This window comes from Metabacillus crassostreae (assembly GCF_016908395.1).
GTDB classification, from domain to species: domain Bacteria; phylum Bacillota; class Bacilli; order Bacillales; family Bacillaceae; genus Metabacillus; species Metabacillus crassostreae.
In genome coordinates this window covers 288,357-346,027 of sequence record NZ_JAFBDU010000004.1, presented here as the reverse complement: position 1 = coordinate 346,027, position 57,671 = coordinate 288,357, and the positions used below count along the sequence as shown (strand labels likewise).

Here is a 57,671-nt window from a genome sequence, read left to right as displayed (position 1 = left end):
ATAAGTGCTGCTGCTAATTCACATCTCATTCTTTGTCCTAGTGATAGCTTTCGTACAGGCTTATCTAAAAGAGGACCAATATCTAATGTTTCAATCACATGCTCCATATGTTCTTTATAATCTTCATCAGAAACTTTATAAACCTTTTTTAATAAACGAAATGATTCTTGCACAGCAATATCCCACCAAAGCTGTGATCGCTGCCCAAATACAACACCAATAGATTTTACAAATTGCTCACGTTCTTTATGAGGATTCATTCCATTCACAATAACCTGACCAGATGTTGGCGTTAAAATTCCAGTTAGCATTTTGATTGATGTTGATTTACCAGCACCATTTTCACCGATATAACCAACCATTTCTCCTTGCTTCACCGTAAATGAAACATCATTAACTGCTGGAATAATTTTTGATTGTCTATTTAATAAATCACGAAATGCACCCTTAAGTCCTTGACGACTAGAGTATGATCTGAATTCTTTACGCAAATCTTTAACTTCAATGATATTTGTCATTTTTGTCCCTCCAAATTTCACCACAACTTACTAGTTTACCCGAAAACATCGCAATTCACCAAATTGTATGCTTCATATTTTTTAAAGAAGCGGCTTTCATGTTAGAATAAGGCATAATCTCTCAAGTTTTTATACATAGTAGGAGGAACCCATGAAATTCACTAAATCAAATGAGCTACATGAAGAAGCATTAAAACATATCGTTGGTGGTGTTAACTCACCTTCACGTTCGTATAAAGCAGTTGGTGGTGGATCTCCAGTTGTTATGGAAAGAGCAAATGGAGCATACTTTTGGGATGTTGACGGAAACAAGTATATCGATTATTTAGCAGCATATGGCCCAATCATTACAGGTCATGCTCACCCACATATTACAAAAGCCATTACAACCGCAGCAGAAAATGGCGTTTTATATGGTACACCAACTCCACATGAAATTACGTTTGTAAAAATGCTTAAAGAAGCGATGCCAGCACTAGATAAAGTACGCTTCGTAAACTCTGGAACAGAAGCTGTCATGACAACTATTCGTGTAGCACGCGCCTATACTGGTCGTGATAAAATTATCAAATTTGCTGGCTGCTATCATGGTCATTCAGATCTTGTCCTAGTTGCTGCTGGATCTGGTCCATCAACATTAGGAACTCCTGATTCTGCCGGTGTTCCTAAAAGCATTGCACAAGAAGTAATCACAGTTCCCTTCAATGAGATTGAGCCATTAAAGGAAGCACTCGATAAATGGGGAGATCAAGTTGCAGCGATTTTAGTTGAGCCTATTGTTGGTAACTTCGGAATTGTGGAACCTAAGCCAGGATTTCTAGAGCAAGTGAACGAGCTTGTGCATCAAGCAGGAGCATTAGTTATTTATGATGAAGTGATTACAGCTTTTCGCTTCATGTACGGAGGAGCACAGGACTACCTAGGCATTTACCCTGACTTAACAGCTTTAGGAAAAATCATCGGTGGTGGACTGCCAATCGGCGCTTATGGTGGTAAAAAAGAAATCATGGAACAAGTTGCACCACTTGGACCTGCCTATCAAGCTGGTACAATGGCCGGAAATCCAGCATCTATTCTCTCAGGTATTGCTTGTTTAGAGGTACTTAAGCAGGAAAATGTCTACGAAAACCTAGACAAGCTCGGTGCAATTCTTGAAGAAGGTATATTAAAACATGCTCGTACATATAATATCCCAATCACAATTAATCGTTTAAAAGGTGCACTAACAATTTATTTCACAGACGAAAAAATAGTTAACTATGAACAAGCAGAAAATACTGATGGTGAAATGTTCGCGAAGTTCTTTCAGCTTATGCTTCACCAGGGAATTAACCTGGCTCCTTCCAAATACGAAGCTTGGTTCTTAACCATTTCTCATACAAAAGAAGATATTGAGGAAACATTAACAGCCGTCGAACAAGCTTTCAGCAAGCTAAAATAACAAATAATGAAGACAAGTGCACGAGCTGTATCTTGTCTTTATTTATGAAATTCTTTTTTGGCGTAGGCTCATAAGGAACAAAATCCATTTTCAGAATATATACACGTTTTAAGATTACGTTAAAAAGGGAAATGTATCTTGTATATCTTTATTAATCATTGTATAGTACGTTATTAGCACTTTAGCCATACATATTGAATATAATATGTTCTTTGACTAATCGGATTCAAGAAAGGAATGTCATTAAACATACATGAAATTAGGTGCCCGTATCCTGAAAACAGGGATAGCCATTACTCTAGCTTTATTTTTAGCAGGAATATTACAACTACCTTCTGCAGCTTTCGCAGGAATTTCTGCCATATTTGCTATACAACCAACAATTTACCGCTCTTATTTATCAATCATTGAACAGGTTCAAGCAAATGTCATAGGTGCAGCTTTAGCAATTGGTTTTGGATTAATTTTTGGTTCACATCCCTTTGTAATCGGGTTAACAGCCATCATCGTCATTGCCATTAATATAAAATTAAAAGCTGAAAGTACAATTCCTGTTGCTCTTGTCACTGTAATCGCCATTTTAGAAAGTCCTGGTGATAACTTTATAGAAATTGCCTTAATTCGCTTTTTCACTGTACTACTAGGTGTTTTAGCTGCATTTATCGTAAATATGGTGTTTCTTCCACCTAAATACGAAACAAAGCTTTATAACCGAGTATCTGTAAACACAGAAGAAATCATTAAATGGATTAGAGTGAACCTACGTCAAGCATCAGAGCATAATGTGCTAAAAGAAGATATTGAAAAGCTCAAAGAACAAATGATCAAGCTTGACCAGCTTTATTTAAACTATAAAGAAGAACGCAATTACTTTAAACGTGAGTCATACGCAAAATCGCGTAAGCTCGTTCTTTTCAGACAAATGATTGTCACTTCAAATCGATCACTTGATACATTAAAAAAGCTGCACCGACTTGAAAATGATCTTCATCATATGCCCGAGGAATTTCAAAAAGTCCTTAAGGATGAATTAGACTATTTACTTTATTTTCATGAAGAATCATTATTACGCTTCATCGGCAAAACAAAAATACAGCCTTCCCAAGAGCTTACAGAAGAAGGTCGCTTCAACAAGAAGCAACTAACAAAGGTGTTCATGGAATTCCATCAAAACCATGATCCAACTGACTTTTATCACCTTCTGCCCCTAGTTGCAACAATTATCGACTACAGTGAGCAACTAGAGCATTTAGATACACTTATTTGCAGCTTTCAGAACTACCATAAAGAAGACAATGAAATTAAATTATCGACTGAATAAGGCTAGCGCTGATGCTAGTCTTTTTTAATTGGTGGATTTTAGAGCAAGTTAGCCCTTTTTAGGTTAAAAGGAATGGTTTTGAAGTTCAAATTGGGCTGTTTTTCATCGAAAAGGTGTATCTTGCTTTGAAACTAGGGTTCGTTCTGCGAAATCTGCCCCAGATCGATCCACCATCTCTCAGAGATTATCTTCGTATATTTTAGAATATCAGCGATTTTTTGGATTTATCAGCGATTTTCCCAAAATATCAGCGATTCTTCGAATTTATCGGCGATTATCTAGATTTATCAGCGATTCTTCAAAATACGACAAATCACGACACAGATTCACACCACTAATATGTAGAAAAACTCTAAGTTTCAATAACCAACAAAAACAACCTTAAGTTAGTCATATTTGGATTGGTTGCTAACATTATAATTAGGGATCTGTTAGAAATTGTTGTTTTAGACTTAAACTAAGTCTTTCCGACTCCAGATGAAGCCTCCTAGAACACGCATCTGAAATTTATCAGCGATTCTGAGGATTTATCGGCGATTTCTCAAATTTGTCAGCGATTATTCGAATTTATCGGCGATTATCCAGATTTATCAGCGATTCTTCAAAATCAGACAAATCACGACAGAGCGAATTACTCACATCCAACAAAAAAGCCACATCCCGCAAAAGAGGATGTGACCTATACCGACTATTCTATTCAATCTGTTGAATCTGAAATAATTTATAATAATGCTCTTGTTTTGCCATTAACTCCTGGTGTGTGCCTTGTTCAACTACTTTTCCGTCCTCGATGAGCACAATTTTGTTTGCATGAGTAATTGTAGAAAGTCTGTGAGCTACAATAAATGTTGTACGTTCTTTAGCCAGATTTTCTAATGCTTCTTGAATAAGATGTTCACTTTCTAAATCAAGAGCTGATGTAGCTTCATCTAATACTAAAATTGGTGGATTTTTCAAAAATACTCGAGCGATTGAGACTCGTTGTTTTTGCCCTCCTGAAAGCTTTACCCCTCTTTCACCAACTTTTGTATCATAGCCCTTTGGTAGCTTCATGATAAAATCATGCGCATTTGCTGATTTAGCTGCAGCAATCACTTCTTCTTCAGTAGCATTTGGCTTACCAATTAAGATGTTTTCTTTGACTGTGTTACTAAATAAAAATGTATCCTGTAATACCATACCAATTTTTTCACGTAAGCTTTGGGCTTGATAGTCTCTAATATCAAGATTATCTAAAAGAATTCTACCGTCTGTCACATCATAAAAACGTGGTAATAAGCTAACAAGAGTTGATTTACCCCCTCCGCTCATCCCAACTAATGCAACTGTTTCACCTCTTGTTACTTTCAACGACAAACCCTCAATAATTAATGCTTCATCTTCCTGGTAACGAAAAGAAATATTTTGAAATTCAACTTCACCTTTGATATCCTTCGCCATTTTTGCATTTGGTTTATCAACCACTTCATAAGGTACATCAATAAATTCAAAAACGCGGTCCATTGAAGCAATTGCTTGTGTTAATGTTGTGGATGAATTAATTAATCTTCTTAATGGATTATAAAGCTGTTCAACATAAGCAATAAATGCAACCATTGTTCCTATTGTTAATTGACCATGAATAACCTGATATCCAGCAAAACTAATGACGATTAGTGGAGCGATATCGGTTAATGTGTTAACAACAGCAAATGTTTTCGCATTCCAGCTTGTGTGATCAAGTGCTTTTCCAAGAAAATTTGAGTTTTCCTTTGCAAATTGATCTTGTTCAAATCCCTCTGTGGCAAAGCTGCGGATTACTGGCATACCCTGAACCCGCTCATGCAAATGTCCTTGAACCTCTGCAAGTGCTTGTGAACGAACTCTTGTCAGATGGCGTAGTCTTCCATAAAAATATTTTACAGACAAACCATAGAAAGGAAAGAGAATGATGGATACAAGTGTTAGCTTTACATCCATTGTTAACATAATTGCAACAGCAATAATAATTGTCGCCACATCAAGCCATACATTCATTAATCCTGTTATAACAAAATTCTTCGTTTGTTCTACATCATTGATTACTCGTGAAATGATTTCACCTGCACGAGTATTTGCATAATAACGTAAGCTAAGCTTTTGTAGATGAGTAAATAATTGATCTCGAATATCATAAAGAATTTTACTCGCTGTCCATTGTGCAAAGTACTGCCTATAATATTCAACTGGAGGACGGAGAATAACAAATAAAACAAACATCCCGCCCATTAACGTTAATAGTGTATTTGTTTTTTCAGCATCTGAACCAGTTCCACCGATAACATCATCCACAACATATTTAATAACTAATGGTAATAATAGTGGAATTGAAAATTTAATAACACCAATCATAATTGTACCGATAATTTGTAGACGATATGGTCTAACAAATTTCATATATCTCTTTATAACCCCCAAAGAAATCCCCCATTTCTTTACAAAAGGCCCTGTTAAGCTTGCTCATTGGTTCTGTATAAAGTCTTCACTAAATAACCTTGAGTTTGGCTATACCCTTTATAGTCTCCCTTTAAATCCTTTTGTAAGCAGAAATTCACGTCTTTACTTAACAGCTCCTAAAAATACGACCACATATGAAAAAGGCTGACTCTTGCTTATTACACTCCAACATCTTATAAATGCTGAAGCACAATATGAGTCACCCTTACTACCCACTACTATTATCTTACATATGTTAAGTAACGTTCATACCACTCATCAATGAATTCTGGAGCAAACGGACCTTTTTTTTGCCGTATCCATCGAAGTAAGGTTTCAAGGTTATTTCTTAAAATTATGTCAATTACTTCAGGATAATTCATTAATTGGCTATGTTCTTCATATTCATCTTCATCCAAAATTGTATAAGTCATATCTGGATAAACCTTCACATCGAGATCATAATCTATGTATTTGACCGCTTCCTCATCCCATACAAATGGTGAGCTTATATTACAATAGTAGTAAACACCGTCGTCTCTCAACATCCCGATTATATTAAACCAATGTCTAGAATGGAAATAACATATCGCTGGTTCTCTAGTAATCCACGTTCTTCCGTCTGATTCCGTAACAATCGTTCGATCATTTCCACCGATTATACAATGCTGGGAACCCTTTAGAACCGTGGATTCCTCCCAGACTCTGTGGATGTATCCATTATGCTTATAACTATGTATTTGGATTTTGTCTCCTTCCCTGGGAAAGCGCACTTTTCTCCCCTTCTTTCGATTTCATTGATCGCTTCATGAAGAATTTCATAAACGTCCACGTAATGTATTTCCTTCCATTATAACGTTTGTGAAATAAAAAAGAAAATAAAAGAAGTCATTCCACGAGAAATGACTTCTAACATTACTTAAGATACAGTTTCGAATTTCTGACCTTCTTCATAAGATCGTATCACTTCTTCTGTTTGTTGCTCAAAAACCCTTTGGATTTTATTTAACTCAACCTTCATATTCTCTATCTCAATCTGAACAGATTGCATTTGTGTTTCATCCTGCAATGCAACCAGTTGTTTTTTAATATCTTGACATCTTTCAATCTCAGACTGTAAATATAATAACTTATCCATCGTCTTTAATTGCTCGCCTACTAATTGATCAAAATTCATCATTTACTCTCCTTTCCGCTAAAGAGAAACAAAATAGTGTGTATATATTAAATTCTCCATACAATGCATCTACCCTTTGACTACTTATGTAGAGTAAACAGAAGTTTTGTCGTTTTTTTATTTTCTAATCTTTTTTTAAAAGATGGTATGTTAATTCGCACGAAAAAAAGGCTCTTTCGCAAAATTTGTTGCTTATAAATACCGAAAAAAATCAGCATTGCATTAAGTATAGTGTTATCTTTTCTTCATAAAAATAGTAGCCTTTATGCGGAAATACACTGTTTCTACTGCATATTTTGGATCATAGCAACAATCTTTCAGAAAAGACCACAAAAAAGACACCTCCCCGTTACTGGGAAGGTGTCTTTTGCATCTGCTAATTAAGAGTTTTGGTTCTTGTTAGCTTCAGCTTGTTGGTTGTATTTTTTCACGTGTTGAACATCAGTTGAGCTAGCAAATTCAGTGCCAAATTGGCCTGCACCTGCTTGTCCACCTTGTGCACTTTGAGCGTTTTGTTGTTTAACATGTTGGATGTTTGTACCTGATGCTGTTTTACCAGCTTGGTTGTTGTTCTGTGCCATTCGATATCACCTCCACGAAATATAGATTGTCCCGGAGGTGAATTTTATATCCACAAAAAAATAATTTTTTTTGAAAAGTTTTTTACCTTCTGTTTTTAAGTTTAGGTATAACCTTAATAAACAAGGTTTACTTGCTCAAATATATTTGTAGCCCTAAAGATTTTTATACTAAAATCGAACGACCACCATCAACGATTAGTGTTTGACCTCGAATCATCGAAGCCTTATCTGTTAATAAGAATTCTATTGCGTTTACCATATCATCGATTTCAACCATTCTGCCAGCTGGAGTATTTTTTCTTGCATCCTCTAGTAGTTCTTCACGATTAGGGAAATGCTTTAGTGCATCTGTATCAACCGCTCCACCAGAAACTGCATTAACAATAATATTCTTCGGAGATAATTCTACTGCAAGGTATCTTGTTAAGGCTTCTAAAGCGGCTTTTGATACACCAACAGTTGTGTAATTTTCTAAATAACGTATAGATCCTAATGAACTTGTGCTTACAATATATCCTCCACCATTTAAATCCATTAGCTTAGCCGCTTCTTGTGCACAAAAAAGCAATGCCTTACTGTTAATATTCATCGTCCAGTCCCAATGACTTTCCTCAAGCTCCATTGCAGGCTTTTGAACACCTGATGCAGCATTATTCACAAATATATCTAATCTGCCAAATTGCTCCTCAATTTGTGAGAACATCTCTTTAATTTTTTCTGGCTTACCAACATTTGCTTTGATGGCAACTGCTTTCACACCAAGCTTTTCGATCTCATTTACAACCTCAAGTGCAGCTGTTTTACTTCTTGCATAGTTAACGACGATATCATAGCCTCTTTCTGCTAAACGAATCGCAACTGCTCTACCAATTCCTCGACTACTTCCTGTAATTAGTGCCACTTTATTTTGTTGACTCATATTGTCAGCTCCTCATATGTAAACAATCGTATAGATGTAATCATTGTATCAGATACTATAGTGAAACTTCTATTTTGATTTGAATTTTTACTCGGTAAGTAAAGGGGGATTTACTAATGTACGTAGGACGCGATATGACAGAGCTCTCTATGATGTCAAAAAAAGAATGGAAGAAGGAAGAGTTAGCTTATTTCCATCACTCACTTCAACAGGTTGTACCTTACTTAAATTCTGAAGGTCAAACCATTCATCGAGAAATTGTCGAGGAAATAGAGGCACGTGGTGGGTTGAAACGAAACGAAGCAGATTGGACTCATGGAACAAGAGTTCAGTATGATTGATAAAAGTGCAAGGCGCCTTGAGCTCTGATTTCAAAAGAAATAAGGCTGACTCATTAAGACAAGTCAGCCTTTTTGTAAATTTGAAATATTTTTTGATGTGAAACAGGAAACGCATATCTTTGTAGCTCTTCTTCTGTTACAGGCAAGAGATTGGAATCATTAATGTCTTTGACTTTCCCTATAAAAACAGAAATATTCCAGATCAAATGAGAAAATACGTGTTCAACAGTTCCTGTTAATTCTGAGAGCTCTGCCTCAATTCCATATTCATTCAATAGAAATTCTGTTAGCTGATCGCGATATGTTTTCCCACTCATTGAGTCTAGCTCTAAATTCGGGTATTCCCAAAGGTTTGCAAGTAATCCCGCTGGTGGACGTTTATGAATATAAAGCTTACCCATATTATCATATAAAACAGCAGCAGCCATTTGGAGCGGCTTTGGTTTCTTTTTCTTACTTTTAATCGGAAGCTCTGATTGCACGCCTTCTTCAAATGCAGTGCAATGTTCACGAACGGGACAAAGAAGACATTTTGGTGAGGTTGGTGTACATATTAAAGCTCCTAACTCCATAACTGCTTGATTAAAGGATGATGGATCTTCCTTTGAAATTATTTCATATGTTGCTTCTTCGAATATTTTACGTGTTTTAGGTTTGGCGATATCCTCCCATATTGAAAGGATACGAGATAGCACTCTCATGACATTCCCATCAACTGCTGGTTCCGGGATATTATAGGCAATGCTTAGGATCGCTCCTTTTGTATAAGGACCAACCCCTTTTAGCTTTGAAATTTCTGAAGGTGAATCTGGTACCTTACCACTGTACGTTTCTTTAACCTCCTTTACAGCAGCTTGTAAATTTCTAACTCTTGAATAATAACCAAGTCCTTCCCATGCTTTTAACACCTCTTCTTCATCCGCATCAGCTAAGGCGTTAATGGTAGGAAACTTGGTAATAAATGCGTTAAAATAAGGTATAACTGTATCAACTCTTGTTTGCTGAAGCATAATTTCTGAGACCCAAACCTTGTACGGATCTTGATCCTTACGCCAAGGCAGGTCCCTTTTTTCAGCAAGGTACCAATTTATTAAATCGTCTTGAAACTCTTTTATTGGAAAGCTTTGTAGCTTATTTTGTACATCATTAATCATTAAAATTTTCCTCCGCATGTTATTTTCCTTCATTTTTGGGAAAATAAAGAGTAATGCTATATTTATCACTTCAATCACTTTTATAAGAATAGTACAAGAACAAGTCTTTTTAAAGCGTAGATGTTTAAAATAATGCACATTGGACAATATTACCACATATAAATTCAAATGAACCTATTAGGGTTATCAAGTATAAGTACTAACTCCTTTTAGAGTAAATATGAGGAGGTTTATTGTTTGGATACTGGAACACATATCGTAATGGGAATCGCACTAGGAGGACTTGCCACACTTGATCCGGCTGTTGGTGTTGATAATCCTACAGCACAAGCCGTTATGATTGGTACAATTATCGGTTCACAAGCTCCTGATCTAGATACCATTTTAAAGCTTAGAAACAATGCAAAATACATTCGAAATCACAGAGGAATTACACATTCTATTCCTGCAATTTTTATATGGTCATTTTTAATCACTGGTTTACTGACAATTTTCATCCCAGAAAGTAACCTGCTGCATTTATGGCTATGGACTTTACTGGCAATTGTTCTTCATGTTTTTGTTGATATCTTTAATGCCTATGGAACTCAAGCTTTAAGGCCTTTTACAAAAAAGTGGATTGCTTTGGGCATTATTAATACATTCGATCCTTTTATCTTTTTCACACATATTGTCGGGATTATCATTTGGGTCTTAGGTGCTCATCCTGGATATACGTTTTTAAGTGTATATGCCGTGCTGATAGGATACTATGTGATTCGTTTCTCTATGCAACGGAATATTGTTAAGCAATTGCATGAGCAGCTAGATTCTATTGAAGAAGTAATTATTTCGCCCACCATGAGGTTTAGGCAATGGCATATAGCTGTTATGACAAAGGAACATTTTCATGTAGCAAGATCCGTTAATGAAAAGCTAATTTTTTTAGATGAATTTGACAGGGTCCCTGTTCCTCAGACAAATATTATAAAAGCTGCTGAAGAAGATGATAACATCTCTGCCTTTTTATCATTTTCACCTGTTTATAGGTGGGAAGTTGATGAATATACAGATCATTATGAAGTTCGATTTATCGATTTAAGATATCGCAGTAAAGGATATTATCCTTTTGTAGCAATTGCTCAATTAGATCAAGAATTGAACATTGTTAGTTCTTATACAGGCTGGATTTTCAGCGAGGAAAAACTTCGTAAAAAGCTGGAGCTTATTCCAGAATAAATGTAGGACCAGACGTTTTATGTCTGGTCGTTTTTGTGATTGCCTGTTGTTGATTTTCACCAGCAATTATTTATTAAACAAACATTTAATTAATCCTTCAAATAATCATCATTATTCAATAAATGGCTGTATTTAGGATTAGTAGCAATGAATTCATGAAGCTTATCACCGTAATGTGTGATGAGTTGACGAACAACCATTTCTGTCATTTCTTTTCCTTTATAAGTTCGACCGGCCTTTGCTTGAGTTGATTCAAAATCCTCCCATAGCAGCTCGACCCATGTTCGCGCTTGTGCATAAGAAAGTGTTTTATTTTTTTCTAACAATTCATTTGTTAATTGTTCAAAGTACATTTCCATTATTCTCACCTCTAGGTAGGATTAGCTACTTATAATTTTCCTCTGTAGCACTATACTATAAATACGCTTCAATTAATGAAGCTACCGAATGATGATTTGGAGGGGATTGCATTGCGTAACAAACAAACTGGATTTCCAAATATGAATAATAACAAGTTTGAAGGCGAGCCTAGAGCAAAAGCAGAATATGCTCCTAAAAGAGCGAACGGCACCATTAACACTCATCCACAAGAGCGAATGAGAGCTTCTGGAAGTCGTGAAAATCCTTACTCTTAACTTGCATTAACCAAACTTGCGGAGGTGCTATTGTAATGGGTACAAATAAGAAGAAGAAATTCTATGATAATTTGTATTCTAACGCATTTACTCAGCCTTGGGCTAATCCTAAACATTCTCATGCACAGGTGAATGGAGAAACCCAACAAACCCAAGATCTCATCATTCTTGAAAGACAAACAAGAAAACGCTCATAACCGAGAATTTGAAGACTGACAGTCCTATGACTTGTCAGTCTTCATTAACATTGAAATTGGTAAGGCTTCCTCAACCTCCGGAGTTGATATCCGAGATCCCCATGCAAAAATCCCATTCATATAACTAATTTTAAAAAACTCTCCAGGAGCACCTTCAACTTCATACGTTTCTTCAGGTTTATAATCCTTGGGATCTAATAGGTACGACTTAGCCATTGTAATTTTACGTTCAAGTACAGCAAATTCATTAATGATTCCTAATTGCTCAGCTTTTCTAGCTTTTTCTTTTAGAGTACCAATTTCAGTTTTTAATTCATACTCCGTCATTTCACTATATCTTTTTTGATTTGTTGTCATCCTTCATGTCCCCTTATGATTCAGCCTCTAAATATTTTTCAATTAATTCAATTGGAAATCCTTTTCGGTATAAAAATTGCTTCATCTTCATTTTATATTGATAGGGTTCTTCATTTTGATACTTTTTCTTTGCCTTTTCAGCATGCTTTTCAAGAGCAGACCATTCCTCTGATTCATCTTGTTCAAATTGCACTTCTTCTAATGCAATTGTAATAATCTGAAAGGAAAATCCCTTCCTTACTAAATGTTGCTCTATTTTTTGCTTTAATAGTACTGTTGATAACTTATTGTTTTTTTTCAAAACCTTTTCTGCATGTGAAATAGCTTCTTCTATTTGCGCATTCTCATTATATAATGATAGTGCTTGTTCAACAAAAGGCTGATCAATACCCTTTTCATAAAGCTCTCTCTTAATCACAGTAGGTCCTTTACCATTTGTTTGCCATTGTGTTCGAACATACGCAATCGCAAATTCAAGATCATCTACATATTTGTAATCCTTTAATTTTATGATCACTTCAGCAATAACCGAATCATTGTATTCCTTTTTGCTAAGAAATTCTCGTACTTCTTTAATAGACCGCATACGATAGCTTAAATATTCTAATGCTTTATTATAGGCTTTCTTTATCGAGTCTCCGTATTGTATTTCTATAATATCAAATTCATCAAGCTCTTTACCTTTTTGCAAATTGTATTTTATAAAAACGTCTTGATCTACACTAAAAGCATATTTTTCTCCACTTCCATCATCTAAGAAAATATTCAATCGATCATCCGTTTTTTTCTGTGCTGTAATTTTCGTAATAATTGCCAAATCAATCACCTTCTATAATATAACTAATTTTTAAACACATCGAAATGTGGATATTTCTACTATAAAGGGTATAAATGAAATAGATCTATTTTTGCATCTTTTTAGCAAAATAAAAGAAGACGAAAACTAAATATATTTCAACAATAATATAAATAACAGTTACAAAGCTACCCATTACTAGTAGAAAAGGAAGTGAATATTCATGAAAATTGCGATTACCGGTGGAACAGGTTTTGTTGGAAAACATTTAACTAATTATTATTTAAATAATGGTCATGATGTATATATTTTAACACGAAATGAAAAAACTTCTTCGCAAAAGAACCTACAATATGTTCAATGGCTTTCAAATGAAGCAAACCCTGCTTCATCTTTAGAAGGAATAGATGTCATGATTAACCTTGCAGGAAAATCAATAAATGATCGTTGGTCTGAGGATGCAAAAAAGGCAATTGTTGAAAGTAGAGTAAAAGCAACTAGAGAGGTTTATTCCATTATCTCTAAGCTAGAGAAAAAGCCCTCTGTCTTCATTAATGCAAGTGCAATAGGTGTCTATGGTACATCAAGAAACAAAACATTTACTGAGGATTCTACAGAAAGAGGAACAGATTTTCTAGCAGAGACAGTAAAGGTTTGGGAAAAGGAAGCATCTAAAGTTGAAGAACTAAATGTAAGAACCGTTTTTACTCGATTTGGGATCATTTTGGGTGAAGAAGGTGCATTACCAAAAATGCTTTTACCCTATAAATTATTTGCAGGAGGAAAATTAGGTTCTGGTGAGCAATGGGTGTCATGGATATCTATCGATGATCTTGTAAAGCTTATTGATTATGTCATCCAAAATGAAAAAATCACTGGTCCTGTAAATGCAACAGCTCCTAATCCAGTAAAAATGAACGAATTTGGTAAAACTATTGGTAATATCCTTAATAGACCTCATTGGCTACCAGCACCTGAGTTTGCTTTAAAAACAATATTAGGAGAAATGAGTATTTTGATCTTAGAAGGTCAAAAAGTATTACCTAAAAAATTAGAAAAACATCATTTTACCTTTACCTATCCTTATGTTGATGAAGCATTACGAAGCATTTTAAAGTGATCTTAAAAGATTGTTTTTATCTAAAATTTTAAAATATTGGTATCTTTTCATCTTAAAAGACAATATTAACTCTATTTATAACTTCTCTTTAGTCATATAGCAACAATACTTCAGAAAAGTACCTTGAAGAATGGAGCTCACTATGAATATAAAATCAACACTTTTTAAGCAAGCTACAGTTTATCCTGTAACCTCAGCAGTTAAGTATGAAACAGATGTTTTAGTTGAAAACGGCATAATTATTGATATAGGGAAGAATCTACAAACAACTAAAGAAGTAGACATTATACAATGTCAAAACCAATACCTATTTCCTGGATTTATCGATGTTCACACACATTTAGGTTTATATGATGAAGGCACTGGATGGGCTGGTAATGACGCAAATGAAACGATAGAACCACTAACACCCCATATAAGAGCATTAGATGGGGTTCACCCTCTTGATCCTGCTTTTACGGATGCCATAAAATATGGAATTACAACTGCTCATGTTATGCCAGGAAGCGCAAATGTAATTGGTGGTACAACTTCAGTTATTAAAACTTACGGAATAAATATTGAGAACATGATTGTACAAGAAACAGCAGGATTAAAAATTGCATTAGGTGAAAACCCAAAACGAATGCATAGCCAAGGAAACAAAGATTCCATAACAAGAATGGGTATCATGGGAATGCTACGTGAAGCTTTTTACAAAGCAAAATATTGTGATGAAACAGAGGATTTCCGCTCTATATCAATTAAGAAAGCATTGCGCCGTGAGATACCTGTGAGAATTCATGCTCACCGTGCTGATGATATTATGAGTGCGATTCGATTTGCAGAGGAATTTGACCTTGATTACCGAATAGAGCATTGTACTGAAGGTCATTTAATCGCTGATGAACTTAAAGAAAAACATGCTAAAGTGTGTGTTGGTCCTACCCTCACAAGAAAATCGAAAATTGAATTAAAAAATAAGAGCTGGTCAACCTATCAAGCACTTTCTGATAAAGGTGTAGAGGTTTCAATCACAACAGATCATCCATATACTCCTATTCAATATTTAAATATTTGTGCCTCTATTGCTGTAAGAGAAGGATTTGATGAACAAAAAGCACTAGAAGGAATCACCATTACAGCAGCACGTAATCTAAGAATTGATGATATTCTCGGCAGTATAGAAATAGGCAAATCTGCAGATTTAGTAGTTTGGAATCACCATCCTTTTCATTACTTATCAAAACCTCTTATAACGATGATAGATGGAAACATCGTATATAAAAATTGTTAGAATACACTGAAAATATTATTTCAATATTACTTCTCACTTGAATTCATTACTGTGTGATACTATTCCTAATTAAAGCATTAAACCGTTATCCTTATAAACTTTTTTTAATAAAAAAATTTACCAAATACAAAAAAAGCCTTGTAGAATAACAACTATATTAAGATAAATATTTTTTTTTTGTAAATCGACAAAAAAGGAGTATCTTTTTCATTTAAATTGACGTATTATACTCCAAGGAGCGATAAGAAAAAGAAAAAAGAGCAGGTGCTTTGATCAACCCAGACAGGTTTAAGACTACAGAAAAACAAAGGTGCTCTTCACCTGTAATGCTGTATGACTTGTAGTTTTTTTGGGGTATATCAACACGATACTGCTTTTGCTTTTGATTTTTCTTATCTACAAAACTTTTAGTAATGGGAAGGCAAATGGTGCGCCACCATCTTAACTGGTTCTAGTGGGTTCGATTCCCACCCCGAAATTTTTTAAACGCAAATCAATATAAAAAAATTTCGAGGGTGGGTAGACCATAACACGTGGAGTCTGCCCTCATTGGAGGGATCCAAATGCTAAAAAAACGTGATGTACATGATAGTCATGCACTTTATGATCACATGGTTCACCCTGATGTCTTTCCATTTGTGCGCCACAAAGCAAATTCATTTGAAGAATATTTATTTTTAACAAAACAAACGGTTGAGGCCGAAGAACGTGGTGAATTGATATCACGTACCATTTTAGACGAATGGGGCTCTCCAATTGGTACAATTAGTCTTTTTGATATTCAAGATAATGCTGGATTTTTAGGAACATGGATCGGCAAACCATATCATGGAAAAGGCTATAATAAATCGGCAAAAGATGCATTCTTTCATGAGCTTTTTTACGAATTGGATATCGAAACAATCTTCTTACGTATTCGCAAGAAAAATGTTCGATCAACTAAGGCTGCTGAAAAACTGCCATACGTTGTAAATGCAAATGAAACTAGAGCTAATTTACTTGAGCAGATTAATAATGGGGAAGATTTATTTAACTTATTTGAAATATCGAAAGATTTATATACATTTTACACATACCAGCAAACATCTGAAGTTGATGAACATCAACATCTTAAAGAAGCATAACGATAATGTTAGCCAAGAGAGCTTCTTAAACTCTCTTGGCTTTTTAGTATCTACCATAACGACCTATTCTGAAAATAACGATATCTAGTCATCACACGCTTTTCATATATGGTATGAACTATCACTTATTTGTCCACAATAAGGAAGAATACTTTATTATGAGAGGATGTTTAAAATGGCTGTAGATCGAAAAAAGCGTGATAAGTCAAAAAGTACTCTTTCTAGTATGCAAGAAGTAACATATTCAAGAGAATTCCAAAAAGCTGATCGTGCCGGTGGATACATAAGTAAATCTAAACATTAACTTCCAACATGAAAAGTATGAAAAAAAGCCATCCTAATGATTGAACATTATGTTCAACATTCAAAGGGGGCTTTTTTCATGGGTAGAGGACATCAGCATAACCATAAAGCACGAGATAAAAATTCAACTACTTTACCACAAACACCAAAAAATCTTAAAAAAGATGGTATTGATGAGGAATTTTCTAGAGAATTAGCTGATCAGGACGATATTGAGGCTCAAGCAAGAGCAAAAGCAGCTGATCAACGTCAAAAAACAAATAGAAATTTATAATGGTCACATGGAAAAAGGGTGAATTTTCACTCTTTTTCCACAGCTGTGGATAAAAACAAGAAATATTGTGGATAACATTTATAACAATCTGTGGATTTTGTGGATATGTCTGTTGGTATCTTAATAAATCAACATAATTTTTTCCACAGCTATTGTTAATAAAAAGCTATAAAAATTACATAAACCTGTTAATATTGTGGATAAAATAGATTCACGCCTTTTTGATACACATAATAACTTCTGGCCTCATATACTTAAATGGAACAACTTTGTCAAAATTGTATATGACAGGAGTGAAAATAAATGGCTTATGAGATCACTCGAGATTATATTCGCACTGGCAATTCTAGACCAGGTATAAATATAGGAACAGTTCGGTTTATAGTTAGCCATGATACAGGTAATCCGGGTTCAACAGCATATGGAAATCGTAACTATTTTGATACACAGCAACCTTCTGCCTCTGCACACACCTTTATTGATGATAATTATATTTTAGAAATCATTCCATTAAATGAAATAGCCTACCATGTACGTTCAAATGTTCCAGGAGATAATAGGCGTTATGGAGCAAATGCAAATGACGCTGCAATCGGTGTGGAATTATGTCATGGAGGAGGCATTAATTTTCAGTTAGCTTATGATCGCTATGTATGGTATCATGCCTACCTATGTGACAGATTTAACTTAAATCCTACTTCAGATATAATTGCCCATGCTACTCTTGATCCATCAAGAAGAACAGATCCAATCGGTATATTAAGAAGTAATGGAATATCTTGGTCAATGTTTATAGATGATGTAGTCGAAGAATTACAAGATTTTTCTGGAGAAGTTGATGAAGACACACCATCAAACCCTACACCTTCTCGACCTCAAAGACCTCCCGCAAGCTCAAGATTACCAATAGGTGAAGGTGATTCAGGCTCATTTGTCAGAGATGTACAGCAGCAACTAATTGATGCAGGCTATGGCTTACCTCGGTATGGAGCAGATGGAATTTTTGGAGAAGAAACAGAAAATGCTGTAATGAGATTCCAAAGAAATTATAACCTAGCTGTAGATGGTCTAGTTGGACCAGTAACACTTTCTAAGCTACAGGAAGTGTTACAACAAAAAGTATCAGCACCTGATTTCCCATTACCCAATGGTATTTTAAAACGCGGTGATCAAGGAAATGCTGTTAAACAAGTTCAAAGAGCTTTAAATCGAATTAATTTTAAACCAGGTGCCATTGACGGTATTTATGGTCCTAATACCGAAGATGCAGTTCGAAGATTTCAATCAATGTATGCAGCATTAGCTGATGATGGAATATACGGCCCAAACACAAGACGTTATATTAGAATGGAATTAAATGAGTAATTTTCACGTATAACCTTTCATTAGAAAACATATAGTAATATTACAGCAAAGAATTAACATCAAGAATTAAACAAGAGGATCTCTCATATTTTGAGTGATCCTCTTGTTTTTTTATTCCTCTATTACAAGCTCTCCTCTGTATAGCTGAGCCTTTTTGAGTGTTATATTTATTTCCTTCGCAATCTTCTTTAATTCTCTTACTTCTCTTTCTGTAACAATAGAAATGACTGTGCCCTCATTCCCTTGTCTTCCTGTTCGACCTGAACGATGCACATATTGATCACTATTTAATGAAAGATCATAGTGAATTACATGTGTAAGCCCAGCAATATCTAACCCCCTAGCAGCAACATCTGTTGAAAGCAATAACCCTTGTTTATCTGTTCTCAAGCTCTTCAGTGCTGCTTCTCTCTTCTCTTTACTTGTATCACTATGTAATAGATGAAGATCAACACCTTTAAACTCTAATTTCTCTGCAAGAACATCAAGATTACCAATATCTTTAACAAATCCTAAAGCCTTCATTGGGATATTCTTCACTAATCTCTCTAGCATTGATAGCTTTTCTCTCTGTTCACATACAACATAGGTATGATCTACTTTTCCTACTGGCACTTCATCAAGACCTATCTTAACTATTTCCAGGTTACTCTTCATAAAGTCTCTAGCTTTTGATTCTGTACTTTCATTTAATGTTGCAGAAAACAAAACAACCTGTCTCTCATTTAATGTTGTTTTGATGATTTCTTTCAATGTGTTCTTATGTTCTGCAGCTAATAGTTGGTCTCCTTCATCTAATACTAATGCTTGTACAGCATGCATTTTTAGCTTTTTCATTTTTATTAATTCTTGTAATCTTCCAGGAGTACCAACAATAATTTGCGGGCTTTTTTTCAGCTTTTCTACCTGACGTTTAATATTCGCACCCCCAATAAATGAAGCACTTGTTAACCCACTACCTTCAGACCATTTCTTTATCTCATCAAAGATTTGCATAACAAGCTCTCTTGATGGAGCCAAAATTACAACTTGTGCTGATTTTTTATTTTCATCAATCCTATTAAGTAATGGTAGAACATATGCTAATGTTTTCCCAGTTCCAGTAGGAGATTCTGCAATAACATCCTTTCCCTCTAAAATTGGTGGTATTGCTTTAACTTGAATAGCTGTAGGTGCTTCGAACGTAGCTTTCTTCCAATTATCCTGAATAAATGGTTTTAATTCTTGCAAAAAATTCTGTGTCATAATTATTCTCCTTTTGCTCTGTTTACTTTAATATAGTAAAACCTTAATGGTGTTTGCAGAGACACCCAATCACCAGAGGAAATGATATGTAGAAATGTATTTGTTTTATAAAAAATTATTTTTAACTAAAACAGCCATTATTATGAGGCATAATATAAAAGTCATCACTTATAGTACAGCTTTATAACAATAAAGGCAAAGATATTTTCTATTAATCGTGAACTGTTCTCTTAAGCGTTAACCTAAATCTCTTTTTTATAACAAATAATGACCTCTCCAACTTATGTTTCGCCATATTTCCCCAGAAATAATTTCCTTTCAACAATTACTGATAAGCAAAAAAAATCATAAAAAACTGCAAATAAAACTTTATTATTTTTTTTATAAAAAAGCTATGTTAAAGCTTAATGTTGATTTTCAACACTTTGTTGATTGGAGTGAAAGGCATGAGACTCCTGCTTAGAGAAGCGTGTCAAAGGGAGACCCCACAGGCGCTTGCGCCGAGGAGGATCCCGGACCGCCCGCGGAAAGCGAATGCCTGTAACGGAAATCAACAACAAAGTTTAAGAGCATATAAAAAAGATGTTTACTCCATTTAAAAACAGGGTAATACCACCATTAGCACACACAAAAACATTAATGTATGCGGTTATTTTCACATTTAACTTCCTCTTAATTTAGGAGATTTTTTAATAAAGAAACAAAACAACAGTCTAAAAACGTGCTATATACCTAGAAGAAAAAGATGGTGCAGTTCGGAATTTATTTTATTACACCTGTAGCAGCAGGTAGAAAAATATAGAGATAAGGTGGGAGAATAAATGGTTAGACACATCCAAGTAAAAAAATTAAACGAGATTAACGGTGAATTATCAACAATTTCAAGTGAATGTGAACGTGCCTTTTCAGCATGGATCAAAGATCGAAGCAATAATAAATTATTTAAAGAATACCGTGAGCTACTCAGTAAACGCGATCGAGTGATAAAAGAATACAAATCTTGTATTGTTGTTAACTAAACTTTTGATGCGGTGTTAAATTTGTTTTTATCATATTAAGAAAAGTCTCTAAGAAATATCCGTGAGTACTTTTGACATTTCTCCTTAAAAAAGCTCTCATTGTAGGAAAATTTTTGTTAATGATGGTCTAATTAAATTTAATGATATATTAAGGCATGAATTCATTTAGGAATTCATGCTTTTTATATGTTTTCTGTAATTGAAATTGGATCACTTTGATGGTTAAAGGATCGTTTATACAACCAATGATGATGACTGATTTGTCTGATGAAGACCTTTATTGTTGTGTGTGGTTTTTCTTTTGTCCTTCATTCGCTCGATGACGACTTTTACAGCTGTGGATGTGCCTGCTTTTGTCCTTACGTTCCCGGGCCTTGTACACACCGCCCGTCACACCACGAGAGTTTGTAACACCCGAAGTCGGTGGGGTAACCGTAAGGAGCCAGCCGCCTAAGGTGGGACAGATGATGAGTACCTTTACGCCAGTATACACGCCTTATTATGGCTGTCATCTCCTTATTAATCCACTCTAAAAACACCACAACAAAAAAGATCAGCTCTCATTATCAAGAGACTGATCCCCTATTTATCCTTCTTTCTTAATAAATACAACCTTTAAATAATTACCCTCTTTAAAATCTTTAGAAGTTTTAAAGTCCTTTGGTAAACTATATTCTTCTAGAATTGTATATTTCTCTTTAGATTCTTTAAAAGCTTTATCAATAAAGCTTTTAAATTTGTTCATACCGAATGTGCTACAGTTAGTTGAAGCAATAATAACACCGTTTTTATTTGTAATTGCGATGGCTTGCTTTAATAAATCAGGATAGTCTTTTCCGGCACTAAATGTATGTTTTTTTGAACGAGCAAAGCTTGGAGGATCTAATATTACCATATCGAATGCTAGCTGCTTTTTTACAGCGTATTTAAAATAATGAAATACATCTTCTACGATAATATCTTGTGCTTCATAATCAATATCATTGATACTGAATTGTTCAATTGTTTTTGACTTGCTTCGATTAGCAAGATCAACACTTGTTGTTTTAGTTGCTCCACCTAGTGCTGCCGCAACAGAAAATGCTCCTGTATATGAAAAGGTATTTAGCACACTTTTTCCATTGGCGTATTTATCACGAATCGTTTTACGTACATCCTTTTGATCAAGGAAGACTCCAACCATTGCGCCTTCATTTAAATAAACTGCAAATTTGATACCATTTTCCTTCACAATCAACGGAAAGCTTGCTCGCTCTCCTGCTACAAAATCGTCATCTTCTATATATGTACCTTTGCTATCAAAGCGCTTTTTTTCATAAATGCCCTTTATCTCAGTCACATTATTTAATGACTGAATTATTTCATCCTTGAAATTGTATATCCCTTCACTATACCAACTTATCACATAGTAACCATCATAATAATCAATTGTTAACCCACCAACACCGTCTCCCTCTCCGTTAAAAACTCGGAATGCCGTTGTATCGGGATCTTCGAATAGAGAGTTTCTTGCAGATAGTGCGAGCTTAATCTTGTCTTCGAAAAACGCTTGATCAATGACTTCGTTAGGATTAAAGCTTAGTACCCAGCCTCTGCCTTTATTTTGGACTCCATAATAACCTTTTGCAAGAAAGCTTCCTTTTTCATCAACTAAATCAATAATACTTCCCTCTACCTTTAAAACATTAGGATTTTGGATTGCTTCATTATTAATAAGTGGATAACCTGATCTGAAATATTTAACAAAATCTTTTTTCACTTGAACTTGAGCTTCTTTACTCATTTCTTCACACCAATTCTTTATATATTTCCGAAAAAACGAATCTCTTCCATCATACCCATTTCTTCATAAAAAATAAAACCCCTCTTGGAAATCAAGAGAGGCTTCTATAAAGAATTATACCCACCACATTTGTGACGGAGATTCTTTAATTAATACAGATTTCAAATTTGTCACAGCACGTTCAAAGCCTTCGTCAATTGACATAATAGGGTCTTCATGCTCAATACTCACTACATAATCGTAGTTATAAGTACGAAGGGCACTCATCATGTCATTCCATTCTGTTAAGCTATGTCCACAGCCCACAGATCTAAATGTCCATGCTCTTGTTTGTACTTCGCCATATGGCTGCATATCTGTTAATCCATACATGTTTACATTATCTTGATCAATATATGTATCTTTTGCATGAAAATGATGGATCGCATTTTCTTTGCCTAAAATTTTAATAGCCGCTACTGGATCAATTCCTTGCCACCATAAATGACTTGGATCTAGATTAGCACCAATTGCATCACATGTTGCTTCGCGTAGCTTTAGCATTGTGTAAGGAGTATGAACTAAAAAGCCACCATGCAGTTCAAGACCAATTTTCACATTATGTTCTTCTGCATATTTACCGACTTCCTTCCAGTAAGGAATTAGTTTTTCTTCCCATTGCCATGTTAAAACATCACCATATTCATTTGGCCACGGAGTAACCGGCCAGTTAGGGTATTTTGCATCCTCAGAATCTCCTGCAGTACCAGAGAAAGTATTAACAACAGGAACATCTAATAAAGAAGCTAGTTTAATTGTTTTTAATAAAGTATCATTGCTTTCCTTTGCAAATTCTTTATCAGGAGAAATTGGATTACCATGACAGCTAAATGCGCTGATTATTAAATCTCTTTCCTTCACTTTTGCTATATATTCTTTACGTTTGTCTTCACTTTCTAGCAGTGCATCAAGATCACAATGTGAATTTCCTGGATAACAACCAGTACCAATTTCCACTGCATTTAGTCCTGAAGCCTTTACTCGATCTAACATATCTTCAAAGGATTTATCATTAAAAAGTACTGCAAAAACACCTAGTTTCATTAAAATTCCTCCTTTGGGGTCAGACCCCTTACTTGTTAGCTGACTGATAAATACGATCTATAATTTGTGACACCTGTAAAGCTTCTTCCGGTTTTACGACTAGCTCTGATTTACCAAGACATGTATCAATGAAGTTTTTTGCTTGTTCAACACCATGGTCATCTTCCCCTGGGATCCATGCTGCTTGACTGTTCATTAGCATTCCGTATTTTGTTGAATATAGCTCTAATGGGAAAACACTTAAGCCTCCATCAACTCCTGAAATACTCAGATGTTCTTGGTCATCCAATATATTGGCTGCCCATGATGTTTCTAATAAAAGAGAAGCACCGTTTTCAAACTTAATATAAGCTGTTACATGATCATCTACGTCAAAGGTTTCATGATCAAATGAACCCCATTGATTAACGCTATTTGGTGTTTTACTCAATGTATTATATGTGCTTCCATTAACCTCTATATGTTTAGGACTTCCCATTAACCAGATTGCTAAATCTAATAAATGGCAACCATAATCTATTAAGCTTCCACCACCTTGTAGTGTTTTATTAGTAAACACTCCCCACCCAGGCACTTTTCTTCTTCTTAATGCTTGGACTCTTGTAACAAGTGGTGTTCCAACCTCTGTCATTAATTTTTTTGCTGCTTGTGCATTTTTCATAAATCGATAATGATAGGCAATAGCAAGAACCTTATTTGTTCTTTTTGATGCATCAAGCATTTTCTCACATTCTTCTGCTGAAAGAGCCATTGGCTTTTCACAAAGAACATGAACTCCAGCCTCTAAAGCTGAGATTGTAATTTCAGCGTGAAACTTATTTGGTGTACAAATACAAACAGCATCAACATGCTCAAACATATCCTTGTACTCTTCAAAAACATGCTTTATTGTAAATTTGTCTGCTACTTCCTGAGCTCTTTCTTTATTAACATCACTAACAGCTGTGATTTCACAATCTTCCCTATACGTTTGAAATGCTGGGATATGACGTCCTTGTGCAATCCCACCTACACCGATTATTCCTATACGTAATTTACTCATAAAAATCACTCAAAAACTTTTGCAATTGTTTTAGTTTCATTTGATTTAATTGCAGCAAGAATTACAGCTAAAGACTTCATACCTTCTTCACCAATAATTAATGGCTCTTTATTTTCAACAACAGCTGATACAAAATGATCAATAACATGTGTTGTTTGTTGTCCACCTTCATCATTTGATTGAATTTTACCTAATTCATAATTCACTGTTTCACCGTTTGTATATTGAACAACAAGGGAATACGCTGGATTATCTTCAAGGCGAATAATTGCTTTTTCACCATAAATAATTGTTGAGTTATCTTCTTTAGCTGTGTAAGACCAGCTTGCAGCTAATGTTCCGATAATTCCACTTTCTGTTTTAAGTGCACAAACAGCTGTGTCATCTACATCAGCAAATTCTTTTGCTGTTGTTTCAATGAATGCTCCAACCTCAACAATTTCTTCTCCTAGTAGATAGCGAAGTAGATCTGTTTTATGAACGCCTAAGTCACCCATTGCACCAATATAAGCTTTTTCTTTAACAAAGAACCAGCTATCTTTTCCATCAACACTCCAGCCCTCAGGTCCTGGATGTCCAAATGCTGTTCTAAAGCTATAAATCTTCCCAATTTCGCCACTTTCAATTAATTGACGTGCAAGTTGATGTGAGCGAACAAAGCGCTGATTATGCGCAATCATTAATTTTTTATCATTTTTCTGTGCTGCTTGGATCATTGCATCTGCTTCTTCCTGAGAAGTTGCCATTGGCTTTTCACATAAAACATGTAGCCCATTATTTAAAGCTTCAATAGATATTGGTGCGTGTAGGTAGTTTGGTGTACAAACACTAACAGCATCAACTTCACCACTAGAAATCAATTCTTTATAATCGGTAAAAGCTTTTGCTCCATATTTATTAGCAATTTCCTTTACACGGTCTTCAACGATGTCACAAACAGCTACTAAATCTACCTCTTGATTTGCTGCATATTCTGGCAAATGACGAAATTGTGCAATACTTCCACATCCGATAACACCAACTCTTAATTTACTCATCATTATTTCCTCCTAAAATTAGAGATCTATTTTTTAATTATTTTTCAGAAATTGTTTCTAATGGCTGTGCGTTACCATAAACAGGGCGCTTACGATCGACTGGCTTCACATAGTTTACTGCGTTTTTTATTACCTTTTGAATTTGTTCATTATGATATGTTGGGTATGTTTCATGACCAGGTCGGAAGTAGAATATTTTTCCGTTACCACGCTTGAATGTGCAACCACTTCTGAAAATTTCTCCACCTTCAAACCAGCTAGTGAAAATAAGCTCATCAGGTGCTGGAATATCAAAGTGCTCTCCATACATTTCTTCTTTTTCTAGCTCAATATATTCACCAATTCCTTCTGCAATTGGATGAGTAGGATCTACAACCCATAGACGCTCTTTATCATCTGCTTCACGCCATTTTAAATCACAGCTAGTTCCCATAAGCTTTTTAAAAATTTTAGAGAAGTGACCAGAATGTAAAACAATTAATCCCATACCATCTAAAACTCTTTGCTGAACCTTTTCTACGATTTCATCTTGAACTTCATCATGCGCTAGATGTCCCCACCATACTAAAACATCAGTATTTTCAAGAACCTCATTCGTTAATCCATGCTCTTGTTCATCAAGAGTTGCTGTTCTCACTTCATGATCTTCTTTTTGCAAAAACTCAGCTATTGCGCCGTGAATGCCTTTTGGGTAAATTTCGCTTACTACTGGGTTTTTCTTTTCATGTCTATTTTCATTCCATACAGTTACTTTAATCATCATTTTCCACCCTAATCTATTATTATTTTAATTTAGTCTACTGCCGTAACTATTATTGCTTTTATAGGTTATTACTCTTCACGTATTCAAGGTGTTAATTTCTGAAAATATCTAAGCCAATAATAAAATGCTCTATATTAACAGAATCTATTCCTATTTCTTTTGTGAACCGGTTAACTAACGATAATAATGTGATGAGATTAGATGAACTCACCTCCTTAATTTATACCATTTCTTTCGTTGAGCTTCTAATAACAAGTTCAACTGGTAGCATTATTTCTTTTGCTTCAACTTTATTTGTCTCAATTGCTTTTATCGCTAACTCAGCTGAAAGTGCACCTTTTTTAAACACATCTTGTCGAATCGTTGTTAAGCTTGGTGATGAATATTTACTAATCATCAAATCATCAAAGCCTACAATCGAAAAATCATCAGGCACTTTTATTCCATGATCATTCAGAGATTTGATAATACCTAATGCTGTAATATCAGATGACGTGAATATTGCAGTTATTTCTTTATTTCCAGCAATTTCTTTACCAATTTTATACCCATTTTCAAAGGTGTTATAATTTCCTTCAATGGTCATTCCATCTCGAAAAGCAATATTCGCTTCAGCTAAAGCCCGTTTAAAGCCAAGAAAACGTTGACCATCAACAGCTATATCTATTCTTCCATTTGGAATAAAGCATATGTTTCTATGTCCTAAATCGAGTAAGTGCTTTGTCCCTAAATAACCACCTAACTCATCATCTATTCGAATGTTCGAATAGTATTTTGCGTAATCCTCAAAAGAATCAATAAAAACTAATGGAATAGATAACGTTTTCATTTCTTTAAAAACGTGATCAGGAAATGTCCCTAAAACGAGTAATGAATCTAGATTGCGTTTCATCACCCAATTTTTACATTCATCCGCTTTCGAAATACCTGAAATAACAAAGTCATAGCCGTTTGTACGACATTCATATTCTATTCCACTTAACAATTCACTAAAATATGGATTTTCTTTAAAAAGTGGTGCAAGTGTGTCACCAACTAATGGTAAAATCACACCTAACATTTTAGATTTCCTTTTCGATAAACTTATCGCTGTAAAATCTGGTTGATAATTTAATTCCTCAATCGCAAGTAGCACTCGTTCTTTCGTTTCGTCTGAAACTTTGTTTACTCCATTGAGCACATAAGATACTGTTGCTGGAGATACACTGGCATGTTTTGCTACGTCTCTAATTGTGATTTTCTGATTCATTTTGCCTCCGGTTAAACGGTTAACTAACTTTGATGTTATTATATAATACGCTTACATTGAGAATCAAGTATTTCTTTACCATTTATTATTTTTTATCTCTAGCTTTTTATATGCAACTATTTACTTTATTTGCTGATTTTTTATTTTATTTGCTCTTTGGGGTAGTTTATTTGAATCCTTTGGCATTATATTTGCTGTAATTGAGCTTTTATTTGCTGATTTTCAGGTTATATTAGTTTTTCGACAAATTTCTACAATATTAAAATCAAAACTTCTATCACTATCAGGTATAAAATCTATATAACTGGTAAGAATCTATATTATTACTAATAGATTGTGAGGGTTTCTACATGAAAACTATTTTACCTGCGATTTTCCTAGTGTTTTTTACATTTGTTGGTTTTAGTGTTTATTTCCTTTATCAGCTAAGTGTTTTTGCTATAAAAGTGATGGTTTACACGGTTTAAGCTTTTCATATAAATACTATTTATATAGTTTCTACTTGCTAATTTCATTACACGAAAAGAAGGTGATCAGCTTAAAATAGTTGTTCACCTTCTTTTTGGATCAAAATTTTCACGTGGCATATACTTAGTAAAATAAGCTCCAACAAATAAGAGAATCATCGTTACTAACCAACTGCCTATTCCTAAAAAGTTAAACCAGTACCCAAATAAATTCACAACTGCAATCAGGAGAAAGCATATTGAGGTTAAGCTAGTTTTAAAGCCAGTAATTCCTAATCTCTTCCTTTTTCTCACAATAAAATAAATTGAAACGAATAAGCTGATGAAAAGAATTATTGAAAGAACGTTTTCGATCATCCATCAACACTCCCTTCTTAAATTAAGGCTGTTTTCACAAACTTTGTTGCTTTTAAATACACGAGAAATCAGCACAGTAGTAAATCTAAGGGCATCTTTTCTTCATAAAATGGTAACCTTTTATGCAAATCTTTCAGAAAAGAGCCTAAATAAACGTTTAATTAGAAATGACACTTGCAGCTTCTTACTCCTCAATCGCACCAGCAACTGGGTATTGATCCAAGTCAATTTCCAGATCCATATCTAGTGCAAGGTTTGCTAGCTGCAAACCTAGAAAAGGACCACTTGTTAAACCAGATGCTCCAAGTCCATTCGCTAGAAATAAGCCTTCGTAACCTGGTAATGCACCTATAATTGGCAGGAATCCCGGAGTAAATGGCCTAAATCCAACTCTTGTTTCTACCATTGTACTATCAGCTAAGCCAGGAGCAATTTCTAGAGCTTTACCTAAAATTTCGTAAACTGCACCTGCTGTCACACGATGATCAAAGCCTGCTTCATCTTCATGTGTAGCACCGACAACTATACGACCAGCTTCAAAGGATAAAATATATTGATTATTCGGCGGCATAATTACTGGCCAATTACCTGTATCAGTATCGTTTATTTCAAGATGTACAATTTGTGCTTTTTGAGGGGTTACTTTAAAACTAATTCCTAGAGGATCTACCAATTGCTTTGACCACGCTCCACCAGTCACAATCACTAGATCTGCTGTTAGTTCTTGTTCTTGAGTTTTCACACCTATAATACTCTTATTCTTCGTGATTAGAGAAACTGCATCATCCTTAATTAGTGTCGCACTATTTTTAATGGCACCCTTCATCAACGCATTACTCAGTGCTCTTCCATCAACACGTGCACCTCCACTTATATACACAGAGCCATATCCTGTTGCTATAGATGGAAATAATTTTTGAGTTTCTTCTGGAGATAATATCTTTACTTCTCCTATTTCAGGTGCTTCTTCACGCCGTTTGATTGCTCTTTCAGCCATCTTCTCTAATTTTTCGGCATCCATATTTAGGCTTATCGCACCAACACGACGATATCCTGTTTCTGTTTCACCATCTTCTTTTAACTTCTCAATGAGCTCTGGGTAATATCTTGCCCCACTCTTAACCAAATGGTACCAGGCTTTGTTTCGTCTTTGTGAAACCCACGGACAAACAATTCCTGCTGCTGCAGCAGTTGCCTGCCCCTTATCTTCACGATCAATCACTGTTACATCAGCACCATATTTAGCTAAATGGTATGCCGTTGACGCCCCAAGAATACCTGCTCCTATCACAATTACCTTCTTCATTGATTACACCTTTTCCTTTATTAAATGTTCCTTTATTTTACTTTAGATTGATTTTAGACTCAAATTTACACTTTACCATATTAACGTAAAAGGGGTCAGACTTAAAAAATGCCTGACCCCTTCTTGTTATACTGTTAATCCATTTTCACTAGCTGAAACAGCTTGTTTTTTATGTTTAATTATAAAATATGTTAATGTCATAAAAACAAACACTAACATATAACCCAACAAGATAAAGATGTTATTCCATACTACTGTCATGTCTCCACTTGATATGACGGCTTTAAACGCTGATACCGTATAGCTCATTGGAAGGAAAGCGTGAATTGGTTGTAATGCTTTTGGAATCATTTCAAGTGGAAATGTTCCCGCACTTGTAGTTAATTGGAAAATAAGAATAAGAACAGCAATAAATCTTCCTGGATCGCCTAATGTTGTGACTAGTAATTGAATTAGTGACATAAATGTTAAACTAATGACTATTGATAGGAAAACAAACATTGGTACACTTGTTACCTCGAGTCCTAGTCCAGCTAATAAAATTACATCAGCAACAATAGCTTGGCACACACCTACTATTGCAATGACACCAAACTTTCCTATAAACCAAGAAAAGCCACTTTTTGGTTGAATCGTAGGAATTTTTAATGTATAAACAATCGAAATTAATAACGCACCAACAAATAATCCTAAAGACAAGAAATACGGAGCAAACCCTGTACCATAGTTAGGAACTTTATTAATTCCTTCCTTGCTTACATCAACAGGTTCACCGATCATGTCAAAGGTGTTGGTAGTTGCTTGAACAGAGCCTGCTTCTTCTGCAGCATCTCCTAATTTCTCATATAACTCCGAAGTTCCATCTGCAAGCTTTCCTGTTCCATTTGTTAATTCTTTAGAACCTTCAGCTAACTGAGTAGAACCCTCACTTATTTTAACAGATCCCTCTGACAATTGACTTATACCTGAATTCAAGCTACTTGCTCCAGACACTAACTTATTTCCACCAGCTTGTGCATCATGTAGCTTTTCATTAAATAACGTAAATTGATCAACATATTCAGCTTGACCTGTTTTAATATCAGTTGCACCTTGATTAACAGATTTAGATCCATCCGCTAATTGTTTTATCCCATCTTGAAGAGCAACTTGATTGTCATTGATCTTAGATAAACCATTTTCTACCCTACTAAACGTTGGATCGATAGCTGCTTTAATACTATTTTCTAATTTATTTCCAGAAGATAACATCTGCTCATTTACAGCTGATTTATATTGAGTAAAACCTGTATTTAAACCATCACTTATCCCTTTTTCTAATTGGGCTTGCATTTCTTCTTTTGAAGGTGCATTTGCCACAACTTGTTGCTTAATTCCACTTATGATCGCAGGATCGACGTTGTTATTCTCTAGCAAAGAAAAAATAGCAGTCATTTGTTCTGATTGCTGAGCAGAAATCTTCTCAGTTAACCCTACAGCTAGTTCAGCACTTAATACATTCTGCAATTCATCCAATCCATCAATCATGGAAACAGAAGCTTCTTGTAATTGTGCTTGAATTCCCGCAGCCATTTGCGGTGGAAATTGTTGATGAAACTTTACAAGTCCCTCGTTCAACTGATTTGTACCAGCTACTAATGAAGGTACTTTTTCATTTAACTCTTGAAGCCCATCATTCACTTGGGTCATTCCAGAAGATAGTTGCTGTGATCCATCTTTTACTTGCTTTGATGCAGCAAGAAGTTTATCACTTCCTGCTGATAATTGATTTACACCATCAGCAAGCTCTTTTGCGCCATCATTTAACTCACCTGATCCTGATTGAACTTTATTAACACCTTGCTGAAATTCTAGTGATTTTGATGCAAGTGTTTCTAGATTATCTTTAAGTGTAACGGAGCCATCTTTCACTTTGCTTGCACCATCATTTAATTCACTAGCACCATCACTAGCTGTATCAAATCCATCTGCCATTTTTGTGATTTTCTCGAAAATTGTTTCAGCGTAAGTAGATGTTACTTCCTTAGAAATTGCACTTTTAATTTCTTTAACAGCAGAATCTCCAATTTGAGCGGATAAGAAGTTAGATCCTTCATTTGGAATATATTTCAAATGAAGTTTTTCAGGCTGATCATCTAATAACGTTGTTGCATTTTCCGAAAAATCTTTAGGAATTTCCACAACCATATAATAAGTTCCATCTTCTAGTCCATCATAGCCAGCTTGTTGAGATACAAAATCAAATTTAAACTTTCTATTCTCTTTTAAGTTTTGGACTAAATCATTTCCAAGCTGTAGCTGTTCTTCCTCAAAATTTGCTCCTTCATCAATATTTACAATTGCAACAGGTAAATCCTCCAGTTGATCATATGGATCCCAAAATGCCCAAAGAAACATTCCAGCGTACAAAATTGGGATAAAAACAATAGCTAGAATTGGAATAAAGACCTTTCTATTTCGTAAAATATTCTTCCATTCTGCCAAAAACAGATTCACGCAAATACCACCCTTCACCTTTTGACCATATTGTTCATTTAGTCATTTTATGATAAAAAAAGTCCATAACTCATTTCTTCTATTATGAACTTGATAAGCCCTTGAATAAATAAAGCTCAAATAAATGAGTTATTTCTTCTTTATTTAGCGGCTCATGATCTTTTTCCCAATCAAAAATGAGTGATACATAAAGCTTTAACATAACAAATGCTGTCATTTCCGGATTACATGGCTTAATTTCTCCTTTATCAATTGCTTCTTGAACAATTTCTTTAATATAGGAAATGACCACTTTTTCCAGCTTTTTCATCACTTCTAATACTTCTCTTGTACCCATTTCTCTTTCTTCGTGAAATAACTTAGACATTAACTGATGTTTTTTACGAAAATCTAATAAAGCATAAAGCGAACTAGAAGCATTTTCATAAAAAGAAGCATTTTTATCCATTGCAGCTTCAGCTGACATTTTCATTTCTTGAATGAGAGATGTTATAATTTCATCAAATAACTCTTCTTTATTTTTAAAAAAAGTATAGATCGTTCCTTTTCCTACATTAGCTATTTTCGCGACTTGATCCATAGTAGTTGCTTTGTAGCCAAATAAAGAAAAAGACTCAGTAGCTGCTTCAATAATTAATTTCTTCCGATCAACCACCATATCATCACCTCTGCTATATCTATTAATGACCAAAAGACTAATATAGTCATTAAATACATCCATATAATAGCATGCTTATTATAAATTAGCAACTTCATACAAATTAATGTAAAAAAATACATTATGAAATTAACCTAAAAGAGATACATATCAGTTCATATGCATCTCTTTTTAGGTTAATTATTATTATCATTCTATTCAAATTATGATGGTCCGACTATTAATAGGTAAATACAGTTCTTACTGTTAAAACTAAAAAAGTGAATAAACCAACGTTTGATTTTTTCATTTCCACAGCCCCTTTACCTTTTGTTACCTTAACTATACAAAAGTAAAAAGATGTATTCTACATTCATGTTATATAAACTAACACATTTTCTGATTATTCTTAAAATTAATGTTGTTTATATATCTTTTAAATTTCCCCGTATCAAAAATATAAAATAAATAGTATAATAGAACTATACATTCTACAAAATTCACTAAAATAACGACAGTAGCTACTCAGTTTGGCAGTTTTTAAATTACAAAAAGCCATGTTAAGGGTATGTGCTGTAAACTCTAAAAATAAATAAAAAATTGAAAAAGGCAAACCTATTGAAAAATGGGGACGCAAAGCTACAGACCTAAGGGAGACTATGGTGGCTGAGTTACCAATGAGATAAAAGTTATGTCTCTTTGGATATAGCTTTTTTTATTTAGATTTTTTCCTTTAATTTTTTTCATTCATTTTAACGGCACTTATTAAGTACTACGCTATACTTCGGGGGATAAATATGACGAAACTAAAGGATTCTCCAGCTTTTTTTCTGCTTGCTTATATAAGCTTATTTTATGTATGGATTCTAACCATGCGCAGCAACGAATCTATTTTAATAGTAGGTACCACCTTTTTTGTTCTACTTGGAAATATAATCAGTTTAACTTGGCTCATCAATACGTATAAAAGGGTTAAAGGAAATGAGAAATATTTCTGGTTATTATTAAGCCTCGGAGTTCTCACTTCATTCATTTCCAATGTTATATGGTACATAGAAGGCATTAATGGAGTTGTACATCTACCGAGCTGGACTAACTTACTTTGGGTTTTTACCTACCTATTGTATTTAGCAGCATTAATTTTCAAAATGATTTTGCTTAAGCACACTGTCGATTATCGACCTTATATGTTTAACTTGGTTATTTTTATGACAGTAGCTATTGCTTTAAGTATTCACTACTTAATAGAGCCTATATGGATTCAATCAAACTATTTGATTGGTGTTACGATACTCACAATAGCTTATCCAATCTTTGATTTGGGTATCATTTTTTCAGCTGTTTATCTTTATTATATTTCTAGAAATACTCAGTTAAAAAGAAGTTATCTATATATCACATTGGCATTTACTCTTCAAATTTTAGCAGATTCGATTTATGTTTATTTATTACACTTAGAAATCTATCAGATTGGCAGTATTTTTGACCCATTTTGGACAATATCTATCTTATTATTAGGTATAGCTGGATTACAATTTGAAAACGAATCGTCTACTCATAAAATAATTGAAAAAGAACCACTTAGTAATATTGATATCTCTATCCCATATATTTGTGTGCTATTCCTATTAATTCTCGTTATTTCGAGCTATAAAAATGATCTAAATGCACTAAGTATGGGGTTAACAGTTTCATTCCTACTCATTTTAATTCGTCATTTTTCGTTCATTCGTAAAAATCAACAATTAGTAAACGAATACAGATATCTTGCTTTTCATGATCAATTAACTAGCCTATATAATCGTCCTAAATTTCAAAGTGATCTTCAATTAGTCTTGGAAAAAGCTACTGAGGATCAAACAAGAACAGCACTTCTTCTAATAGACTTAGATCGCTTTAAAAATATTAATGATACACTAGGTCATTATTTTGGAGATTGTTTGTTAGTAGAGGTTGCTAACAGACTAGAAAGCACTGTGGCAGAAAATGGGACCACATACAGACTCGGTGGAGATGAATTTGTTATTGTGCTTCCTGATACATCAAAGCCAAAATGTATCACTGTTGTAAGAAAGTTATTAGCTGATTTTCAAAATCCATTTTTCATTGAAGGATATGAAATAACCGTATCACCAAGTATTGGTATTAGTATGTTTCCTGAGAATGGGGAAACAAGTGGAGGTCTGCTAAAACATGCAGATGCCGCTATGTACTTGGCTAAAGAAAATGGTAAAAACACATTTCAATTTTATGATGAAGCATTGCATAGACAGCTAGCTTATAAAATGGAGTTAGAAAATGGCTTAAGAAAAGCTATTGAAAACATGGAATTCTCTCTAGTTTATCAGCCTAAGGTTGAGTTGAAATCAGGGGAGATCATTGGAATGGAAGCGTTATTAAGATGGAACCATCCAAAGCTAGGCTTCGTTTCACCAATGGAATTCATTCCTGTTGCAGAAGAAACAGGACAAATCGTTAATATCGGTCATTGGGTATTAAAAGAGGCTTGTCGCCAAAATAAATTGTGGCAAGAACAAGGTCTGCCTAACCTATCAGTTTCAGTAAATGTATCTGTTCGCCAATTTCAGGATAGTAGCTTTTTAAACAAAGTATCTTCAATATTAGAAGAAACTGGGCTGAGTCCTAGCTGTCTTGAATTAGAGATAACAGAAAGCATTATGCAGGATATTACCCACTCTGTAGACATCCTTACTCAAATAAGAAGCTTAGGAGTTAAGGTATCGATTGATGATTTTGGTACAGGCTATTCTTCTTTAAATGTTCTTAAGGATTTACCTATTGATACCCTAAAAATAGATAAAGCATTTTTAGAAAATATGTCAGATTCAATGAATTCAACCATGATAAAATCCATTATTAAATTAGGTTTAAACCTCAATTTAAATGTAGTTGCAGAAGGAATCGAGACAACAGAGCAAATGGAAAAATTAATTGAAAATCAGTGTACTTTAGGACAAGGCTATCTCTTTTCACGTCCCCTTCCTCCAGAGGAATTTAGTATGCTGCTTCAAAGAGGTAGCTTTTCAAAGAAAGCACTTACCTAGCAATTTAATGCTTCAACAAAGAGGCTAGGTCATAATTAAAGAAATCATCCACAAAGCTGATAAATAAAACCCGAACTATTAGGCGAAAAATTAAAATGAACGTCACCTAATAATTCGGGTTTTTCACATTTGCTTAAACACATATCTTCCATCCTCTTTTTACACTTATTCCGAATTCATCATCTGCAAGGTATGCGCCATACCATCTTGATAGGTTGTTCGTGGTATAACCCCAATTCTTTCTTCATATTTTGAACCATCTAGCACTAATGGATCCTCATTCAAGTAGTACATTTCTACATATTCTCTCATCATTTTATTAAATAATCCGCTAAATCTCACCATACCTTTAGTTACTGTCGAGACTTTTTTTGAATATCCTGTAGATTTTTTTATTAGCTCTACAAGCTCTTCCCCAGTAATAATACCTGCACCAGGTATATTCCAGCATTCACCATATGAAGCATCAGAAAGTGCTAATTCAATCAATGCCCTCGCTCCATCTGGTGTATAAATGTATTCTCTTTCAACCTGCTGATTTCCAACAAACATGGCACGTTCATTTTTGACAATAGATTGAAGCATATAATAAAGAACAGTGCTTTCTGCGTAAGGTCCATAAAAGTCTGGAAAATGGGCAATCACAACAGGTACCTTTGATGAAAGAGCCATTTTTTCAAGCTTCAAGCGAATAATACCCTTATTTGTATGAGGCTTTTTTGGAAAGTCTTCTGTCACTTTTCTACCAAAGCATCTTCCATACGCATAAACATTATCTACAATCGCAAGCTTAGCTTTGTACCTTTCACTAATTTGCAAGATATTTCTTAGCATGATTTCCTGCTTATCTTTCCACTCATTATATGGAAGATTCACAGCATGAAAAATTAGGTCAACATCGTGTGCTACCAGTTCCAAATCTTCAATCTTAAACACATCACCTGGTTGAATCGTAATTTTCTGATGTTTATCAAAAATCTTGCGAAGCTTATCCTCAGATCTTGCAAAAGCTATTACTTCAAACCCTCTGTTAGCCAATTCAAATGTTAACGCACTTCCCATTCCGCCAGACGCCCCTAAAACCAATGCTTTCATTTTTTTATTCCTCCATTAATTTATTGGCTGCTTTCGTTTTAAAAAATACTTTATATTTGTTTATTAACCAGTGTTCAATAAAACTCAAAAAAATTTATTTTTTTATTGCTTTAATCAATAAACTGCAATGTGACTTTGCCAGAACACTAATATCATCAAAGCATTGTCCTTTAAAACAATAATGTGCTACAAAACCATGAAGTGATAAAAATACAAACCAAACTTCCTGTAATGTCACAGAATCATTTGTTAATATATTTACAGCTTTAGTAAACTTCTCAAAGCTTTGATTAGGTTCATCTTGTAAAAAGCTTTTCAGTTCTTGATCTTTTGTTAAAAACATTGTTTCATAATGACTTGAATTATTAATACCAAAACGGATGTATTCAAGAAATATATTCATAAGCTTTTGCTCGTTTGGCAGCTGTTTCTCCATCACCCGATCAAGCTCAGAATCTAACAAGGAAAAGCCTTTAGCTACTAAAGCATAAAAAAGATCTGCTTTATTTTTAAAATGATAATAAATTGCGCCATGGCTACAATCTAATACCTTTGCAATTTTCCTCATCGAAACATGATCATAGCCTTCTTGGATAAATAGTCCTCTAGCTGCTTCTAAAATCATTTCCTTCGTTAATTCCTGTTCAATTGATTTTCTAGGTGACATATTGTTACTCCTTTTATTAACCACTGTTCAGTAAAATAATAATCCTATATTTCCCATCAGTCAATACAATATTTTATAAAAAATGGTAAATTATAAGTAATGATTAAAATCACTACATATAGATATAAATTTCATATTTTCCTCAACTAGTGTTACAATTAAAATAACGATGTGTGAAGGGATTGATCGAGATGAGAAACAACTATATTATTTCTGTGAAAGATCATAAACAAGACATCAATTTAACTGTAAAAGGACTTTATTTTTTTCAAGGATTTCAAGTCCTAGAATCCTACACACCACAAAATGACGAATGCTATTATCTGTTTTTTTATAAACATCAATTTCTTACCGGAAAAAAGACCCCCAAGATAAAACAAAAATCATATCTTAAGCAAATTCTCACAAAAGGTGTTTCTATCTCTTCTCCTCATCCATTACTTATATCATTTCTTTCAAATAAATCAATTTCTACATTTCCTTCTTTAAATACACTTTGGAAAAATATCAATAACAGCTTTCAAAAGGATGAAGCCTTTCATATTTTATCTGCCTTTGATTGTTATCTAAAAAAAGAAGATATTTTAGCTTTAATGAAAAAATCATTTCTCCAATTTCGTAGAAGTGGTAAATTTCTTCATGCATATCGTATTCTACAATTAGCTAGAGAAAAATATCCAACTAACAAGTGGGCTACCTCTTTAATTACTCATATGGATTACCAGAAATATTCAATCCATTATCAATCTGAAATAGAAACTCTACTCACATATGACCCCCTTTATGCTGAAAACCAGCTTTATCTTCACAAAGAAACCGAACACATATATGCTCTCCTACAAAAAAGATTACGATCTGAATCAAGAATAATAGAATGCCTTTCATTGCATTGCAATTATTTATCAACAAATCCCCAGAAATTTGACGATTATTTTCATGATATTAAGACTATTCTTCAATCTAATTTCACAAAACAGGAAACAATAGATATCCTATATACTCTTTACAATCACCAAAGCTTTATTGAAAATAAAACTAAAATACAGGAGCAATTACTATTTCATCTGAAATCTGAAAAGCTCTACAAAGATATATTCTTGATACTAACAGATAATAAAGTTCCGCTATCTTTAAATCAAACTGATTTACTAATAGAGGCAATTACACATTTAGATGCAAAAGCACTTTCTTTTGATACCTTTCTAGCTGAAAATCTTACTTCTACAAAAAATCAACAACTGGAGAAGTTAATTGTTACTCTTCTTCCTAAATTATTTGAAGCACATGATATTAAATATACTTATAACTGGCTGAAACCCTTGATGCATATGTCATTACCATCCATTAATACAATTAAAAAGATGTATGAAATCAGTGAAGAACCTGACAAACAGCTGGATATGGGGGAGTTATATTATGAATTAAAACAGCTTCCACAAGCTATCGACTGCTTCCTCTGGGATATTGAGATGAACCCGACTAACTCAAGTCCAATAAAATGGTTAATAAAGCTTTATGGAGAATTAGGTATGACTGAGGAATCAAAAACCTATCAATATTTATATAAAGAAATTCAAAAAAGTTCTTGAAGTATGAGGTAATAGGGATCAAGAGGAGTCTGGATATCATTAAAGAAAGCAAATAAAGACCTGAACTATTAGGCGAAAGATTAATTGAGAAATCATCTAAAAATTCGGGTTTATCATTTGCTAAAATAAATACTTGTATCCAGTTTCTCCTGATCTTTCAAATTAAATTAGTGTCCTATATAAAACAGTAGTCACTAATTTGTAGTCTATATTAAATTGAGTCGCTAACATGTCTTCCTGTTAACAGTTTATATTCATTTTCTAACTCACTTAATGTTAATTCATATAACTGACGATTATCAATAGATTTATAGCAATCTAATTTTATTAACAGTTGAATTGTTTGCTCTTTTCTATGTTTGATTGCTTTTTTAAATAGTTCTCCCATTTTTCTTCACACCTTTTTAGAATATTACTTTTACGTATTTTTCTATGTAAGTGTTAGGCAGCAAGATCATCTATTTATGACATAAATAGATTTTCAGACACACGACTCAAATAACTCTCTAGGTTGAGTTTAAGCTGTTTTGATTCTTTTAGGCTTTTGGTAGATTGTAAAAATGCTGCTTCATCACCTTTACCTAGTGATTGATCAATAACGTAATTTAAATGATTAATTTTTAGCTCTATATCTACTAAAGATAGAATCATTCCTTGTGTAAAATATCTTTCTAAATCTTCTAGAGCCATATGAAAATGCCAGTCATTATTAAGCACCACTTTAATATACCAGCCGTTATCAAACATGTATTGACGATCATTTGTTACTTCAATAATATCCTCTTTCTTGATCTCTAATGAATCTTCATGAGCTCCATCTGGACAGAAGCATTCAATGATATGCTCAAACGTTTCTACAGCAATGAAATAATGATGCATCATAATCTCTCCTTTACATTTTCATTTCCCGCTTTTTAAAAATACATTTTACCTGAAGAACGATTATCTATTTAATGTAGATACTTAGTCTTTGTTGTTGCTAAAGAGTTCACGCTAAAGTTGCTATCCATACATTGATCTGTAAACGGACAATTTAAGCACTCTTTCAGTGAACCCACTTTTTGATATTCCTTTGGTTGAATTAAAGCATTTTTTAAGTAATCGATGTACATAACACCCTTTGGAATATCTTCCTCTTTTGGAATATATGTAAACATTTTTCCTTCTAATAAAGTAATTATTTCTATTTTTTTAGGAAGTATTCCAAATGCTTCATATGAAAATACAGCAATTAAGCTGCTATATAACTCTATTAATTCTTGATTTACTTCAAGAAGAAACTTTTTTATCTTAAAATCATTTGGCGAAGAATCAACTTCTTCAAATGTTAGTGAAAGCTGTGTTTCTAATTCTTGTTTATTAGTATTAAGTTTTTCATATAAAGCAAACTGAGACTGATCATTTCTACTAGGTGAGATAAATTTCAGAAGATGATCTGTTGTTTTTGCTAAAACAAGATAGTAATCTTCCTTTGAATGAAACAATGAAGGATTAACTTTACTCCAATTTTCTTCAATTAACTTTAATATTGCTAATTTCGTTTGTTTTTCAACAGGTAGCTGGTGATATGCTTGCACAACCCAATTGATATGTACCTGAACAACCTGCCTCCATCTTATCTGTCCTTCTTTGAAGGCTAAAAAATGTTGAAAGTATAGCTTATAGGGACACTTTATAAATGATTCTAAATGATGAAGTTCATCATTAATTTTTTCAGTAACTTGATGGATATTATTGATCATATAGGGAATTAATCCTTTCACTATATTTAAAGACTCGTGCCATGTGAGAGCTTAGTTAACTAACTGGTGGTATTACATCTCCAACATAATTATGTCGAGCATACATATTCCACAGCAAGAACAATAATCCCTTAAGAAATCATCTTCTATATCAAGAGCCTCAGAAAATCCGCAATCATTACAAATGATAACCTCAACAGCACATGTTCTCTTCATAGCTCAACCTCACATCTTTAATTGAAAATGATTATCATTATCTATTTATCATTCTAATTGAAAACAGTTATCAATGTCAAGAGCCTGAATCCTTTCTCTATTACATTATTTGGATAAATATTAAAAAAAGGTAGGTGAGACATAATTAAAGACTTCATATAAAAAGACGAATAATCTAAATTCAGTTAAGCTAAAAGAAACAAGTTCGTTCCATTGCGCTGCAGACACTCGCTTTCCACTAGTTCTTAAAAATAGTATGCAAAATAAAAAAATCTATTGAAGACTGCAAGTAAAAACCCGAACTATTAGGCGAATGATAATTAAATATCACCTAATAATTCGGGTTTATCATTTGCTTAAATACTGATATCCCAGCTGCTTTGTTTTATTTATCTGATGTTTTAAAATTTAAATGGGTCACTACTATTTATACATCTACTGTATCTATATTTCTTATAGAGAGATATGCCATAAGGATGCCTAAACCACCTAGCGCAAGTGGTATGACAATATAATTATATAGAGAAAATCCATCAGTGATTGTTGAATTGACTAAGGAAGTAATGATGATGGCTGAAATAATCGTAGCTGGTATTGATTTCTTTTTCATTCCAAAATAAAGAGGGAGTAACCCTAAGCCGGCTGATGAGATTGCTGAAAGAAATAGTGGAATTAAATTACTTGTAATAATAGCTAATGAAAACTCTTCTAGAACTATATCCATAAACAAACCAACAAAATAGATGATACCGACAATAAAGATATTCGATAACACAATCGAAATGAAGGTAAAACTAAAGACAATGATCAGCTTTGAAAGGATAATCTTCTTTCTTGATATTGGATAGGTAAATAATAAACTAATTGTATTTGATTTATATTCCTCAATAATTAATCTGGAAAGAATGACTGCAGAGAAGATAATAAAAATTAGTCTAATAAAAGTGCCTGACATAATGATCAGTTCATTATAATCTTTAAAAGCCTGCAAGCCTTCACTTTTATCAACAAAGTATGCAAAAAATAAAAATGTAAGAAGAATGACATTAGCAATAAATGCTGCTTTAACATATCCACCTAATTTAAATTTCTTTATTTCCAATGTAATTAATTTAAGCACTAATACCACCTCCATTAACTATTGATAAAAAATAATCCTCTAAAGAATCATTCTTATTATAAATTTCTTCAATAGTTACATCATTTATAATCAACGTTTTTGAAACCTCAGATAATGACGCTGATTGATCATAAATGCGAATCCCGTTTTCTCCAATAACTTTATAATTGACTAAACGTAGATTATTTTCAATAATATATATAGCTTTTTTTACATCAGTAACATTCAACTCAATATACCCAGTATTCAGTTCTCTAATTTCACTCATAGATACTTCTTTGACTAACTTCCCATCTGAAATGACACCTATTGTATCAGCTATTTGTTCAATTTCTCCTAAGATATGACTAGATACAAGTAAGGTTATTCCGTACTCTTTACACAACATTTTGAAGAGGTTTCTTAGTTCTCTAATACCAGCAGGATCCAAGCCATTTATTGGTTCATCAAGTATTAAAAGCTCAGGCTTAGTAATGATAGCCCTTGCAATTCCAAGTCGTTGCTTCATTCCTAAAGAAAAGTCTTTAACTGATTTATCATCAATATGCTTTAAATTTACTAAATCAATTGCATCGTCTATTGCATTATGATCGTAAAAACCCATATACTCACAATGTAACTCTAAATTTTCTCTAGCTGTTAATCGATCATAAAACACCGGAAACTCTATAATTCCACCAATTCTCTTTAAAATTTCATACGATGTTTGTGTTAACTTTTCTCCAAAAATTTCAATTTCACCATGTGTTGGTTTCACTAAATTCGTTAACATCTTCATCATGGTTGTCTTGCCAGATCCATTTGGACCTAGAAATCCATAAATCTCTCCTTTTTTGATTGTCATGTTTACATTTGATACTACTTCTTTCCCTTTATATTTCTTTGTCAATTCATTTGTACGAACAATAATAGTCATTTCCCTGACTCCCTTCAATTTCAACTTACCTTTATCATAAACAACAATCTTCTCTTTTTTATTAAACAATTCTTACATAAATCTTAAGTATTTGAAGGAAATCATTGGGATCTTACCCCATTCTTAATAGTTCAGTTTAGTAAATTTTAATATAAATTCTGTTTTTTCATAAGGTTTGCTGTTAAGGAAAATCTCTCCGCCTAATTCCTCGACTAATTTCTTTGTTATTGTAAGTCCTAGTCCACTGCCTTGATATCGTTTGTTTCTTGAATCCTCAAGAGTGTACATTCTTTCAAAAACAAAGTCTTTATGTAATTCGCTTATTCCTTTACCTTTATCCCAAACATCTATAAAAGCATATTTAGTATCTTCTCTTAATGTAAGTCCAATAACATTTCCGTCCATTCCATATTGGATCGCATTTGAAATTAAATTATTAAGAATTCTATTCAGAGCCTCATCATTCCCCATTGAATAGATAGCTTTCTCAGGAATCTGGATATCTACTACTATATTTTTTGCAGAGATAACTTCATAAAAGGACAAAATACTTCCTTTGCAAACTTCACTGAGATTTACTCGAGACAATGGAATTTCTATATCACCTGATTCCAGCTTAGCTAAATCAAAAAACTTCTGAAGCAATTCCGAAACTTCAATTGTTTTCGTTTCAACTTTTTTTAGTAGCTTTTCTCTTTCTTCTATGGAAAGCTCTGTATCATAAAGCATGATTTCAATTGTCCCATGAATAACAGTAAGTGGGGTTTTCAGGTCATGAGTAATATTAGCTAACATTTTTCTAGTAGAGATTTCTGATTTATTAAAAGTAGCAATGACCTTTTGGTTATAACTCAACATTCTGTTAATCGATATTAATAATGAACGTAGGTCTTGGTCTTCTGTCTGAAGTAGTATTTTTTCTTCTGAGTTATTTTCCATAATAAGATTTAATTTCTTCTCTATGTATTTCAACTGACATCTGATTTTATTATTATCTCTAGCCAATTTTAAAATAATCATTAACAAAATTATGATAATAGCAACTAAGCTAAAAATCATTTTAAAAGTCTCCTAATTTATAACCAATTCCCCACAATGTTTTAATATAAGTTGGGGTGGATGGATTATCTTCGATTTTTTCTCGCAACCTTCTCATATGAACATTTATAATATTTTCATCTCCATAGTAATCTTCTTTCCATACAGAAGAATATATCTGTGCTTTAGTAAAAACTTGCTTAGGATGAGTAATAAACAATTTCAAAATATGAAATTCCTTGGAAGTTAGCTTTAACTCTACTTCTCTCTTATGTACAGAAAAATTGTTATAATCAATCATTAAATCACCAATGTTTACAATATTAGATTTCCCCTTTTCATTTATCTCGTAATATGTTGCTCTTCTAATCGCGGCACGTACCCTTGCAATTAACTCAATCATTGAAAAAGGTTTGGCAATATAATCATCTGCACCAAAGCCAAGTCCTAAAGCTTTATCAACATCTCCATCTTTTGCAGACATAATGATTACAGGAATTAGACTTTTTTCTCTAATATCTTTTAACAAATCAAACCCATTTAATTTAGGTAACATCAAATCTAAAACAATTAAATCAAATGGTTCTTGTCTGAATTTCTCCACTCCTTCTTCTCCATCAAAAGCTGTAACTACAATAAAACCCTCCTTTTCAAATTGCACTCTTACCATTTCACTTATGGAAAGATCATCTTCTATTAGCAGTATTTTTTCTCCCATTTCGTCTCTCCATTCCCAACCCATTTTTATACAATTATTATAACATTATGGGTCTTATTTCATGGATATATGGTGAAAAATGTTTCAAATGGAGATTAAATATTCTCCATCATCTAAAAAAAGACGCTAGAACATCAATTAAGTGATTAACAAAAATACCGAATAAAGTAATAGCTTTTGGATGAAATATACGTAGACTCCTATGGATGAAAGTCATCGGTTAGACCCACAGTGCTTAGAAAAGGAGGTATTGCCAGCTTCCAACAAAAAGCGGAGTACATTTTAGGGGCGTCGTAACTACACTTACAACCATCATTCCCGTTTCTATTTTGTTAAAATACTTTTGTCCCAGCTTCTTCTAATTTATCAATAGTAAAATTCCAATTTATTGCGAAGCTAATTCAGTTGTGAAATTTATCTTCAATATGAATTTAGTACTTTAACCAGAGGATTTATTCAGTGGACAAATTTAGTGCAGTATGAGCTGTTTTTTGGTGTCATGTGGATTGTAATAGCCTTTTTCGATCATGTAGCTAGAGATTTGTTCATGAAATTCAATTTCATCATCTAAATGAAGTTTTAATGTATTTCTCACTTCTTTCGTTGCTGCTTCAGTAATAGCTAAAGAGTAATTTTTTATCTCAGGTTTTGCTGTCATTAATATATCAGTCGCAATAACCTGATCAGTCATTGGAGCCATCCCTGTTAGCTTTTCAATAAATTGATTCATATTTAAACCCTCCCTTTCAATTTATTCCAAGTTAATATGTTAAATGGTTGTTTAATTCTTCAATATGACGACTTGTCATAGTAACATCTTGTTTCATAATCGCTTTTAATTTAGGATCTGTAACTAAACCCTGAATAATAGAAGCCTTTGTTAAGCTGCTGCTTCATTTGACTTACTGTTGTCTGACCCTGCTGAATGCTTTGTTCTAGTAATGTCTTAAGCTCAGGATTTTCCACCTCATTCAATCTAGATTTTGCCTGAATAAGACAAGCTCCTTTGAAATTTATAAGCTCGCGCATATCAGTTACCTCATGAACTCCAAATTTCATACTCTCCATTTTGATCACCTTAATTCATCCTTCACCTTAAGTAGTTTCTTATTAATTCATTTTGCTTATTCTTGTATTTGAATTGAGTATCTCAATGTAATATAATTCCACAAAAAAAGAATAAAGAGCTTTTACCCTTTATCCTCTTTCTAAATCCTATTTTCACTTTTTATAAGGTATATTTAATAATTCAGGAACAGTTTTAAATGCCATACCTTGTTCCTTTAAAGCAGGGATTATTAGCTGAAGAGCTTTTATCGTATTTGTACGATCAGCATCCCATTCTCCTCCGTCGTGCATAAGAACAATTGCACCAGGCTCAAAGTTACTTAACACATTATAGGATATTACCTCTGGAGGTGACTCGCGCCAATCTAATGAATCTACTGACCAGCCAACAACTGTATAATCCATTCCTTTTAGCTTTTCTACTAGTTCGTTATATAAAAACCCATATGGAGCCCGAAATAGCTTAGTTCGATAATTTATTTGTTTGGCTAACACTTCTTCAGTAGTTGAAACTTCTCTTTCAAGTGTATTTATATCTGCTTCTTTTACAAGATTAGGATGCCAATAAGTATGATTTCCAATCACATGTCCTTCTTCAACAATCCGTTTCACTATATCAGGATATTTTTCTACCCGTGCCCCCATCAAAAAGAAGGTTGCTTTTATATTGTTTTCCTTCAGGATATCTAAAATTTGCGGAGTAAAACGCGGATCTGGTCCATCATCAAATGTTAAAGCAACACTATTGTCAGTTTGTTGACCTCTTAACACAACCGTTTCAGGATACCTTTGCTGTAAGACGATATTTGAAACAGGATATCTAACTCTTTCCTTTTCTTCTGGACCACCTTCTAAATTAGGTATATCTTGTTGTGCATTCGCTTGAGAACTTAGAGATATAAAGATACTTGTAACAAACAGAATCATTACGAAACCCATTAAACTACGTTTTTTCATATATTTCTCTCCCTCTTAATTAATCACAGTATTATTTTTCCATAAAAAAATCCCCTTATCCACTTTATAAAAAGTTAAAATAAGGGAATTTATTTTATTATCTATTATGAAATAGATGTAAGTGATTTCTCGACTGCCTTAATACTACTTACACTTGTTGTGTTAGCATCTAATATATTTTCTAAGGTAGCCATTAACTCCTCTAAAGAAGCACTAGACTGTTCACTGACTGATGCCAACTCTTCAGTAGAGCTATTAATCACTCCTACAGTTGAATTTATTTCTAAAATTAAATTGTTACTAATATCAGCTAATTGGGAGAGATTTACGATAGCCGAATTTATCTCTGAAAACGAATGTTTCGTCTGAGTTGTTACTTCATAACTCTTAGCCATTTGTTCTGCTATATGAATCATTCGGTTACGTGTGTTGTCAGATTGCTTTGTAAATTCATTAAGCTGCTCTGAAATTTGTTCTGCTGATTTTGTTGTCATATCAGACAAATTACGAATTTCATTAGCTACAACAGAAAAACCAAGACCATGCTCTCCTGCTCTAGCTGCTTCAATACTAGCATTCAAAGATAAAAGATTTGTTTGATTTGCAATTTCTTTAATCGTGTTACTAAATTGATTTGTTACGGCTAATTTAGTGTTTAATTCACTTATTTCATCTGACATCCTGTCAATTTCGTCTTTAAAAGTACTAATTATTTCTGTAAGGTCTTGTACTTGGCTTTGGCCATGCTTGGAAAGCTCACTTGTTCCTTCTGTTTCTGCTTTTAAAGTTGTTATTGATTGTAGCATTTTTTCTACTACTTCTGTCATCGATGAAACGGATCCATTAATTTCGACTGTAGCTTCATTTTGAGCATTTACTCCAGAAGCAATTTCTTGAAAGGTTGCATTCATTTCGTGAAATGATTGGTTATTTGTTTCACTCGATTTCGAAACAACTCCCATATTCTTTGTAACGTCATTCACCAATTCAACAATTGCATTTTTCTGTTTACTCTGTGAAGCTAAGAGGGCCTCAGTTTCCTTTCTTGACTCAACCATTTGCTTAGCAAGATGAAGTGTGACTTGTAGCAAAGAAAAGATTAATATCGTAATTAATCCATAATAAATAATATAAGTAATCTTGTCTTCTTGAGAAATAGTTATTACATCAGATTGACCATAAAGTAGATATAACATCATCAAAAATCCATAAACTTGAGTCATTATTGATAACTTCTTATCCATATATATAAGTGCTAATATAATGAGAAAGTAGATTGAAAAAACGTTCGATGCTGCTGGCTGTAAAACTAACGTAATGGTAGTAGACAGGGCAGAACCAAAAACAGCAATATACCTTATGTATTCTATGAACAGCCTTTTAAAATGTAAAAAAGTATAGCTGCCCCAAATAAGTAATTGCATGCCTACTAATAGAATTTGGTGGGTTTCCATTGCAGCTCCCATTGTAAAAATAGCAAATAATGTAAGTGCAGTGACAAATGTAATTGCTTTAAAAACAATTGAATTACGTTTAATAATGTTTTCCTCTAGTGATGTAAGATTATTATTTACCACTTTTTCTTCTTGTTTCTCCATAGTAAATCTCCATTCTCATATTAACTTTTTATTAGATATAGTTAAATTATACTATGTAATTCTATATTTCGACATATTTTTTACAAATAAAAATACTAACTAAGTACATTTACATAGACCTATTATCTAATAACCAACTCCATACAGTAGTTTTAGATATCTTTATCATTATGGAAAAACAAATTTCTTCTATAAAATAAGGCTTTTACCCACCCTAAAAAGAAATGGCTAAAAGCCTATCTGATCCAAAAATAAATTCTACTATTTATAATTTAGCTCTATTTTTTTAAATCTCTTGATTATTAACCAACAAATCACTCCTAGTGCCCAATAAATTGGGAAGGAATAAATATTTCTCCATGTTATTTCCTGATAGATATTTAACACTTCCATTATAGGCTCTGCGATAAAAGCTAAAAATGCTGATAAAATACCGTTTGCAATGAGGAATTGAGAAGCTTTGTCTCCAAAGCGTTGATACACATACATAAAGGGTACGATTACGATCCCAACATCATAAGGATATAATTGTGGAACTAAATATGGAGTCAGTCTTACAGGATAAGTCCAGACCATTGCATTACTTCCAATTGAATCGAGAATAATTGCAGAAACACCATAAAATAAACCAAATGAAGTAATTTCAATTAACCTTTTCTTATCAATAAATTTCCACCATGTAATTGGGGCCAACACACTAAGAATAACTAAAAACCACCATCTTGCTGTTAAAAAGTTATGAGTTTTCCAATATTGATTAAGATTTTCAAAATATGTTTTCTCAACTTCTATTAAATGATCTATAGGTGAGGAATTTAGTGTGTATAAATTAATAAGCTCGAACATAAAGATTTACACCACATTTTTCTTTTTATAATCTATTCTGTCCAAAAGGGAAGATATGTAAGCAAATATAGTACAAAAGTGTGGACTAAATCAAAAAAACAAACACTCATTGAGTATTTGTTTTTTGTGTTTATTTTCTATTTTTCCCTGTGTACAATGTAATTTACTAAATGCTTTAAAAATGTTGTACTACGAGGTATATGCTGCAAAGATTCAATTGCGGTACAATAGTGTTCCCACATCATCTTTTGTGCACCTATTGTTCCTAGAATCGATACAAAGGTTGAGTTGTTGTTTTCTGCATCTTTTCCAACAATTTTCCCAAGTACAGTAGAATCTCCCTCAACATCAAGAAGATCATCCTTAATTTGGAACGCTATCCCCGCATGATAAGCAAATTTTTTCATAGCATCTATTTCTAGTGTTGGTACATTAGCAAGAATAGCTGGCATAATAAGAGAAGCTTCAAATGCTAATCCTGTTTTATAATAGCTCAACATATTCAACTGTTCCTCTGTTAATGGCTTCCCTTTAGAATCCAAATCCATAATTTGACCTTTACACATGTCCTCGGTTGTTTTTGCTGAATACTGAATTAGCCGAAGAACAGACTTCGTGTCAAATGTATCAAGAGATGCTTGTTCCCAGATTGCCTTTTGTGTTAAAAAGAGACCTGTTAACTCTGCTGTTGCAATATTATAAACTTCATGTAACGTTCGATGTCCTCTTCTAATTGATGCATTATCCTGTGACGGAAGATCATCAAAAATTAAAGAAGCTGTATGCATATATTCTAGTGATCTCAGAAGTGGTGTTATGGCAGACTTATCAAGACCATATTCGTCTACACCCATGATCCAGGTTATGATTGGCCTCAATCGTTTACCATCACCTTTTAAGCTATAGTTCGCAGCAGCAGTTATTGGATCATTGATCATTGATTCGTCATCAATTCTCTCAATAGGTAGGATTTTATTAATCTCTTTACGAACTCTTTCGATCGTTTCCGAAAAGGTGTCCTGCTCTTTTTGATCGTCTCTTAAATTTGTAACCATGTGATCTCGTAGCAGTTTGTCAAAAAAATCAACATCATCAGCATTTTTAACAAGTGTTTGAATAAGATCATTGAAATTTGTGTTTCCAGTCATAAATAACTCCATGACTTCGTTATACTTTTTCTTACCCATTTTTTCTTTATATCTTTTCAACCCATTTATTGCACGATTCAAGATAATTTCACGTGTCTTAGAGTCTGATTTATAAACATTATGAATCAAATTTGAGATAACTGCCCAATATAATTCAAATGGGTTAATAAGATCAGATCGTTTATCATGATATGTTAGAAAATAGGTATATGGAGTGACAGCACCCTCGTCCAAATCATCGAACATATCGGCAAAGTCATCTGCAAGTTGATTGTAAATACCATAATAAAATGTTCGTTCATCAAAGCCCTCATCTTCTTTTGCACTTATAACAGATCTGATAATCAAACGTGATGAAGAGGATTTCAAAATGATCGGGATATAAAGCTCTTCGTTCGTGTAGGTAGGATCAGACAGATGCTTTAGCCGATCATCTTCCTGTGATTGAAAGAATATATAAGATTGCTCAAAAAATGAAGTAATTGTATCTTGGTGCTGATTATCTTTAATATATTGGAATGCAGCTTTTAGTTCAGCGTGAATATAAGATATTAACTCCTTATTTTCTCCTGACCATTCGTTAATGTCTGGTACAACCCCTGTTAAAAGTGATGTTCGAATCAACCGTGAATATTGCTCCTCTTCATAGGCGGATAAAATTTTAGCATCAAGAAGATCATCGATAAAGGGATATGTTAGGCCATAGCAATACCCAAGCCTAATCGCTACATCAAGCTGCTTTGAACGGTCCTGTGGGGTTACATCCTCATCCATTTCTTCATTCACATGCAGTATAACTCCAGCAATAATTTTAATTAGCTTCCGCTTTGCATGTGCAGCATCCATTCCCTCTGGGATATTTGCTGATACAGTTTTTAATTTATTCATTAACCAAATAAATGTAGCTTCTACATCATCTTTTTGTGCCATCCTGTATAACATAGCCATACTAAAATCTGTCTTTTTTTCTCTGTCTATTAATCTAGTTTTTAAATTGTTAACAACTTTTCTAATTTTATCTTGCGTTTCAGGTGTATCCAATGCTTTGCCGAGATCACGCATATAAATGTAAGAAATGCTTCGATCAAGATAGCTATCAAGCTTACCTGTATAATTTAACCACTGAATATAATTGTGATAGTCATTGGAATCCGGTTTACCTCTTCCTCTAGAAAAAATGGAAAACAACGAGGTATGACGAATATGATTTTGCTTCCATTGTTGAAAATCCTCTGTCAGGTTAGAAACATAGGTCTTATTCGTAACTTGCTCATAAAGCGAATTAAAATAAACAGCAGCCCTCTGCTCACCCAGCTCATAACATGTATCAGCATTCTGTACTAATTCCTCATTCATACACACATTACCTCTACTTAATGAATTTCTTATCTATATATAACATCTTAAAGGGTGCCTGTCACGCCCCGTTTTTTCTTGTTTCACAAATGTTCCACATGTTTCTAGGTTAAGCAGTCTTATATTTCAGAAAAAACCCCTTATTTCCTAGATAAGGGGTTTAACATTATACATCTAATTCATATTGAGGGAATTGTTACAATATAACTACAATGTTCGAGAGTATTGATTATTTCAATAGATTCAACTACTATAAACACTCAGTTAAACCATTAATAGCTCAAAAAACTCTTCCCCCTAAAACTTTGCTAAATATACTTCTGACCATTTTCTCTAAAAGATGTATCAGCTATTGTTTCAATTTCAGATTTTCCCTTTAAATAACTTACAATAGTTACACTACAATTTTCATGTAAAGTGAATTTTTTACTCTGTGTCAGTTGAATAATATAATTTCCAATTGTTACTCCATGTGAAAAGATCAGTATGTTTCCGCCTTTTACTGAATGTTTCTTCACAATGTCTTTAATTGCATTTTCTGTTCTTTCAAATAACTGTGAATAAGATTCACCTTCTGGAGCTGAAGCATGTAAATCTAGGCTAAATAATGTTTTTAATGCATCTCCATATAAACTTGAAATTTCTTCTTGTAATAAAGATTCAAAAACACCAAAGTTCATCTCTTTAAGACGCGTATCAATCGATAATGGTATATCACGATCCCCAATAGCGAATTTAGCGGTATCAAGGACTCTTTGACTATCACTAGAATATGCTGCTTCAAAAATGGTATTAGTTAAACTCCTTCCAACAGACCTTGCCTGCATAATACCTTTTTCAGTTAGTGGAGAATCACAAAAACCCTGCATTCTTTTTTCCACATTATATTGCGTTTCACCGTGGCGAATAAAATAAAGTGTGACTTTTTTCTCGTTACTCACAATGGCCACTCCTTCTGTTTTGGTTACTAATATCCACAACAACCGTATACATTAAATTCTACATGAAAACACCTAAATATAGTTATCTTAAAGTGAATTTTCACAACACAAAAAAGGAGAATAGTATCTATCCTCCTTTTTATAATCATAAGACTTATTTAACCTGCAGGTAGTTTCATTTTTTCCTTAATAGTCGTCAAATAGCTTCTGACAGTTCCTAACGTTTTATTATGTTGTTTAGAAGTGTCAGTACTGTTTTTATTACTGATCAATGAATTATCATTTTTACTATCATCTTGATTTTCATCTATTAAATTCGGAGAATATATCCGGATTTCATTCATAATGCTTCGAATTGCCTCAGTTAGTTCCTCACTAGGAGTATCCTTTAAAAGATAGCCTCTTACATCATGATTGATAATTTGTTGAAAGCTGCCTGTTTTTGCAAATGTCGTTAATACCATAACTTTACTATGATGAGGCTTTAATTGTTCTACAATACCTGTTTCAAACATATCTAAATCCATTAAACATATATCAGGTTGAAGTTCGTTAACAAGTGTAAGAACTCCCTCTACACTACTTTCTTGCCCGACCACTTTCATATCATCCTCTAAATCGAGCAGGGATCCTATTGTCCCTAACACTAACTCATGATCCTCTGCTATAACAACTGTAATCATTTATGTTCTCTCCTTATGGGTGTTACTAAGTAAAGATTCTCCTTTACTAGTGAAAGGAGAATCGGTCAGGGCTTCTAAAATTAAAGCTCAGGCTTTGGTTGAGTTGAACGTGAATTTATAGCTTTCCGAGCCACTGACTTCACATCTCTAAAGCTAACAAAATTCTTAGTATCCTCATCCCAAAGACGGAAACGAAGTGATTTTAAGCTTGTTGCAAGTGAAATGGTTGGTACATTTTGTAATGGTTCTGTATTATTATGAGCTTCTTCAAGCTTATAGTTAGGCACTCTTGGGCTCAAGTGATGAACATGGTGATAACCAATGTTACCAGTTAGGAATTGCATAAATTTAGGCAGTTTATAGAAAGAACTTCCTTCAACAGCTGCTAAAACATATTCCCATTCACTATTCACTTCAAAATAAGAATCCTCAAATGTGTGTTGTACATAAAACAACCAAATACCTACAGAACCTGAAATCATGAAAATTGATCCTTGCACAAGTAGGAAAGATTGCCATCCTAATGTTACACAAAGAATTGCTACTAAAGCTGCAATAATTACATTTGTTAAATATGTGTTATTACGCTCTTTTTTCCTAGCATTTTTACGATTAAATCTATTTTTCAATAAGAAAACATATATCGGACCTAAGCCAAACATAACAAAAGGATTACGATAGAAACGATAAGCTAAGCGTAGCTTTAGTGGTGCTTCTTTATATTCTTTAACAGTAAGAGTCCACATATCACCTGTTCCACGCTTATCTAAATTACCACTTGTCGCATGGTGAACAGCATGATCATGTCCCCATTGATCAAACGGGAATAATGTTAACACACCCATCATTGTTCCAAGAATTCGATTAGCACGACGACTTTTAAAGAAAGAGAAATGCGTACAATCATGGAATATAATGAAAATCCTTGTTAAAAATCCGGCTGCAATTATGATTGGTACTAAAGCTAACCAATAAGATATTGCCAAGCTTTGATAAGCAAGAATCCACAATATTAGAAACGGGCCAACAGTATTAATTATTTGCCATATACTTTCCTTTGTTGTTGCTTTTTCATAGGGAGCAATTTCTTTTTTCAAAGTTTTAAGATTTGACATTTAGTTAATTCCCTTCGTATGTGATGTTAAGTCTTATTATAGAGATCAAAAAATATCATTGTAAGTAGTAGGTGTCATATGTAGGGTATGACATATGTCATATTAGAACAAAAAAGCCTGTATTCACGGGGTTTTTTCAGTTCCGATAGTTATTATTTCCATTTTTTATTTTACTATTATGTGTTTTTGTCTTCTTTTTCATTGATAATTGGCAAAAGATACTTATAAGATAATTACATGGTTTATTAAGTACTATCCTTCAAGAAACGAAAAGCATAGGTTTCCGAAAAAAGTACAAATAAAAAAGATCTGACTCAACTCTACTAATAATAAAATTCCCTATTAGCAAGTGGGGTCAGACCCTAATTTTAGTATTACGTTCCACAGTAAGTTCGATAAGGTCCTGATGATTCAGGTGGTAACGAACAGTAACTTGGTTCCATAGTGTCTTTATATGGATTTGAAAGTATTTCAAGTAAGTTCTCCATTACACGATAATCTTCATTTTCTACTGCTGCCTTTAATGCTTCTTCAACCCTGTGATTTCTCGGAATTACTGCAGGATTACTACTTTTCATCAATTCAAAGGATTGTTCTAGTGACTCCTCTTGTTTACTTAATCTTTCATGCCATTTTTGATGCCATTCAGAAAATTCAGGTGTATTAAACAAGTCTACATTGCTAGCTTCATTTTTATCATGAGATAAGGCTCTGAATGTATTCGTAAAATCAGCACGTTGTTTTTTCATTATTTCTAGAAGGTTTTCAATCAATGATTCATCTTCTGCTTCTTCTGTAAAAAGACCTAGCTTTGCTCTCATCCCTGTGAGCCAGTTGCTATGATACAATTTTGGAAATTCTAAAACAGCATTCTGTGCTAATTTGAGAGCTTTTTCCTCATCTTCATCTAATATTGGAATCAAGGCTTCAGCAAATCGAGCTAAATTCCAGCCACCAATCTTAGGCTGATTTCCATAGGCATAGCGACCTTGAACGTCAATCGAGCTATATACTGTTGCTGGGTCATATTCATTCATAAAGGCACATGGACCATAGTCAATGGTTTCACCACTGATCGTAACGTTATCAGTATTCATAACACCGTGGATAAATCCAACTAGCTGCCATTTTGCGATAAGTGAAGCCTGACGTTTAATTACCTCATTTAATAGAGATAGATATTTATTTTCATCTGAAGCAAGCTCCGGAAAATGACGCTTTATTGTATAGTCAGCCAAGTCCTTTAATTCTTCAATAGTAGTAAAATTGGCAGCATATTCGAATGTACCAACGCGTAAATGACTAGCTGCTATACGAGTTAAAATCGCACCAGGAAGCTCTGTTTCCCGTATGATCTTTTCTCCAGTTGCCACAACAGCTAAGCTTCTTGTTGTTGGGATACCTAGAGCATACATTGCCTCGCTTATTATATACTCTCGAAGCATTGGTCCAATAGCTGCTCTACCATCACCACCACGAGAATACTTTGTTCTACCTGAGCCCTTAAGCTGTATATCAACTGTTTCACCATTAGGGGTAATTTGCTCACCAAGCAGCAACGCACGTCCGTCGCCCAGCATATTAAAATGTCCAAATTGGTGACCAGCATAGGCCTGAGCAAGAGGTTTAGCATCTTCTAGCTTCTTATTTCCAGCAAACACTGATAAAGTCTCATCACTTTCCAGCTCTTTCGCATTTAACCCTAAAGTCTTTGCCAAATCATGATTAAGAATAATCATCTCTGGCGAACTCACAGGATTTAGCTCTTGAATTGTGTAAAATGATTGAGGCAAACGAGCATAACTGTTATCTATATTCCAACCTATTTGATTGCTCTCTTTACGATTAGTCATGTTATCTCCTTTATTTTTGATTGCGTGCCTGTCACGCCCCGAGATTTGTCGAAAGAATTTCGACAATATCCGGGTCGTGACAGGCACCGAATCAATCGATATCGATTGTATCGCTGAATTATTATAAACGGGATGTTAAAGGAAAATGCATAGATGATCATAATAATTCCTGAGAGTGGATCATTAAATGTGAAGAAAATTGGAGCAGGAAGGATTTGTAGCCAGTGAGATAGTTCTGCTCTTTTTGTTTCAAGTAAAAATCGTTCGATTCCTTCCTTACTTCTAATATTAATATTCTTCTTTTTTATTCCGCCCTTCGTCCAATCTCCGCCATCTGGAAGCTTTTCTTTCCACCTTTTCACTTTTAGTTTCTCATAGATAGGAATTTCCCACTGGTTAACAGCATCAAGAAGGGTGAATTTGTTTATGAAAGCTGCATTAAACTTAGAAGGAATATAAGCCCCAAGCAGATGAATTATTAGCCATAAAAGCACATTAAGTAGGAAGATCATAGCTCTTGATCATCTCCATGCTTTGTCATAATAATTGTGCGACCCTTCCATGATGTATTCTTTAAAACATACGTTTTTAACAATGAAAAACAAAAAACAGCGAGAAAAAAGAGTATATGTAATGGAAATAAAAAAGCATCTAAAACAGTAAAATTGCCGATCACTTTTAACATTTTATAAAATAAAAAAGAAATTGTACTATATATAATAAGAAATATATAAGGATTATCCACTATTATCGTGAAACTGTTTGTTAAAAAAGTAAACAAACTTGAAATCCACAGCACTATAAAAATCATCAAAACAGGCTGTGTCTTTTTTGATCCAGATGCAAAGCTTTTACCCCAGCCTTTAAAAACACTAGAAATCCCAT

General features: G+C 33.7%; 58 protein-coding genes, 1 pseudogene and 1 riboswitch (2 of these 60 cut by a window edge). Of the genes and pseudogenes, 16 read left to right on the top strand and 43 right to left on the bottom strand.

Annotated elements, in window-relative coordinates; genetic code table 11:
* Nucleotides 1-518, bottom strand: the 5' portion of a protein-coding gene (locus JOC75_RS15165; RefSeq protein ID WP_204954846.1) for an ABC transporter ATP-binding protein. The gene continues 499 nt to the left of window position 1, outside the view; only the first 518 of its 1,017 coding nucleotides appear in the window; it begins with the start codon at nt 516-518; its stop codon lies off the left edge, out of view.
* A gap of 151 nt (nt 519-669) precedes the next feature.
* On the opposite strand from JOC75_RS15165, the gene JOC75_RS15160 reads away from it, so the two are divergent.
* Both JOC75_RS15160 and JOC75_RS15155 read left to right on the top strand, forming a co-directional pair.
* On the top strand, nt 670-1,959 hold the full coding sequence (locus tag JOC75_RS15160) for a glutamate-1-semialdehyde 2,1-aminomutase (RefSeq protein WP_204954845.1): 1,290 nt from the start codon (nt 670-672) through the stop codon (nt 1,957-1,959).
* 253 nt (nt 1,960-2,212) lie between these two features.
* Nucleotides 2,213-3,280 carry an FUSC family protein gene (locus tag JOC75_RS15155; RefSeq protein ID WP_204954844.1) on the top strand — a complete coding sequence of 356 codons (1,068 nt, stop codon included), beginning with the start codon at nt 2,213-2,215 and terminating at the stop codon, nt 3,278-3,280.
* A gap of 693 nt (nt 3,281-3,973) precedes the next feature.
* Here the strand turns inward: JOC75_RS15155 and JOC75_RS15150 are convergent.
* The 5 genes from JOC75_RS15150 to fabL form a co-directional block, all read right to left on the bottom strand.
* Nucleotides 3,974-5,716, bottom strand: coding sequence for an ABC transporter ATP-binding protein (locus JOC75_RS15150; RefSeq protein WP_239589491.1), 1,743 nt, complete (start codon nt 5,714-5,716; stop codon nt 3,974-3,976).
* Nucleotides 5,717-5,976: 260 nt separating this feature from the next.
* Nucleotides 5,977-6,507 carry a nucleoside tri-diphosphate phosphatase gene (gene ntdP, locus JOC75_RS15145; protein WP_146950463.1) on the bottom strand — a complete coding sequence of 177 codons (531 nt, stop codon included), beginning with the start codon at nt 6,505-6,507 and terminating at the stop codon, nt 5,977-5,979.
* A gap of 146 nt (nt 6,508-6,653) precedes the next feature.
* Entirely contained in the window at nt 6,654-6,914 is a 261-nt protein-coding gene (locus JOC75_RS15140; RefSeq protein ID WP_146950462.1) for a YgaB family protein, read from the bottom strand.
* A gap of 377 nt (nt 6,915-7,291) precedes the next feature.
* Nucleotides 7,292-7,492, bottom strand: a complete 201-nt coding sequence (locus JOC75_RS15135) for a gamma-type small acid-soluble spore protein (RefSeq protein ID WP_146950461.1) — start codon at nt 7,490-7,492, stop codon at nt 7,292-7,294.
* 163 nt (nt 7,493-7,655) lie between these two features.
* Nucleotides 7,656-8,411: an enoyl-[acyl-carrier-protein] reductase FabL gene (fabL, locus tag JOC75_RS15130; protein ID WP_204954843.1), complete on the bottom strand. Its 756-nt coding sequence runs from the start codon at nt 8,409-8,411 to the stop codon at nt 7,656-7,658.
* A gap of 116 nt (nt 8,412-8,527) precedes the next feature.
* Here fabL and JOC75_RS15125 point away from each other — a divergent pair, with 116 nt between their 5' ends.
* A complete protein-coding gene (locus JOC75_RS15125) occupies nt 8,528-8,752 on the top strand; it encodes a hypothetical protein (protein ID WP_146950459.1) in 225 nt (74 codons plus the stop codon).
* A 53-nt stretch (nt 8,753-8,805) separates the two neighbouring features.
* Here JOC75_RS15125 and mutY read toward each other — a convergent pair whose 3' ends face one another.
* Complete coding sequence (gene mutY / locus JOC75_RS15120) at nt 8,806-9,906, bottom strand: A/G-specific adenine glycosylase (protein ID WP_204954842.1); 1,101 nt, start codon at nt 9,904-9,906, stop codon at nt 8,806-8,808.
* A gap of 237 nt (nt 9,907-10,143) precedes the next feature.
* On the opposite strand from mutY, the gene JOC75_RS15115 reads away from it, so the two are divergent.
* A complete protein-coding gene (locus tag JOC75_RS15115; RefSeq protein WP_204954841.1) occupies nt 10,144-11,124 on the top strand; it encodes a metal-dependent hydrolase in 981 nt (326 codons plus the stop codon).
* Between the two features lie 89 nt (nt 11,125-11,213).
* Here JOC75_RS15115 and JOC75_RS15110 read toward each other — a convergent pair whose 3' ends face one another.
* Nucleotides 11,214-11,483: a YfhJ family protein gene (locus tag JOC75_RS15110; protein WP_204954840.1), complete on the bottom strand. Its 270-nt coding sequence runs from the start codon at nt 11,481-11,483 to the stop codon at nt 11,214-11,216.
* A gap of 111 nt (nt 11,484-11,594) precedes the next feature.
* Between JOC75_RS15110 and JOC75_RS15105 the strand changes: the two genes are divergently transcribed.
* Nucleotides 11,595-11,759: a small, acid-soluble spore protein K gene (locus tag JOC75_RS15105; RefSeq protein WP_204954839.1), complete on the top strand. Its 165-nt coding sequence runs from the start codon at nt 11,595-11,597 to the stop codon at nt 11,757-11,759.
* Nucleotides 11,760-11,794: 35 nt separating this feature from the next.
* Nucleotides 11,795-11,956, top strand: a complete 162-nt coding sequence (locus JOC75_RS15100; protein ID WP_146950454.1) for a YpzG family protein — start codon at nt 11,795-11,797, stop codon at nt 11,954-11,956.
* Between the two features lie 24 nt (nt 11,957-11,980).
* Here the strand turns inward: JOC75_RS15100 and JOC75_RS15095 are convergent, their stop codons facing one another.
* Together JOC75_RS15095 and recX are read right to left on the bottom strand one after the other, a co-directional pair.
* Complete coding sequence (locus JOC75_RS15095; RefSeq protein WP_146950453.1) at nt 11,981-12,313, bottom strand: YfhH family protein; 333 nt, start codon at nt 12,311-12,313, stop codon at nt 11,981-11,983.
* Between the two features lie 13 nt (nt 12,314-12,326).
* Nucleotides 12,327-13,130, bottom strand: a complete 804-nt coding sequence (gene recX, locus JOC75_RS15090) for a recombination regulator RecX (RefSeq protein ID WP_204954838.1) — start codon at nt 13,128-13,130, stop codon at nt 12,327-12,329.
* Between the two features lie 202 nt (nt 13,131-13,332).
* Here recX and JOC75_RS15085 point away from each other — a divergent pair, with 202 nt between their 5' ends.
* The 7 genes and pseudogenes from JOC75_RS15085 (at nt 13,333) to JOC75_RS24010 (ending at nt 18,571) form a co-directional block, all read left to right on the top strand.
* On the top strand, nt 13,333-14,229 hold the full coding sequence (locus tag JOC75_RS15085) for a TIGR01777 family oxidoreductase (protein WP_204954837.1): 897 nt from the start codon (nt 13,333-13,335) through the stop codon (nt 14,227-14,229).
* A gap of 148 nt (nt 14,230-14,377) precedes the next feature.
* Nucleotides 14,378-15,505, top strand: a complete 1,128-nt coding sequence (locus tag JOC75_RS15080) for an amidohydrolase family protein (protein WP_204954872.1) — start codon at nt 14,378-14,380, stop codon at nt 15,503-15,505.
* A 563-nt stretch (nt 15,506-16,068) separates the two neighbouring features.
* Nucleotides 16,069-16,629: a GNAT family N-acetyltransferase gene (locus JOC75_RS15075; protein ID WP_204954836.1), complete on the top strand. Its 561-nt coding sequence runs from the start codon at nt 16,069-16,071 to the stop codon at nt 16,627-16,629.
* Nucleotides 16,630-16,804: 175 nt separating this feature from the next.
* Nucleotides 16,805-16,933 (top strand): YfhE family protein, encoded by a 129-nt coding sequence (locus JOC75_RS15070; protein ID WP_146950449.1) that lies wholly within the window; start codon nt 16,805-16,807, stop codon nt 16,931-16,933.
* Nucleotides 16,934-17,011: 78 nt separating this feature from the next.
* Nucleotides 17,012-17,206 (top strand): YfhD family protein, encoded by a 195-nt coding sequence (locus JOC75_RS15065; protein WP_204954835.1) that lies wholly within the window; start codon nt 17,012-17,014, stop codon nt 17,204-17,206.
* Nucleotides 17,207-17,509: 303 nt separating this feature from the next.
* Nucleotides 17,510-18,010, top strand: a pseudogene (locus JOC75_RS24015) (peptidoglycan recognition protein family protein); the annotation flags it as partial.
* The gene (locus JOC75_RS24010) at nt 17,993-18,571 is read left to right on the top strand and encodes a peptidoglycan-binding domain-containing protein (RefSeq protein ID WP_239589508.1); all 579 of its coding nucleotides are present in this window, start codon (nt 17,993-17,995) and stop codon (nt 18,569-18,571) included. The pseudogene JOC75_RS24015 and the gene JOC75_RS24010, both read left to right, overlap by 18 nt.
* A 111-nt stretch (nt 18,572-18,682) precedes the next feature.
* On the opposite strand, the gene JOC75_RS15055 is transcribed toward JOC75_RS24010, so the two are convergent.
* Nucleotides 18,683-19,816, bottom strand: coding sequence for a DEAD/DEAH box helicase (locus JOC75_RS15055; RefSeq protein ID WP_204954833.1), 1,134 nt, complete (start codon nt 19,814-19,816; stop codon nt 18,683-18,685).
* An 821-nt stretch (nt 19,817-20,637) separates the two neighbouring features.
* Here JOC75_RS15055 and JOC75_RS15050 point away from each other — a divergent pair.
* Nucleotides 20,638-20,835 (top strand): hypothetical protein, encoded by a 198-nt coding sequence (locus JOC75_RS15050; protein ID WP_204954832.1) that lies wholly within the window; start codon nt 20,638-20,640, stop codon nt 20,833-20,835.
* A gap of 586 nt (nt 20,836-21,421) precedes the next feature.
* Here the strand turns inward: JOC75_RS15050 and JOC75_RS15045 are convergent.
* The 10 genes from JOC75_RS15045 to JOC75_RS15000 all read right to left on the bottom strand — a co-directional run bounded on the left by JOC75_RS15045 (nt 21,422) and on the right by JOC75_RS15000 (nt 33,076).
* A complete protein-coding gene (locus tag JOC75_RS15045) occupies nt 21,422-22,618 on the bottom strand; it encodes a class I SAM-dependent rRNA methyltransferase (RefSeq protein WP_204954831.1) in 1,197 nt (398 codons plus the stop codon).
* A 114-nt stretch (nt 22,619-22,732) separates the two neighbouring features.
* Nucleotides 22,733-23,701 carry a sugar phosphate isomerase/epimerase family protein gene (locus JOC75_RS15040; protein ID WP_204954830.1) on the bottom strand — a complete coding sequence of 323 codons (969 nt, stop codon included), beginning with the start codon at nt 23,699-23,701 and terminating at the stop codon, nt 22,733-22,735.
* A 28-nt stretch (nt 23,702-23,729) separates the two neighbouring features.
* A complete protein-coding gene (locus JOC75_RS15035; protein ID WP_204954829.1) occupies nt 23,730-24,743 on the bottom strand; it encodes a Gfo/Idh/MocA family protein in 1,014 nt (337 codons plus the stop codon).
* Nucleotides 24,744-24,748: 5 nt separating this feature from the next.
* Nucleotides 24,749-25,780: a Gfo/Idh/MocA family protein gene (locus tag JOC75_RS15030; RefSeq protein WP_204954828.1), complete on the bottom strand. Its 1,032-nt coding sequence runs from the start codon at nt 25,778-25,780 to the stop codon at nt 24,749-24,751.
* A gap of 37 nt (nt 25,781-25,817) precedes the next feature.
* Nucleotides 25,818-26,540, bottom strand: coding sequence for a ThuA domain-containing protein (locus JOC75_RS15025; protein ID WP_204954827.1), 723 nt, complete (start codon nt 26,538-26,540; stop codon nt 25,818-25,820).
* A gap of 223 nt (nt 26,541-26,763) precedes the next feature.
* Nucleotides 26,764-27,792, bottom strand: a complete 1,029-nt coding sequence (locus JOC75_RS15020; RefSeq protein ID WP_204954826.1) for a LacI family DNA-binding transcriptional regulator — start codon at nt 27,790-27,792, stop codon at nt 26,764-26,766.
* A gap of 551 nt (nt 27,793-28,343) precedes the next feature.
* Nucleotides 28,344-28,616, bottom strand: a complete 273-nt coding sequence (locus tag JOC75_RS15015) for a hypothetical protein (protein WP_204954825.1) — start codon at nt 28,614-28,616, stop codon at nt 28,344-28,346.
* 184 nt (nt 28,617-28,800) lie between these two features.
* On the bottom strand, nt 28,801-29,922 hold the full coding sequence (locus JOC75_RS15010) for an NAD(P)/FAD-dependent oxidoreductase (protein WP_204954824.1): 1,122 nt from the start codon (nt 29,920-29,922) through the stop codon (nt 28,801-28,803).
* Nucleotides 29,923-30,048: 126 nt separating this feature from the next.
* Complete coding sequence (locus tag JOC75_RS15005) at nt 30,049-32,418, bottom strand: YhgE/Pip family protein (RefSeq protein WP_338036590.1); 2,370 nt, start codon at nt 32,416-32,418, stop codon at nt 30,049-30,051.
* Between the two features lie 82 nt (nt 32,419-32,500).
* Nucleotides 32,501-33,076 carry a TetR/AcrR family transcriptional regulator gene (locus tag JOC75_RS15000; protein WP_204954823.1) on the bottom strand — a complete coding sequence of 192 codons (576 nt, stop codon included), beginning with the start codon at nt 33,074-33,076 and terminating at the stop codon, nt 32,501-32,503.
* 577 nt (nt 33,077-33,653) lie between these two features.
* Nucleotides 33,654-33,734, top strand: a riboswitch (cyclic di-GMP riboswitch).
* Nucleotides 33,735-33,852: 118 nt separating this feature from the next.
* Here JOC75_RS15000 and JOC75_RS14995 point away from each other — a divergent pair.
* On the top strand, nt 33,853-36,120 hold the full coding sequence (locus JOC75_RS14995; protein WP_204954822.1) for a putative bifunctional diguanylate cyclase/phosphodiesterase: 2,268 nt from the start codon (nt 33,853-33,855) through the stop codon (nt 36,118-36,120).
* Nucleotides 36,121-36,285: 165 nt separating this feature from the next.
* Here the strand turns inward: JOC75_RS14995 and JOC75_RS14990 are convergent, their stop codons facing one another.
* Nucleotides 36,286-37,215, bottom strand: coding sequence for an SDR family NAD(P)-dependent oxidoreductase (locus JOC75_RS14990; protein WP_204954821.1), 930 nt, complete (start codon nt 37,213-37,215; stop codon nt 36,286-36,288).
* 94 nt (nt 37,216-37,309) lie between these two features.
* The gene (locus tag JOC75_RS14985; protein ID WP_204954820.1) at nt 37,310-37,882 is read right to left on the bottom strand and encodes a TetR/AcrR family transcriptional regulator; all 573 of its coding nucleotides are present in this window, start codon (nt 37,880-37,882) and stop codon (nt 37,310-37,312) included.
* A gap of 191 nt (nt 37,883-38,073) precedes the next feature.
* On the opposite strand from JOC75_RS14985, the gene JOC75_RS14980 reads away from it, so the two are divergent.
* Nucleotides 38,074-39,471, top strand: a complete 1,398-nt coding sequence (locus JOC75_RS14980; RefSeq protein WP_204954819.1) for a hypothetical protein — start codon at nt 38,074-38,076, stop codon at nt 39,469-39,471.
* Nucleotides 39,472-39,682: 211 nt separating this feature from the next.
* Here JOC75_RS14980 and JOC75_RS14975 read toward each other — a convergent pair whose 3' ends face one another.
* From JOC75_RS14975 to JOC75_RS14880, 20 genes are all read right to left on the bottom strand, one after another.
* Nucleotides 39,683-39,859 carry a Fur-regulated basic protein FbpA gene (locus JOC75_RS14975; protein ID WP_204954818.1) on the bottom strand — a complete coding sequence of 59 codons (177 nt, stop codon included), beginning with the start codon at nt 39,857-39,859 and terminating at the stop codon, nt 39,683-39,685.
* Nucleotides 39,860-39,933: 74 nt separating this feature from the next.
* Nucleotides 39,934-40,350, bottom strand: coding sequence for a hypothetical protein (locus tag JOC75_RS14970; protein WP_204954817.1), 417 nt, complete (start codon nt 40,348-40,350; stop codon nt 39,934-39,936).
* Between the two features lie 71 nt (nt 40,351-40,421).
* Nucleotides 40,422-41,213, bottom strand: coding sequence for a hypothetical protein (locus JOC75_RS14965; protein ID WP_204954816.1), 792 nt, complete (start codon nt 41,211-41,213; stop codon nt 40,422-40,424).
* Nucleotides 41,214-41,285: 72 nt separating this feature from the next.
* Nucleotides 41,286-41,429 (bottom strand): hypothetical protein, encoded by a 144-nt coding sequence (locus tag JOC75_RS14960; protein WP_204954815.1) that lies wholly within the window; start codon nt 41,427-41,429, stop codon nt 41,286-41,288.
* Between the two features lie 427 nt (nt 41,430-41,856).
* Nucleotides 41,857-42,549, bottom strand: coding sequence for an ABC transporter permease (locus JOC75_RS14955; protein WP_204954814.1), 693 nt, complete (start codon nt 42,547-42,549; stop codon nt 41,857-41,859).
* On the bottom strand, nt 42,542-43,465 hold the full coding sequence (locus JOC75_RS14950; protein ID WP_204954813.1) for an ABC transporter ATP-binding protein: 924 nt from the start codon (nt 43,463-43,465) through the stop codon (nt 42,542-42,544). The genes JOC75_RS14955 and JOC75_RS14950 overlap by 8 nt, the downstream gene beginning before the upstream one ends.
* 123 nt (nt 43,466-43,588) lie before the next feature.
* Complete coding sequence (locus tag JOC75_RS14945) at nt 43,589-44,524, bottom strand: sensor histidine kinase (protein WP_204954812.1); 936 nt, start codon at nt 44,522-44,524, stop codon at nt 43,589-43,591.
* 1 nt (nt 44,525) lies between these two features.
* Nucleotides 44,526-45,221, bottom strand: a complete 696-nt coding sequence (locus tag JOC75_RS14940; RefSeq protein WP_275580327.1) for a response regulator transcription factor — start codon at nt 45,219-45,221, stop codon at nt 44,526-44,528.
* 469 nt (nt 45,222-45,690) lie between these two features.
* Nucleotides 45,691-45,951: a spore coat protein gene (locus JOC75_RS14935; RefSeq protein WP_204954811.1), complete on the bottom strand. Its 261-nt coding sequence runs from the start codon at nt 45,949-45,951 to the stop codon at nt 45,691-45,693.
* A gap of 110 nt (nt 45,952-46,061) precedes the next feature.
* The gene (locus JOC75_RS14930; protein ID WP_204954810.1) at nt 46,062-46,289 is read right to left on the bottom strand and encodes a hypothetical protein; all 228 of its coding nucleotides are present in this window, start codon (nt 46,287-46,289) and stop codon (nt 46,062-46,064) included.
* A gap of 153 nt (nt 46,290-46,442) precedes the next feature.
* Nucleotides 46,443-47,246, bottom strand: coding sequence for a polysaccharide deacetylase family protein (locus JOC75_RS14925; protein WP_204954809.1), 804 nt, complete (start codon nt 47,244-47,246; stop codon nt 46,443-46,445).
* 104 nt (nt 47,247-47,350) lie between these two features.
* Nucleotides 47,351-48,844, bottom strand: a complete 1,494-nt coding sequence (locus tag JOC75_RS14920; protein ID WP_204954808.1) for a methyl-accepting chemotaxis protein — start codon at nt 48,842-48,844, stop codon at nt 47,351-47,353.
* A 261-nt stretch (nt 48,845-49,105) separates the two neighbouring features.
* Nucleotides 49,106-49,690 carry a CBO0543 family protein gene (locus JOC75_RS14915; RefSeq protein WP_204954807.1) on the bottom strand — a complete coding sequence of 195 codons (585 nt, stop codon included), beginning with the start codon at nt 49,688-49,690 and terminating at the stop codon, nt 49,106-49,108.
* Nucleotides 49,691-49,827: 137 nt separating this feature from the next.
* The gene (locus tag JOC75_RS14910; RefSeq protein ID WP_204954806.1) at nt 49,828-52,194 is read right to left on the bottom strand and encodes a polyprenyl synthetase family protein; all 2,367 of its coding nucleotides are present in this window, start codon (nt 52,192-52,194) and stop codon (nt 49,828-49,830) included.
* A 308-nt stretch (nt 52,195-52,502) separates the two neighbouring features.
* Nucleotides 52,503-53,135 carry a histidine phosphatase family protein gene (locus JOC75_RS14905; protein ID WP_204954805.1) on the bottom strand — a complete coding sequence of 211 codons (633 nt, stop codon included), beginning with the start codon at nt 53,133-53,135 and terminating at the stop codon, nt 52,503-52,505.
* Nucleotides 53,136-53,293: 158 nt separating this feature from the next.
* The gene (locus JOC75_RS14900) at nt 53,294-53,818 is read right to left on the bottom strand and encodes a response regulator (RefSeq protein ID WP_204954804.1); all 525 of its coding nucleotides are present in this window, start codon (nt 53,816-53,818) and stop codon (nt 53,294-53,296) included.
* Between the two features lie 80 nt (nt 53,819-53,898).
* A complete protein-coding gene (gene desA, locus JOC75_RS14895; RefSeq protein ID WP_204954803.1) occupies nt 53,899-54,933 on the bottom strand; it encodes a Delta(5) desaturase DesA in 1,035 nt (344 codons plus the stop codon).
* Nucleotides 54,934-55,307: 374 nt separating this feature from the next.
* Nucleotides 55,308-56,786 carry a protein adenylyltransferase SelO gene (locus JOC75_RS14890; protein WP_204954802.1) on the bottom strand — a complete coding sequence of 493 codons (1,479 nt, stop codon included), beginning with the start codon at nt 56,784-56,786 and terminating at the stop codon, nt 55,308-55,310.
* Nucleotides 56,783-57,298: a glycosyl-4,4'-diaponeurosporenoate acyltransferase CrtO family protein gene (locus JOC75_RS14885; protein WP_204954801.1), complete on the bottom strand. Its 516-nt coding sequence runs from the start codon at nt 57,296-57,298 to the stop codon at nt 56,783-56,785. Before JOC75_RS14885 ends, JOC75_RS14890 begins: the two co-directional genes overlap by 4 nt.
* A protein-coding gene (locus JOC75_RS14880; RefSeq protein ID WP_204954800.1) for a glycosyltransferase family 2 protein crosses the window boundary here: on the bottom strand, nt 57,295-57,671 show its end. Its footprint extends 742 nt past the window's final position; 377 of the gene's 1,119 nt are visible here — the last part of the coding sequence; its start codon lies beyond the right edge, outside the window — the gene reads right to left on this strand; the stop codon is at nt 57,295-57,297. Before JOC75_RS14880 ends, JOC75_RS14885 begins: the two co-directional genes overlap by 4 nt.

What these genes read in the sequence shown, in the direction of transcription:
- JOC75_RS15160 (WP_204954845.1), top strand. Translation starts at nt 670, where the DNA reads ATGAAATTCACTAAATCAAATGAGCTACATGAAGAAGCATTAAAACAT.
- JOC75_RS15155 (WP_204954844.1), top strand. Translation starts at nt 2,213, where the DNA reads ATGAAATTAGGTGCCCGTATCCTGAAAACAGGGATAGCCATTACTCTA.
- JOC75_RS15140 (WP_146950462.1), bottom strand. Translation starts at nt 6,914, where the DNA reads ATGATGAATTTTGATCAATTAGTAGGCGAGCAATTAAAGACGATGGAT.
- JOC75_RS15135 (WP_146950461.1), bottom strand. Translation starts at nt 7,492, where the DNA reads ATGGCACAGAACAACAACCAAGCTGGTAAAACAGCATCAGGTACAAAC.
- fabL (WP_204954843.1), bottom strand. Translation starts at nt 8,411, where the DNA reads ATGAGTCAACAAAATAAAGTGGCACTAATTACAGGAAGTAGTCGAGGA.
- JOC75_RS15125 (WP_146950459.1), top strand. Translation starts at nt 8,528, where the DNA reads ATGTACGTAGGACGCGATATGACAGAGCTCTCTATGATGTCAAAAAAA.
- mutY (WP_204954842.1), bottom strand. Translation starts at nt 9,906, where the DNA reads ATGATTAATGATGTACAAAATAAGCTACAAAGCTTTCCAATAAAAGAG.
- JOC75_RS15110 (WP_204954840.1), bottom strand. Translation starts at nt 11,483, where the DNA reads ATGGAAATGTACTTTGAACAATTAACAAATGAATTGTTAGAAAAAAAT.
- JOC75_RS15100 (WP_146950454.1), top strand. Translation starts at nt 11,795, where the DNA reads ATGGGTACAAATAAGAAGAAGAAATTCTATGATAATTTGTATTCTAAC.
- JOC75_RS15095 (WP_146950453.1), bottom strand. Translation starts at nt 12,313, where the DNA reads ATGACAACAAATCAAAAAAGATATAGTGAAATGACGGAGTATGAATTA.
- JOC75_RS15085 (WP_204954837.1), top strand. Translation starts at nt 13,333, where the DNA reads ATGAAAATTGCGATTACCGGTGGAACAGGTTTTGTTGGAAAACATTTA.
- JOC75_RS15075 (WP_204954836.1), top strand. Translation starts at nt 16,069, where the DNA reads ATGCTAAAAAAACGTGATGTACATGATAGTCATGCACTTTATGATCAC.
- JOC75_RS15070 (WP_146950449.1), top strand. Translation starts at nt 16,805, where the DNA reads ATGGCTGTAGATCGAAAAAAGCGTGATAAGTCAAAAAGTACTCTTTCT.
- JOC75_RS15065 (WP_204954835.1), top strand. Translation starts at nt 17,012, where the DNA reads ATGGGTAGAGGACATCAGCATAACCATAAAGCACGAGATAAAAATTCA.
- JOC75_RS24010 (WP_239589508.1), top strand. Translation starts at nt 17,993, where the DNA reads ATGTTTATAGATGATGTAGTCGAAGAATTACAAGATTTTTCTGGAGAA.
- JOC75_RS15055 (WP_204954833.1), bottom strand. Translation starts at nt 19,816, where the DNA reads ATGACACAGAATTTTTTGCAAGAATTAAAACCATTTATTCAGGATAAT.
- JOC75_RS15050 (WP_204954832.1), top strand. Translation starts at nt 20,638, where the DNA reads ATGGTTAGACACATCCAAGTAAAAAAATTAAACGAGATTAACGGTGAA.
- JOC75_RS15045 (WP_204954831.1), bottom strand. Translation starts at nt 22,618, where the DNA reads ATGAGTAAAGAAGCTCAAGTTCAAGTGAAAAAAGATTTTGTTAAATAT.
- JOC75_RS15040 (WP_204954830.1), bottom strand. Translation starts at nt 23,701, where the DNA reads ATGAAACTAGGTGTTTTTGCAGTACTTTTTAATGATAAATCCTTTGAA.
- JOC75_RS15035 (WP_204954829.1), bottom strand. Translation starts at nt 24,743, where the DNA reads ATGAGTAAATTACGTATAGGAATAATCGGTGTAGGTGGGATTGCACAA.
- JOC75_RS15030 (WP_204954828.1), bottom strand. Translation starts at nt 25,780, where the DNA reads ATGAGTAAATTAAGAGTTGGTGTTATCGGATGTGGAAGTATTGCACAA.
- JOC75_RS15025 (WP_204954827.1), bottom strand. Translation starts at nt 26,540, where the DNA reads ATGATTAAAGTAACTGTATGGAATGAAAATAGACATGAAAAGAAAAAC.
- JOC75_RS15020 (WP_204954826.1), bottom strand. Translation starts at nt 27,792, where the DNA reads ATGAATCAGAAAATCACAATTAGAGACGTAGCAAAACATGCCAGTGTA.
- JOC75_RS15015 (WP_204954825.1), bottom strand. Translation starts at nt 28,616, where the DNA reads ATGATCGAAAACGTTCTTTCAATAATTCTTTTCATCAGCTTATTCGTT.
- JOC75_RS15010 (WP_204954824.1), bottom strand. Translation starts at nt 29,922, where the DNA reads ATGAAGAAGGTAATTGTGATAGGAGCAGGTATTCTTGGGGCGTCAACG.
- JOC75_RS15000 (WP_204954823.1), bottom strand. Translation starts at nt 33,076, where the DNA reads ATGGTGGTTGATCGGAAGAAATTAATTATTGAAGCAGCTACTGAGTCT.
- JOC75_RS14995 (WP_204954822.1), top strand. Translation starts at nt 33,853, where the DNA reads ATGACGAAACTAAAGGATTCTCCAGCTTTTTTTCTGCTTGCTTATATA.
- JOC75_RS14990 (WP_204954821.1), bottom strand. Translation starts at nt 37,215, where the DNA reads ATGAAAGCATTGGTTTTAGGGGCGTCTGGCGGAATGGGAAGTGCGTTA.
- JOC75_RS14985 (WP_204954820.1), bottom strand. Translation starts at nt 37,882, where the DNA reads ATGTCACCTAGAAAATCAATTGAACAGGAATTAACGAAGGAAATGATT.
- JOC75_RS14980 (WP_204954819.1), top strand. Translation starts at nt 38,074, where the DNA reads ATGAGAAACAACTATATTATTTCTGTGAAAGATCATAAACAAGACATC.
- JOC75_RS14975 (WP_204954818.1), bottom strand. Translation starts at nt 39,859, where the DNA reads ATGGGAGAACTATTTAAAAAAGCAATCAAACATAGAAAAGAGCAAACA.
- JOC75_RS14970 (WP_204954817.1), bottom strand. Translation starts at nt 40,350, where the DNA reads ATGCATCATTATTTCATTGCTGTAGAAACGTTTGAGCATATCATTGAA.
- JOC75_RS14965 (WP_204954816.1), bottom strand. Translation starts at nt 41,213, where the DNA reads ATGATCAATAATATCCATCAAGTTACTGAAAAAATTAATGATGAACTT.
- JOC75_RS14960 (WP_204954815.1), bottom strand. Translation starts at nt 41,429, where the DNA reads ATGAAGAGAACATGTGCTGTTGAGGTTATCATTTGTAATGATTGCGGA.
- JOC75_RS14950 (WP_204954813.1), bottom strand. Translation starts at nt 43,465, where the DNA reads ATGACTATTATTGTTCGTACAAATGAATTGACAAAGAAATATAAAGGG.
- JOC75_RS14945 (WP_204954812.1), bottom strand. Translation starts at nt 44,524, where the DNA reads ATGATTTTTAGCTTAGTTGCTATTATCATAATTTTGTTAATGATTATT.
- JOC75_RS14940 (WP_275580327.1), bottom strand. Translation starts at nt 45,221, where the DNA reads ATGGGAGAAAAAATACTGCTAATAGAAGATGATCTTTCCATAAGTGAA.
- JOC75_RS14935 (WP_204954811.1), bottom strand. Translation starts at nt 45,951, where the DNA reads ATGAATCAATTTATTGAAAAGCTAACAGGGATGGCTCCAATGACTGAT.
- JOC75_RS14930 (WP_204954810.1), bottom strand. Translation starts at nt 46,289, where the DNA reads ATGGAGAGTATGAAATTTGGAGTTCATGAGGTAACTGATATGCGCGAG.
- JOC75_RS14925 (WP_204954809.1), bottom strand. Translation starts at nt 47,246, where the DNA reads ATGAAAAAACGTAGTTTAATGGGTTTCGTAATGATTCTGTTTGTTACA.
- JOC75_RS14920 (WP_204954808.1), bottom strand. Translation starts at nt 48,844, where the DNA reads ATGGAGAAACAAGAAGAAAAAGTGGTAAATAATAATCTTACATCACTA.
- JOC75_RS14915 (WP_204954807.1), bottom strand. Translation starts at nt 49,690, where the DNA reads ATGTTCGAGCTTATTAATTTATACACACTAAATTCCTCACCTATAGAT.
- JOC75_RS14910 (WP_204954806.1), bottom strand. Translation starts at nt 52,194, where the DNA reads ATGAATGAGGAATTAGTACAGAATGCTGATACATGTTATGAGCTGGGT.
- JOC75_RS14900 (WP_204954804.1), bottom strand. Translation starts at nt 53,818, where the DNA reads ATGATTACAGTTGTTATAGCAGAGGATCATGAGTTAGTGTTAGGGACA.
- desA (WP_204954803.1), bottom strand. Translation starts at nt 54,933, where the DNA reads ATGTCAAATCTTAAAACTTTGAAAAAAGAAATTGCTCCCTATGAAAAA.
- JOC75_RS14890 (WP_204954802.1), bottom strand. Translation starts at nt 56,786, where the DNA reads ATGACTAATCGTAAAGAGAGCAATCAAATAGGTTGGAATATAGATAAC.
- JOC75_RS14885 (WP_204954801.1), bottom strand. Translation starts at nt 57,298, where the DNA reads ATGATCTTCCTACTTAATGTGCTTTTATGGCTAATAATTCATCTGCTT.